Origin of the sequence: Stenotrophomonas acidaminiphila (assembly GCA_002951995.1) — a bacterium.
In the GTDB taxonomy this organism is placed as follows: Bacteria; Pseudomonadota; Gammaproteobacteria; order Xanthomonadales; family Xanthomonadaceae; genus Stenotrophomonas; species Stenotrophomonas acidaminiphila_A.
On record CP019797.1, the window covers coordinates 1632560 to 1688506 of the forward strand.

Here is a 55947-nt window from a genome sequence, read left to right on the forward strand (position 1 = left end):
GCTCGGCGTGCCGTTGTCGATCGCCCTGTCGCTGGGCGTGGCGATGCTGCTCAATGCGCCGGTGGCGCGCTTCAAGGCGCTGTTCCGCACCGCGCTGTTCGCGCCGGTGGTGACCACCCTGGTGGCGGTGGCGGTGATCTGGCGCTACCTGTTCCACACCCGCTACGGGTTGGTGAACTGGGCGCTGGGGCAGGTCGGCGTCAACCCGGTGGACTGGCTCGGCGATCCGCACTGGGCGATGCCGACCATCATCCTGTTCGCGGTGTGGAAGAACTTCGGCTACAACATGGTGATCTTCCTGGCCGGCCTGCAGGCCATCCCGCGCGACCTGTACGAGGCCGCGCGGATCGACGGCGCCTCGCGCTGGAAGCAGTTCCTGCACATCACCCTGCCCATGCTCGGGCCGGTGCTGCTGGTGGTCGGGGTGATCACCGTCTCGGGCTATTTCCAGCTGTTCGCCGAGCCCTACGTGATGACCCGCGGCGATCCGCTGCAGAGCACGGTGAGCGTGCTGTATTACATGTTCGAGGAAGGCTTCAAGTGGTGGAACCTGGGGCGTGCTTCGGCGGTGGCGTTCCTGCTGTTCCTGATCATCCTGGGCGTGACCACGCTGATGTTGCGCTACGGCAGGCGCAGGGAGCTGGTATGAGTCGCGAAATCGGCCAATCGCGTGCCTGGGGCGCGTGGGTCAATGCGGCCCTGCTGCTGCTGGCCTTCGTCAGCCTGGCGCCGCTGGCGTGGATGGTGTCGGTGTCGTTCATGCCCAGCGGGCAGGCCTCGCAGTTCCCGCCGCCGCTGCTGCCGGCGCAGGCCACCATCGACAACTACCGGCAGCTGTTCGCGCGCACCGGCATGGCCGGCAACTTTCTCAACAGCCTGGGCATGTCGGCGGGCATCACCGTGGGCTCGCTGCTGTTCAACACCCTGGCGGGTTATGCCTTCGCCAAGCTGCGCTTTGCCGGCCGCGAGCGGGTGTTCCAGGCGCTGCTGGCGGCGCTGGTGATCCCGGCGCAGGTGGCGATGCTGCCGCTGTTCCTGCTGATGAAGCAGCTGGGGCTGGTCAATACCTGGGGCGGGGTGGTGGTGCCGGCGCTGGCCAGCGTGTTCGGCATCTTCCTGGTGCGGCAGTACGCACGCTCGATCCCCGACGAGCTGCTGGAGGCGGCGCGCATCGACGGCGCCAGCGAGGCCCGCATCTTCTTCCAGATCGTGCTGCCCATGCTCAAGCCGGTGCTGGTGACGCTGGCGATCTTCACGTTCATGGGTGCATGGAACGACTTCATGTGGCCGTTGATCGTGCTCACCGACCAGGAGCACTACACCCTGCCGGTGGCGTTGGCCTCGCTTTCGCGCGAGCACATCATGGACGTGGAAATGATGATGGCCGGCGCGGTGGTCACCGTGGTGCCGGTGCTGGCGCTGTTCCTGCTGCTGCAGCGCTACTACATCCAGGGGCTGCTGCTGGGCAGCGTGAAGGGGTGAGCGGGCGCGCCTGCCACGGCGTGTCCGGCGCGTCGGCGGATGCCGGGCCGTGCCCCGGCCGCGCGGGGCGTTCCGGCACCGGCGGCGTCCCGCCGGGACGGACGGCCCGACGCCGCAGCAGGGTCTGCACCCGCTTCCAGTTCTGGGAAAATCACACCATGGCCGCCGCCCCCGTACCGAGATCCACCGTGATGAGGATGAGAAGGTTCCTTGCCCTCCTGCTGTTCTGCACCGTGACCCTGGCCGGCAACGGCGGCGCGGCCGAGGGCGGCAGCCGGGTGCTGGCGAAGTTCGACGATATCGGTGCCTGGCAGCTGATCACCTCGCCGCAGGTCAGCGGTTCGCTGCGGCCGGTGAACGGCAATGGCGGCCGCGCGCTGTGCCTGGACTACGATTTCCACGAGGTCTCCGGCTACGCCGGCATCCGTCGCCGGCTGGATGTCACCTGGCCGGACAACTACCAGGTGAGCTTCGGCCTGCGTGGCGACTCGCCGGCCAACGACCTGCAGTTCAAGCTGATCGACGCCAGCGGCGACAACGTGTGGTGGGTCAACCGCAGCGGCTACCGCTTCCCCAAGGACTGGACCCGGGTGAGCTACCGCAAGCGCCACATCGACAAGGCCTGGGGGCCGGGCCAGGACCCGGTCCTGCGGCGCAGCGCCGCGGTGGAGTTCACTATTTACAGCAAGGTGGGCGGCAAGGGCACGGTGTGCTTCGACCAGCTCACGCTGCAGCCGCTGCCCAAGGAGGACGGCTCGGCGCTGACCGCCAGCGTCATCGCCGATACCGCGACCGCGCTGCAGCAGCGCATCGCCGACGGCCGGCCGGACACGGTATGGATCAGCGGCGGGGTCAAGCAGCAGACCGTCAGCCTGGACCTGGGCAAGGTGCGCGAGTTCGGCGGCGCGGTGATCCAATGGGTGCCGGGGCTGGAGGCGTCGCGCTACGTGGTGCAGGCCTCGGTCGACGGGCGCGACTGGCGCAGGCTGCGCGAGGTGAGCGCCGGCGGTGGCGACCGCGACTGGCTGGCGTTGCCCGAGACCGAGGCACGCTACCTGCGTTTCGACCTCATCGACGGCCCCAGCTGGCGCTACGGCATCCGCGACATCAGCCTGAAGCCGCTGGCGTTCGCCGCCACGCCCAATGACTTCGTCCGCTCGGTCGCGCGCGACCTGCCGCGCGGGTCGCTGCCGCGCGGCTTTTCCGGCGAACAGCCGTACTGGACCCTGCTGGGCCTGGACGGCGGCAGCGAGCAGGCGTTGATGGGCGAGGACGGCACCCTGGAGGCGGTGCGCGCCGGTTTCAGCATCGAGCCGTTCGTGGTGCTCGACGGCAAGGTGCTGGGCTGGGCCGACGTCAGCGCCAGCCAGCGCCTGCAGGATGGCTACCTGCCGATTCCCTCGGTGGAATGGAAGCACGACCGGTTCGGCCTGCAGGTGACCGGCTTCGTCCAGGGCCGGCCCGGGCAGGCGCAGCTGGTGGCGCGCTACCGCCTGCACAACCCGGACAAGGTGGCGCACGAGTACCGGCTGGCGCTCGCGGTACGGCCGTTCCAGGTCAACCCGCCCAGCCAGTTCCTCAATACCGTCGGTGGCGTGAGCCGGATCGAGCGCCTGGCGATCCAGGGCGCGCAGGTGGCGGTCAACGGCCAGCCGCGGGTGTTCGCGATGACACCGCCCGATGCCGGTTTCGCCAGTGCGTTCGACAGCAAGCTCGACGTCACCCACCTGGCCGACCGCACCCTGCCGGGCACGCGCGAAGTCAGCGACCCGACCGGGCTGGCGTCCGGCGCGATGCTCTACACCTGGAAGCTGGAACCGGGGCAGAGCCGCGAGGTCGCGCTGGTGCTGCCGCAGACCGGCGCCTGGTCGATGCCCGGCCGTTTCGATGCGGACAAGGCGCAGCAGCAGGTTGCGGGAATGTGGAGGCAGACGCTGGACCAGGTGCGGCTGCAGTTGCCCGAGGCCGGCCAGCCGCTGGCCGACACCCTGCGCACCGCGCTGGCGCACATGCTGATCTCGCGGGTCGGGCCGAGCCTGCAGCCGGGCACGCGTTCGTATGCGCGCAGCTGGATCCGCGACGGCGCGATGATTTCCGAAGGGCTGCTGCGGCTGGGTCGCGAGGACGCGGTGCGGCAATACCTGGAATGGTATGCGCCGTACCAGTTCGACAGCGGCATGGTGCCGTGCTGCGTGGACGCCCGCGGCAGCGACCCGGTGCCGGAGAACGACAGCCACGGCGAGCTGATCCATGCCATCGCCGGGTACTGGCGCCACACCGGCGACATGCAGTTCCTGCAGCGCATGTGGCCGCACGTGCTGGCCGCGTGGGGCTACATGGAAGACCTGCGGCTGAGCGAGCGCAGCGAGGACAACCGCGCGCGCCACCCGGGGTTCTACGGGATGATGCCGGCCTCGATCAGCCACGAGGGCTATTCGGCCAAGCCGGTGCATTCGTACTGGGACGATTTCTGGGCGCTGCGCGGGTACAAGGATGCGGCCGACATGGCCATGGCGCTTGGCCTGGCCACCGAGGCCGAGGCGATGGCCGCTTCGCGCGACCAGTTCCGCCAGGACCTGGACGCCTCGCTGCGCGCGAGCATGGCCGCGCACCGCATCGACTACCTGCCGGGCTCGGTGGAGCTGGGCGATTTCGACGCCACCTCGACCACCATCGCGCTGGCCCCGGGCGGCGAGCAGGGCCGGCTGCCGCAACCGGCGCTGGACAACACGTTCGAGCGCTACTGGCAGCAGTTCGTCGAGCGCCGCGACGGCAAGCGCCCGTGGAAGGACTACACCCCGTACGAATGGCGCAACGTCGGCGCGTTCGTGCGCCTGGGCTGGCGCGAGCGGGCCTGGGAGGCCAGCGAGTTCTTCTTCCGCGACCGCGCGCCGCCGGCCTGGAACCAGTGGGCCGAGGTGGTGTCCTCGACGCCGCGCACGCCGTTCTTCGTCGGCGACTTGCCGCATGCCTGGGTCGCATCGGATTTCGTGCGTTCGGCGCTGGACATGTTCGCGTACGAACGCGAGATCGACGACGCCATCGTGCTGGCCGTCGGCGTGCCGGCGCCCTGGCTGGCGGGCAAGGGCGTCGCCATCGAGGGCCTGCGCACCGCGCATGGCCCGCTGCGTTATTCGCTGGTGCGCGACGAGCGGCAGCTGACCCTGAAGGTCGCCGACGGCCTGCGCCTGCCCGGCGGCGGGCTGGTGCTGCCGTGGCCCTACGCGGGCGAGCCGGGCGCGGCCCGGATCAACGGCGAACCGGCGGCGTGGTCGGGGAGCGAACTGCGGATCACCACGTTGCCGGCGAAAGTCGAGATCGAGATCCCCGCCGACCTGCGGCGCAGCGAGCGTGGCCGGCGCTGAGGCCGCCGCGCCGTCGCTCAGCCGGGGTTGCGGGCGCGGCTCGCGTCCTCGTGCAGCGCCTCGTTCAATTGGTCGACGACGATCGCCCAGGCATCGTCGCTGGCAAGCTTCTCGCGCAGGAACTGGCGCTGCCCCGCGTTCCAGAAGGGCGCCTCGCCGATGCCGGTTTCCAGCGGCAGTTGGTGGTTGCGGATGAACCCGGCGATGGCCTGTTCGTCGGCGTCCAGGCCGAGCTGGAGGAAGAGGTTGCGCATGCGCGGGGTGGTTTCGTCCATCGATCACTCGGCTCCGGGGAAAGGTCGTGCGCCATCATGACCGCAACCCTGTGTTGCCCGCGCCAAGGCCGGACGGATGTGCGCGGCGTCTTGCAGGCAGGCCCCATCGCAACGAAGCGCGCGGGTGCCATGCGTCGGCCGGCGCCGCGGCGTGCGCTCAGCCGGCGCGGACCGCGCGCACGATGGCGGCGGCGGCCGCGGCCGATTTCCTCACCGCGTCCCACTGCCCGCTGCGGATCCAGGCGTCCTGCACCATCCACGAGCCGCCGATGCAGACCACGTTCTTCTGGCCGAGGTAGTCGGCCGCGGTGGCCTCGGTGATGCCGCCGGTGGGGCACAGCTTCAGCTCGGGCATCGGCCCGGCCACGCCCTTGATCATCGCCAGCCCGCCCACGGCGGTGGCCGGGAACAGCTTGCAGACGCGGAAGCCGCGCGCCAGCAGGGCCAGCAGTTCGGTGGGCGAGGCCGCGCCCGGGACCACCGGCAGCGGCGCCCTGGCCAGCGCGTCGGCCATGTGCGCCGGCGTGCCCGGGGTCACCAGGAAGTCGGCGCCGACGTCGATGGCCTGGCGCATCTGCTCGACGGTCAGCACGGTGCCGGCGCCGACCACCACGTCGGGCAACTCGCGCTTGAGCATGGACAGCGCGTCCATCGCCACCGGCGTGCGCAGGGTCAGCTCGATGGCGGGCAGGCCGCCTTCGAGCAGTGCGGCGCTGACCGCGCGCGCCTGGTCGAGGGTGTGGACGGTGACGACGGGCAGGATGCCGGCGGCGGTGAGCAGGTGTTCGGCGCGGTCCTGGTGCTGGGCGATGGTCATGGCGGGTTCCGGTGGGGCGGGACGCGGCGCGTCCCGTGGGGGTCAGGCGTCCTTGGCTTCGTGCGGGGCGGCAGCCGCGGCGGCATCGTGGCCCAGTTCGTACTCGGCGTCGTACTCCCACACGCTGCCGTCGGCGCGTGCCGGGCCGCAGGAAATGGAAACGGCGCCCTGGTCGGCCGGGCCGACCACGCTGCGGTTCATCGCGAACAGGTTGCGGCCAAGGTCGTGGCCGGCCGGTGCGGTGTTGGCGGCAAGCGGGCGCGCCGCCCATTCGGCAGGGTCCACCCGTACTTCCAGGATGCCGGCCTCGCCATCCAGGCGGATGATGTCGCCTTCGCGGATGCGCGCGATCGGGCCGCCGCGGGCGGCTTCGGGGTGACGTGGATGGCGGCGGGAATCTTGCCCGAGGCGCCGGACAGGCGCCCGTCGGTGACCAGCGCCACGCGCCGGCCCTGGTTCTGCAGCAGCCCCAGCAGCGGCGCCAGCGAATGCAGCTCCGGCATGCCGTTGGCGCGCGGTCCCTGGTAGCGCACCACGGCCACGAAATCCTGCGGCAGGGCGCCGGCGGCATGCAGCTTGTTCAGTGCCTGCGGCGCGTCCACCACCACCGCCGGCGCCTCGATCGTGCGGTACTGCGGCTTCACCGCCGACAGCTTGATCAGCGAACGGCCGATGTTGCCGCGCAGCAGGCGCAGCCCGCCCTGGGCCTCGAACGGCGCGGCGGCCGCGCGTACCACCTCGGTATCGGCGCTGTGCGCGACGGCCGGCGCGTAGACGACCTTGCCGTCGATCAGCCGCGGTTCCTGCGCATAGGCGCGCATGCCGCCTTCGGCGATGGTCGGCAGGTCGTCATGCATCAGCCCGGCGTCCATCAGTTCGCGGAACACGAAGGCCGGCCCGCCGGCCGCGGCGAAGCGGTTCACGTCGGCCTCGCCATTGGGGTAGACGCGCGCCAGCAGCGGCACGATCTGCGACAGCTGGTCCATGTCGTCCCAGGTCAGCACGATGCCGGCCGCGCGCGCCACCGCGATCCAGTGGATGGTGTGGTTGGTGGAGCCGCCGGTGGCCATCAGCGCGACGATGGCGTTGACGATGGCGCGCTCGTCGATCAGCCGCCCCAGCGGCCGGAAATCGCTGCCGAGCGCGCAGATCTCCAGCGCGCGGGCGGTGGCGGCACGGGTCAGCGCATCGCGCAGCGGCAGTTCCGGGTTGACGAACGAGGCGCCCGGCAACTGCACGCCCATCGCCTCGAGCAGCACCTGGTTGGAATTGGCGGTGCCGTAGAACGTGCAGGTGCCCGGCGCGTGATAGGAGTCGGCCTCGGCCTGCAGCAGTTCCTCGCGGGTCGCTTCGCCGGCGGCATAGCGCTCGCGCACTTCGGCCTTCTTCTTGTTGGGGATGCCCGGCGTCATCGGCCCGGCCGGCACGAACACCGCCGGCAGGTGGCCGAACGCCAGCGCGCCGATCAGCAGGCCCGGGACGATCTTGTCGCACACGCCCAGGTGCACGGTGGTGTCGAACATGTCGTGGCTCAGGCCGACGGCGGTGGCCTGGGCGATGACGTCGCGCGAGAACAGCGACAGTTCCATGCCGCCGCGGCCCTGGGTGACGCCGTCGCACATCGCCGGTACGCCGCCGGCGACCTGCGCGGTGGCGCCGAGTTCGCGCGCGGCGTCGCGGATCAGCTGCGGGTAGTGCTCGAACGGCTGGTGCGCCGACAGCATGTCGTTGTAGGCGGTGATGATGCCCAGGTTGGGGGTCACGTCGCCGCGCAGCCGGCCCTTGTCGGTCGGGCCGCAGGCGGCGAAGGCATGGGCGAGGTTGCCGCAGCTCAGGCGCGAGCGGAACGGGCCCGAGCGCAGCGCGGCCTCGATGCCCGCCAGGTACGCCGCGCGCGACGGCGCGCTGCGCTGGCGGATGCGTTCGGTGATGGCGTGGATTTTCGGATGCAGGCTCATGGCTTTTACACGCAGGGAAAGGGGGAGGGGGAGGCGGGAGGAAGGAGGCTGCGGAAGGCGGAAAGTGGTGGGCGCGGCCCATGCCGGATCATCGCCCCGGCACGCGGCAGGGCGCGTGATCCCGCACGCCCGCCGGTTCTTTCCCGGTTCGCCTTCACCCGCACCAGTGCACGCGCAGCTTCGGGCCGGGCGCGTCGATGGCGGCCAGCACCGGATAGCGATGCACGTCTCCCGAGGCGAGCGCCGCCTCCAGTACCTCGAGCTTCTGCTTGCCGCGCAGCAACAGCAGGCGGTTGCCGACGGACGCCAGCCCGCGCGGGGTCAGGGTGATGCGCAGGTGCCAGTCGCGGGCGACCGGGCAACCGCTGGCGTCCAGCGCCGCATACGGCTTGCTGCCCTGCAGGGCGCGTTCGAGGTCGCGCGAGCCCGGGAACAGCGAGGCGGTGTGGCCATCGTTGCCCATGCCCAGCACGACCAGGCAGGCCGGCTGCGAGTACTCGGCCTGCAGGTTGGCGTCATGGACGCATTCGGCCAGCGATTTGCCCACCCGCACCAGGGGGTCGAAATGCGCGCCCTCGGCGAAGTTGAGGAAGCTGTGGCGCACCAGCCAGGCGTTGCTGTCGCGGTCCTGCGGCGACAGCCAGCGCTCGTCCGCCAGGCCCACTTCCACCCGTGCCCATTCCAGCGGCTGCTCGGCCAGCAGTTCGTAGACCGGGGCCGGCGTGGTGCCGCCGGACAGCAGCATGCGCGCGCGGCCGCGCTGGCCGATCTCATGGCCGAGGATCGTCGCCATCTCGCGGGCGACGTTTTCGGTCCAGGCCTCCTCGTCGGAGTGGCGGACCAGGGTCAGGCGTTCGGCGAGTGCGCTCATGCGGGTGCTCCGGATGGGGCCTGCTCCAGGTCCAGCGCGTACGCGGCCGCGCCGAGCAGGCCCGGGCAGGGGTGGACGATGGCCAGCGACGGTACCTGCGACAGGGTCGCGCTGAAACGCCCCTTGTTCTCGAAATGGCTGCGGAAGCCGGAATGGCGCAGGGACTCGAGCAGCCGCGGCACCAGGCCGCCGGTGAGGAACACGCCGTCCCAGGCGCCCTGGACCAGTACCGCGTCGCCGGCGACCGCGCCGAAGATGTCCATGAACACCTCGATCGCGCGCATGGCGACCGGGTCGCCGGCGGCGGCGCGCTCGCTGACCTGCGCCGGCTGCGGCTGGCCCGGGTCCTGGCCGGCGATCTCGCTCAGCGCGCGGTGCAGGTTGACCAGGCCCGGGCCGCAGATCAACCGCTCGTTGGAGACGCGCCCGAACTGCTGGCCCAGGATCTGCAGGATGCGGATCTGCTCGGGGTGGTCGGCGCGAAACTGGCATGGCCGCCCTCGGTCGCCAGCGGGTAATAGCGGCCATCACGGACCACCAGCCCGCCCACCCCCAGGCCGGTGCCGGGGCCGATCACGCAGTAGTTGCGTGGCTGCGACGGCGCGGCCGGCTGCCAGGGGGCACCGCCGGTCTGGACCACGTCGGCCGGTTGCAGCAGCGCCACCGACATCGCCTGGGCGACGAAGTCGTTGATCAGGTGCAGCCGCGACAGGCCCAGTTGCGTGGCGGTGCGCGAGCGCGAGATCACCCATGGATGGTTGGTGATGCGCGCCTCGTCGCCGTCCACCCGCCCGGCCACGGCGAACACCCCGCTGTGGGCCCGGGCACCGCGCTCGCGCAGGTAGCAGGCAGCGGCATCGGCCAGCGACGCGAAACGCGCCACCGGGTATTCGCCGATGCTGCCCGGGTCCAGCGGGGCGGCGGTGGAGGTGTCGGCCAGCGCGAAGCGCGCGTTGGTGCCGCCGATGTCGGCGACCAGCACGTGTCCGGCCGGGCCGCTCACAGCGCGTCGTCCGCGCGGTTGTCGGCGACGATCGCCGCGGGCAGGAACAGGTGCGCCTGCGCCGGGCCCCAGCTGCCGGCCGGATACGGTTCCATCGGCAGGTCGGCGGCCTTCCAGGCGTCGGCGACGCTGTCGATCCAGGCCCACGCCGCGCGCACTTCGTCATCGCGCACGAACAGCGCGTGGTTGCCGTTGAAGGCATCCAGGAACAGGCGCTCGTAGGCGATGCGGCGATGCAGGCCGGTGGGTACCGACAGTTCCAGCTCCAGCGGCTGCAGTTCCAGCGCGCCCCATTCCGGGCCCGCCAGCGAACTCATCAGCCCCAGCTGGATGTTCTCCTGCGGCTGCAGCTGGAAGGTCAGCCGGTTGGGCTGGGCATGGCGGCGGTCGGGGCGTTCGAACAGCCAGTGGGTGACCGGCTTGAGGTTGACCTCGATGCGGGTGGTGCGCTCGGGCAGTCGCTTGCCGGTGACCAGGTGGAACGGCACCCCGGCCCAGCGCCAGTTGTCGATATGCGCGGTGACGCCGACGAAGGTCTCGGCCTCGCTGCCTTCCGGCGGCTGATAGGCCTGTGCCGGCTGACCATTGATGGTGCCGGCGGTGTAGCGGCCGCGCACGCTGTCCTTGGCCGCATGGCGCGCGTCGAGCGGGCGCAGTGCGCGCAGCACCTTGACCTTCTCGTCGCGGATCCGGTCCGCTTCCAGCGAGGCCGGCGGCTCCATCGCCACCAGGCACAGCAGCTGCAGGATGTGGCTCTGCACCATGTCGCGCATCGCGCCGGAGCGCGAGTAGTACGAGTCGCGGCCGTCGACGCCGTCGCTCTCGGCCACCATGATGTGCACCGATTCGATGTAATTGCGGTTCCACACCGCTTCCAGCAGGGTGTTGCCGAAGCGCAGCGCCATCAGGTTCTGCACCGCGGCCTTGCCCAGGTAATGGTCGATGCGGAACACCCGGTCCTCGTCGATCAGCGCGCCGATCGACCGCAGGATCTGCTCGGCGCTGTCGCTGTCCGAGCCGATCGGCTTCTCCAGCATCAGCCGGTGCGGCGCGGACAGCGCGCCGCCCAGGGCCAGGCCCTCGCAGGTGGAGATGTACAGCCCGGGCGGGATCGACAGGTAGCTGACGCAGTGGCGGTCGTTGAACTCGCGCACCGCGTCGGCGATCGAGCCGGGGTCGCGCAGGTCGACCGAGCGGTAGTCGATGCGCCGCAGCAGGTTGTTGATGTCGTCCTGGCTGGCCTGCGGCAGGGCCTGTTCCAGGCGTGGCCGTAGGATGTCGCGGAACTTGTCGGTGTCGTGCGGCGAGAGCGCCATCGCGCGCACCCGGAAATCCTCGGGGAGCAGGCCATCGCCGAGCAGCCGCAGCAGGGAAGGGAACAGATAGCGCTGGGCCAGGTCGCCTGTGGCACCGAACAGGAGGAGGGTGTCGTGCATGGCTCGAGTTTCGTGTTCTGGTGACATCGTTGTCAATCGCCCTTCGCTATGTTCTGGTTGCTGTTCCAGTGGGGGTCCCGCAGCCGTCGGCCGCCCCTGCGCCGTGTCCGGGTGGGTGCGGCGAGCGCGCTGGGAGGGGGAGCGGTCCGCGGGTGTCGAAACCGGCCGGTGCGGGCGTCCGCCAGCGCCGCCGCGAACCATGGATGGTGCCATGGGAGAACGCTTGCGTGGCAGAATGTTTCCCCTGTATTCGTATTCGAACGCGGTCGTCCCGACCGCATTGGCGACGCGCGTCGCCATCCACTTCGCCGGTCGCCGTGGGCGCGGCCGGACTGAATGAGGCAGGCGATGGCGGACGTGCGGTTCGACGGAGTGCGCAAGGTCTACGACAACGGCCAGGTCGCCGTGCATGGGGCCAGTTTCGACATCGCCGACGGCGAGCTGATGGTGCTGGTGGGGCCGTCGGGCTGCGGCAAGTCGACCTTGTTGCGGATGGTCGCGGGGCTGGAAGAGATCAGCGCCGGCACGCTGTCCATCGGCGGGCGCGTGGTCAACGACGTCGCGCCCAAGGACCGCGACATCGCCATGGTGTTCCAGAACTACGCGTTGTACCCGCACATGACCGTGGCCGAGAACCTCGCCTTCGCGCTGAAGCTGCGCGGGCACGACAAGGCCGAGATCGCGCGCCGGGTGCAGGGTGCGGCCGACATGCTGGGCCTGGGCGGAATGCTGGACAAGCTGCCGCGGGCGATGTCCGGCGGGCAGCGCCAGCGCGTGGCGTTGGGGCGGGCGCTGGTGCGCGAGCCGGCGGTGTTCCTGCTGGACGAGCCGTTGTCCAATCTCGATGCCAAGCTGCGCCACTCGGTGCGCACCGAGATCGCGCAGCTGCACCGCAAGCTCGGCACCACGATGATCTACGTCACCCACGACCAGGTCGAGGCGATGACCCTGGGCCAGCGCATCGTGGTGCTCAACGACGGCATGGTCCAGCAGATCGACACGCCGATGGCGCTGTACCAGCGCCCGGCCAACCTGTTCGTCGCCGGCTTCCTCGGCAGCCCGGCCATGAACACGCTCAAGGGGCGGTTGCAGGCGCTGGCGGGCGGGGACGTGGCGCTGGACATGGGCCAGGACGGTCGCATTCCACTCGGTCACGCACCGGTGCCGGCTGCCTGGTCCGGACGCGAAGTGGTGGTCGGCGTGCGCCCGGAGCACCTGCAGCCGGGCGGCGGCGACGCGGCTTTCCCGGCGCTGATCGACGGCATCGAGCCGGTCGGCAACGAAATGTTCGTCAACCTGCGCCATGCCGGCCGGCCGCTGGTGATGCGGGTACCGCCGCAGGTGCTGCCCGCCGCGGGCGCGCGGATCGACGTGGCCGTCGTTCCGGCGGCGCTGCATTTCTTCGACGTGGACAGCGGCCTGCGCCTGGACGCGGCGCAGGCGGCCTGATCAGCGCGCCAGGCCGTCGAGCAGCTCCAGGCGCTCGACCGCCGCGCCCGCCACTTCTAGGCCGCCCGCCGGCAGGTCCAGCGGCAGCACCGCCAGTGCCAGCGTGCCGGCGCTGCTGGCGACGGTGCCGATGGCCGCGCCCGCCTGGGTCACCGCGTCGCCGGGCGTGCTGGCGAGGTCGCCATGCAGCAGGGCCAGCGAGCGCTTGGCCTTGCCCAGGAAATGGGTGCGCGCCACGATTTCCTGACCCGGGTAGCAGCCCTTCTTCACGCTGTAGGCCGCAAGCCGGTCCAGCCCCAGCTGCTGCGGCGTCCACTGTTCCTGCTGCGAGGCCTCCAGCCGCGGCAGCCCGAAGCGCAGGTCCCACTGGCGCCAGGCCAGCTCGGCGGCATCGGCGTACGCTGCGGTGCCCGCCGGCACCAGGCGCAGGGTGCGCGGGTGGGCCGCGGTCCCCAGGTCCAGTTCGATGGCGCCACCGTCGAGGTGGGCGAATGCGGCGCCATGGGCGCGGGCAGGCGCCTGGAACGCGGCTTCGACGGCGAAGGCATCGGCGTGGGCAAGGGTGACCTTGCGCCTGAATACGAAGCGCCGCAGCTGTTCGGCCATGGCCTCGACACCGCCGTCGTGGCAGAGCAGCAGCAGTTGTCCGGCATCGAGCCGCAGCAGCTGGAACACGGCCAGGACGCGGCCCTTGGCGGTCAGCCACGCATTCCAGTGCCAATGGCCGTCGGCCAGCGACGGTACGTCGTTGGCGAACTGGGCCTGGGCGAAGGCGACCGCGTCCGGGCCGGAAAGGGCCAGCACCTGGGGCCGGCGCAGTGCGCGCGTACCGCTGAAGAGGGGGGCGAGGTTGTCAGACACGTGAACGGGGACTAAAATTTGTGCGTTGCGAGACCGACCATGATAGGCCAAACAACCCCCACTCCCGAGGACGGAACCCCAGCCCCGCCGGAACCGGAGAAGCAGCCGCTTGCCGATGCCGGAACGGTACCGCAGGAAATCGGCGGACGCGGCGGACTTGATCCGGTGCGTTACGGCGATTGGGAGAAAAACGGTCGCTGCATCGATTTCTGAGCAGCGTCAGCCAACGCGGCATCCGCCGCCCAGCCGAGATAACGAGTCAGCGAATGGCGAACAGACCCCGCCCCCTTTCTCCGCACCTGCAGGTGTATCGCTGGCAGATCCAGATGGCCACCTCGATCCTGCATCGAGCCACCGGCATCGTTCTGTCCGTCGGAGCCCTGATCATTGCCGGCGGCCTGCTCGCCCTGATGATGGGCCCCGAGTCCTGGAACTGCTTCACCACCCATGCCAGCGCCTGGTACGGCAAGGTGATCCTGTTCGGCTGGACCTGGTGCTTCGCCTATCACCTGTGCAATGGCATCCGCCACATCGTCCAGGACTTCGCCATCGGCTACAGCAAGCCGACCTTCATCCGCAGCAGCTGGCTGTCGGTGATCGGCTCGCTGGTCATCACCGCGCTGGTCTGGGCCTACGTCTGCTTCGGAGGCGCCGCATGAACAATTTCCGCACCCCGCTGAAGAACGCGCGCGGCCTCGGCAGCGCCAAGTCCGGCACCATGCACTTCATCCACCAGCGCCTGACCGCCACCGCGCTGGTGGCGCTGACCCTGTGGTTCCTGTGCTTCGTGCTGAGCCTGATCGGCGCCGACTACGTCACCGCCGTCACCGCCGTGGCCAAGCCGTGGAACGCGATCGCCCTGGTCGGCTTCCTGGTGGCCATGTTCTGGCACGCCCAGCTCGGCCTGCAGGTCGTGCTCGAAGACTACATCCACAATTCGCTGCTGGCCCTGGCCCTGCAGACCTCGGTCAAGTTCGTCGCCGTGCTCGGCGCGATCGTCAGCATCTTCGCGGTCGCCCGCGTCGCGCTTGGGAACTGATACATGTCCGCTTACAACATCACTGAACACAAGGTCGACATGGTGGTCGTCGGCGCCGGCGGCGCCGGCCTGCGCGCGACCTTCGGCCTGGCCCAGAAGGGCCTGCAGACCGTGTGCATCACCAAGGTCTTCCCGACCCGCTCGCACACCGTGGCGGCGCAGGGTGGCATTTCCGCCGCGCTGGGCAACATGGGCGAGGACGACTGGCGCTACCACTTCTACGACACCATCAAGGGCTCGGACTGGCTGGGCGACCAGGATGCGATCGAGTACATGGTGCGCGAGGCGATCCCGGCGATCATCGAGCTGGAACACTACGGCGTTCCGTTCAGCCGCACCGAGGACGGCAAGATCTACCAGCGCCCGTTCGGCGGCATGACCACCAAGTACGGCGAAGGCCCGTCCGCGCAGCGCACCTGCGCCGCCGCCGACCGTACCGGCCACGCCATGCTGCACACCCTGTACCAGCAGTCGCTGGCGCACAACGCGCGCTTCATGATCGAGTACTTCGCGCTCGACCTGATTTTCGACGAAGAGGGTGTGTGCCGCGGCGTGCTGGCGCTGGACATGGCCGAGGGCACCCTGCACCTGTTCCGCGCCCATGGCGTGGTGCTGGCCACCGGCGGCTACGGCCGCGCCTATTTCAGCGCCACCTCGGCGCACACCTGTACCGGTGACGGCGGCGGCCTGGTGGCCCGTGCCGGGCTGCCGCTGCAGGACATGGAGTTCGTGCAGTTCCACCCGACCGGCATCTACGGCGCCGGCTGCCTGATCACCGAAGGCGTGCGCGGCGAAGGCGGCATCCTGCGCAACAGCAGCGGCGAGCGCTTCATGGAACGCTACGCACCGCATTACAAGGACCTGGCCTCGCGCGACGTGGTCAGCCGTTCGATGACCATCGAGATCCGCGAAGGCCGCGGCGTCGGCGAGCACAAGGACCACATCCTGCTCGACCTGACCCACCTGGGCCCGGGCGTGATCGACGAGAAGCTGCCGGGCATCGCCGAGAGCGCGCGGATCTTCGCCGGCGTCGACGTGCACAAGCAGCCGATCCCGGTGATCCCGACCGTGCACTACAACATGGGTGGCATCCCGACCAACTACCACGGCGAAGTGGTGCGCAAGGTCGGCGACAACCCGGATGCGGTGGTGCCGGGCCTGTACGCCATCGGCGAGGCGGCCTGCGTGTCGGTGCACGGCGCCAACCGCCTGGGCTCCAACTCGCTGCTGGACCTGGTGGTGTTCGGCCGCGCGGTGGCCAACCGCTGCGCCGAGACGATCAAGCCGGGCGCGCCGCACAAGACCCTGGGTTCGGATGCCTGCGACAAGGCGCTGGGCCTGCTGGACAAGCTGCGCCACGCCAATGGCGACACCCCGACCGCCGTGATCCGCGACCGCATGCAGCGCACGATGCAGGCCGACGCCGCGGTGTTCCGCACCAGCAAGACGCTGGCCGAAGGCTGCGCGAAGATGGCCGAGGTGTTCGATTCGTTCCAGGACGTCAAGGTTTCCGACCGCTCGCTGGTCTGGAACTCGGACCTGATCGAGACCTACGAGCTCAACAACCTGCTGCTCAACGCCGTGGCCACCATCAATTCGGCCGAGCAGCGCAAGGAAAGCCGAGGCGCGCACGCGCACGAGGACTATCCGGAGCGCGACGACGCCAACTGGATGAAGCACACGCTGGTCACCGTCGACGAGAAGGGCAAGTGCAGCTTCGACTACCGTCCGGTGCACATGTACACGCTCACCGACGACGTCGCCGTCGTGCCGCCGAAGCCGCGCGTCTACTGATCCGGGGAACCTACGAACATGGCTGAATTTGCACTCCCGAAGAACTCCCGGATCACCCAGGGCAAGCACTTCCCCGCCAAGAGCGGCGGCAAGAACGTGCGCACCTTCAAGATCTACCGCTGGAGTCCGGACGACGACCAGAACCCGCGTACCGACACCTACGAGGTCGACCTCGACGCGTGCGGCCCGATGGTCCTGGACGCGCTGATCAAGATCAAGAACGAGATCGACCCGACCCTGACCTTCCGCCGGTCCTGCCGCGAGGGCATCTGCGGTTCGTGCGCGATGAACATCGACGGCACCAACACGCTGGCCTGCACCCGCGCCATCGCCGACTGCACCAAGGCCGAGGTGCCGATCTACCCGCTGCCGCATATGGACGTGGTCAAGGACCTGGTGCCGGACCTGACCCACTTCTACGCGCAGTACGCGTCGATCAAGCCGTGGATCCGCACCCAGACCCCGGCGCCGTCGGACCGCGAGCGGCTGCAGTCGCCGGAAGACCGCAAGAAGCTCGACGGCCTGTACGAGTGCATCCTGTGCGCCTGCTGCTCGACCAGCTGCCCGAGCTACTGGTGGAACGGCGAGCGCTACCTGGGCCCGGCGATCCTGCTGCAGGCCTACCGCTGGATCATCGATTCGCGCGACGAGGACACCGGTGCGCGGCTGGACGATCTGGAGGATCCGTTCAAGCTGTACCGTTGCCACACCATCATGAACTGCGCCCGGACCTGCCCGAAGGGGCTGAACCCGGCGCTGGCGATCGCCGAGATCAAGAAGTTGATGATGGCGCGCCGCGCCTGATGCGCCGGCCCGCGCGATGCCCCGCGCATCGCGGCCATGGCGGCACCGGTCCCTCGGGCCGGTGCCGTCTTCGTTTACGCCACGGTCCGGCCGTGGCATCGGCAGGTGAGCGATGAGCCCTGAAGACGAGATCGAACTGAAGAAGCTGCGCTGGCGCTGCCGGCGCGGCATGCGCGAGCTGGACCAGCTGTTCGGGCGCTATCTTGACCAGCGCTGGGGGCAGGCGCCGACAGCCGAGCGCGCTGTTTTCCTGCAGTTGCTGGAAACCGAAGACGACAAACTGTGGCGCTGGTCCATGGGCTACGAGGCCTGTCCCGATGCGCAGCAGGCGGCCCTGCTGGACTATATCCGCACCCTTCCGCTGTGAGTGGCGGCCCTCGCGCTGGCAGGCCGGCGCGATGTGCCTGCTGGGCCTGCTGGGCGCCATCGCGCTGTTGAACTGCGGGCTCGCGCGGGCCGTTGCATGGCCGGCGGCGCTGCTGGCCGTAGGCCACGGGCTGGGCATGGCGCGGCGCGGGCTGCGCCAGCCGGTGCGGCGGCTGCGGGTGCCGCCCGCGCCGGCTGCGGCCGAGGTCGACGGCGGCGCGGTCCAGGCGCTTGAGCTGCTCGAGCGCGGCCCGCTGCTGGTGCTGCGCTGGCGCAGTGGCGGGCGACGCGGGCAACTGCTGTTCTGGCCGGACACGCTGCCCCGCGCCGGTCGACGTGAACTGCGACTGGCCGTGCGCGCCCATGCCGTTTCCCGTTAGCCGGCGGGAATGGCAACATGGCGCCACTCCATCGGCACACGCGCATGTTCAGACCCTTACCCGTCGCAATCGGATTGCGCTATCTGCGGGCCAAGCGCCGCAACGGCTTCATCTCCTTCATCTCCATGGCCTCGATCCTCGGCATCGCGCTCGGGGTCACCGTGCTGATCACCACGCTGGCGGTGATGAGCGGCTTCCAGAAGGAAATCCGCGACCGCCTGCTGCAGATGTCCGCGCACGCCACGGTCAGTGCCGATGGCGCGCCGATGCGCAACTGGCAGCACGCGGTGGACGTGGCCAGCCGCGACCCGCGCGTGGCCGGTGCCGCGCCCTACATCGAGATCCAGGGCATGCTGGCCGGCCCGCGGGTGCAGGGCGCGATCGTGCAGGGCGTGGACCCGGCGCTCGAACCGAAGGTGTCGGTGCTGGGCGAAAAGATGCAGAAGGGCGCGCTGGACAGCCTGCAGCCGGGCGGGTTCAACATCCTGCTCGGCAAGGAGCTGGCGTTGTGGCTGGGCGTGGACGTGGGCGACAGCGTGGTGGCGACGCTGGCCGAGATCCAGGGCACCCCGGTCGGGGCGATGGCGCGGACCAAGCGCTTCAAGGTCAGCGGCATCTTCGAGGCCGGCTCCAACGAGATCGACCGCGGCGTGGCGTTCGTCAACATGCAGGACCTGGAACGGGTGCTGCGGGTGGACGGGGTCACCGGCGTGCGCCTGAAGCTGCACGACATGGACCAGGCCTATACCGTGGCGCGCGACCTGGCGCTGAACCTGGAGGGCATGTACCGGGTCAGCGACTGGACCCAGGAGAACGCCAACCTCTACCACTCGCTGCGCATGGAAAAGACGGTGATGGGCATCCTGCTGTCGCTGATCGTGGCGATGGGCGCGTTCAACCTGGTGTCCTCGCAGGTGATGCTGGTGACCGACAAGCAGGCCGACATCGCGATCCTGCGCACGCTGGGGCTGACCCCGCGCGGGTGATGCAGGTGTTCATGGTGCAGGGCAGCCTGATCGGGCTGATGGGCACGGTGGCCGGCGTGATCGGCGGCATCACCCTGACGCTCAACCTGGAGCGCATCCTCGGCCTGATCGAATCGACCTTCGACATCAAGCTGCTGCCCGAGGACGTGTACTACATCACCGGCCTGCCGACCGACATGCAGACCGGCGACATCGTGGTGATCACCGCGGTGGCGCTGCTGATGAGTTTCCTGGCAACGCTGTACCCGGCCTGGCGCGCGGCGCGCACCCAGCCGGCGGAGGCGCTGCGCTATGAATGAGAACGCGACCATGGAATCGGTGATACGTGCCGAGGGGCTGGCCAAGACCTACGCCGAAGGGCGCATGCGCACGCCGGTGTTCGACGGGCTCGAACTGGACGTGGCGCCGGGCGAGACGGTGGCCATCGTCGGTGCCTCCGGTGCCGGCAAGAGCACCCTGCTGCACCTGCTCGGCGGACTCGACGTGCCCACCGCCGGCGAGGTGTACGTGGCCGGCCAGCGCATGTCGGCCCTGTCCGACGCGCAGCGCGGGCGCCTGCGCAACACTTCGCTGGGCTTCGTCTACCAGTTCCACCACCTGCTGCCGGAGTTCACCGCGCTGGAGAACGTGATGATGCCGGTGGTGCTCGGCGGCACCGATATTGCCGATGCCCAGCAGCGCGCGCGTGCACTGCTGGAATCGGTCGGGCTGGGGCACCGGCTGGAGCACAAGCCCGGCGAGCTGTCCGGCGGCGAACGCCAGCGCGCGGCGGTGGCGCGGGCCCTGGTGAACCGGCCCGCCTGCGTGCTCGGCGACGAGCCCACCGGCAACCTCGACGACAAGACCGCGGCCACGGTGTTCGACCTGATGCTGGAATTGAACCGCGCCCAGCGCACCAGCCTGGTCCTGGTCACCCATGACCGCGGCCTGGCGCGGCGCCTGGACCGGGTACTCGAACTGCGCCAGGCGCGGCTCCATCCGCTGGCGCACAGCGACGTCTGAGGCCCATCCCGCCCCCCCCGGGCGGCAGGGCAGGCCGCCTGATCCGGCCGCCGGCTGAACAGGCCGCGTCGGCTCGCTTGCGCGTCACCGGCCGCGGTGCAAGATGGCCGGAGTATTCCCGAACAGGAGGTGTGTCATGAAACGTCTGGCAATGGTCTTGTTCGCCGTCGCCGCGCTGGCCGGCTGCGCCACCACCGGCAAGCTGTCCAGCAGCGAGCGGCTGCAGCTGTACCGCGCCCATGCCGGCGCGCCGGTGAAGGATTTCCAGTACTTCGGGTCGCTCAACGGCTGGACCGAGCTCGGCGACAGCGCGCTGGCGGTATGGACCAAGCCCAACGAGGCCTGGCTGTTGAACCTCAGCGGCCCGTGCATGGACCTGTCCTATGCCCCGGCGATCAGCGTCACCAACATGATGGGCCGGGTATCGGCCAAGTTCGACCGCGTGATCGTGCGTGGTGGCGGTCCGAACATGATGCGGGTGCCATGCCGGATCGACACCATCCAGCCGCTGGACGTGAAGGCGCTGCGCGCGTCCGAGAAGGAACTGCGCGAGGCTAAGTTGCAGGAGCGCGAAGCGGAGCAGCCGGCGGATACTAAGTAGCGTTCGCCAGGCCGGCACGTGCCGCGACCATGATCCACTGATGCCTTGCCTGCCGCCGGGGCGCCTCCAGGCAGGGCCGGTGCTGCATGAAGCGAGCGGATTCTTCTGCGGCATTGCCGGCCACCGGGTCGGCATTTGTAGCTGCGATTTTGTTCATTTTTGTAAAGAAAGACGCCGCCGGTCATTTGTGGCTAGGATGAGACTCCATCCGACAGGAGTAGTGCCATGAACAGGATGCTTGGTGCTTTGATGGCGGTCGCGGGTATTGCAGCTTTGGCCGGTCATGCGACGGCTGGCGAGATGAAGAGTTCGGAGCGTTTGGAGAGCTACCGTGCTCATGCAGGTGAACCGGTGGAGAGCTTCCGGTACTTCGGCTCTTTCAACGGTTGGGCCGAGCTCGGCGACAGCGCGCTCGCGGTGTGGACCAAGCCCACGGAAGCTTGGCTGCTGACCCTCGACAGCCCGTGCCGGGATCTGAGCAAGGCGCTGGCGATCAGCATTTCCAACAATACCGGCCATGTAGGCATGCGGTTTGGCCATGTCGCTGCCGGCAGCGATCAGGTGTCCGTAGAAGGTAGCGGGACGTCGATGGCCATCCCGTGCCGCATCCAGAGCATCCAGCCGCTGGACCTGAGGGCGCTGAATGCGTCCAGGCGCAAATTGCGTGAAGTCAGGACGGAGGGGCGCCAGGCAGTGCTCGCGGCGGTTGCCAACGACCCGTCAGCCGCGCTGTAGGAACAGGCGATGCGCCTGTGCGCTGCAGGTGCGATGGAGCTGGTTAGAGCGGGGCCATGCTCCGCTCATGCCTTGCAGGAAGCGCCGACGCCGGGCATGACCCGGCGTCGCGGCATTTGGGCAAGCGAATCAGTCCGGCTCCGGGGCGACGTAGCCGGCGGGCTTTTCCGCGCCGCCGCCGAACAGGAACTTGACCAGCTCTTCCTCCAGGAACGCGCGGTGCTTCGGGTCGCGTGGCGACAGCCGGTTCTCGTTGATCAGCATGGTCTGGTGCGCCAGCCACGCCGCCCAGGCCTGCTTGCCGACGTTGGCGAAGATGCGCTGGCCCAGTTCGCCGGGGTAGGGCACGAAGTCCAGGCCTTCGGTTTCGCGTTGTTCGTACTGGCAGAAGACGGAGCGTGGCATGCGGGGTTCCTGTCGGTGGAGCGGGCCGCCTCAGTGGCGGTCGAGCAGCTTGCGGATGGGCGCCGGCAGCCCCAGCGAGGGCAGCTCGGCGCGGGCGACCCAGCGCAGGTCGGCATTGTCGCCCACGCGCGGGCGCGGGGCGACCCTGCGCAGGTGCAGCGGCTGCAGGTGCAGCCGGTAGTGGCTGAAGGTATGGACGATCAGCGGCAGCTCGTCGGCGGCGTCGTAGTCGCCGTCGATGTGGCTGGCGAACCAGGCGCGCAGCGCGGCATCGGTGTCGGCCTGCGGCAGCGTCCACAACGAGGCCCAGATGCCGGTGGGCGGCCGCTTGCACAACAGGATGCGGCCCTGGCTGTCCTCCAGCAGCAGCGCGCTGGCCTCGCGCTCGGGCAACACCTTGCCGGGCTTTGGCGTCGGCAGTGAATCCACCTGTCCCTGCGCATGTGCCGCGCAGCCATCCCGCACCGGGCACAGGCTGCAGGCGGGGTTGGCGCGGCTGCACAGGGTGGCGCCGAAGTCCATCTGCGCCTGGGTCCAGTCGGCCATGCGTCCCGGCGGCACCTGCGCCACGTGCTGCGCGGCCAGTACCCACAACTGCTTTTCGACGGCGGGCAGGCCGGGGTGGCCGGCGATGCCGTGGTAACGGGTGAGCGCGCGTTTGACGTTGCCGTCGAGGATGGGAAACGGGTCGTTCCAGGCCTGGCTGAGGATGGCGCCGGCGGTGCTGCGGCCGATGCCGGGCAGCGCCAGCAGCGCTTGCGGATCGCGCGGCAGGTCGCCGCCATGCAGCTCCACGCAGCGCCGGGCCGCGGCGTGCAGGTTGCGGGCGCGGGCGTAGTAGCCCAGCCCGGCCCAGTGCGCCATCACCGCATCGTCGTCCGCCGCCGCGAGCTCGGGCAGGGACGGGAACGACTGCACGAAGCGCTGGAAATACGGAATGACCGTGGCCACCTGGGTCTGCTGCAGCATGATTTCCGACAGCCACACCCGGTAGGGCGTGCGCGGATGCTGCCAGGGCAGGTCATGGCGGCCGTGGCGGTCGAACCAGTCGAGCAGGCGCGGGGAAAAGGCATCGGTGGACGGGTGCATGCGCGCACCCGCACCCGTGCCGGGAGTTGCATCGGTGGCGCCGGCCGCGATGCCGGACGCCGCTCCTGCGCGGGCCATCAGTTGCCCAGCGCCTCCGGCAGCAGTGCATCGACGAAGGCTTCCGGGTCGAATACGCGCAGGTCTTCCGGGCGCTCGCCGATGCCGGCGAAGCGGATCGGAATGCCGAACTCGCGCGCCAGCGCGAACACCACGCCACCCTTGGCGGTGCCGTCGAGCTTGGTCACCACCAGCCCGGTGACGCCGGCGGCGGCGTGGAACTGGCGCAACTGGTTCAGCGCGTTCTGGCCGGTGGTGCCGTCGATCACCATCAGCACCTCATGCGGCGCGCTGGGGTCGATCTTGCCCAGTACGCGGCGGATCTTGCTCAGCTCGTTCATCAGCCCGGCCTGGGTGTGCAGGCGGCCGGCGGTGTCGGCGATCAGCACGCTGGTGCCGCGCGCCTTGCCGGCCTGCAGTGCGTCGAACGCCACCGATGCCGCGTCGGCGTTCTGGCCCTGGGCGATCACCGCCACGCCGTTGCGCTCGCCCCACACCTGCAACTGCGCTACCGCGGCGGCGCGGAAGGTATCGCCGGCGGCCAGCATCAGGCTGTGGCCCTCGTCTTTGAAGCGCTTGGCCAGCTTGCCGATGGTGGTGGTCTTGCCAACGCCGTTGACGCCCACGGTGAGGATCACGAACGGCCTGGCGTCGCGGTCGATGACCAGTGGCCGGGCCACGGGCTGCAGCAGCGCGATCAGGTCGGCGCGCAGCGCGGCGAGCAGCGCGTTGGCGTCGGCGAACTCGCGCGATTTCATGCGCCGGCGCAGGTCTTCGACCAGCGCGGTGGTGGCCGGCACGCCGACGTCGGCGGTCAGCAGCGCGGTCTCGATCTCGTCGAGCAGGTCGTCGTCCAGCCGCGGGTTGCGCGAGAACAGGCCGCCAAAGCTGCGGGCGAAGGCGCTGTTGCGCAGGCGGTCACGCCAGCCGGGCTTGCCCGCCGGGGCGGCCGGGGCGGCGTTGGCCGGGATCAGGCCCGCGTCGGTGGCATCCACGGCCGTCGTCGCTGCAGCGGTCCCGGCCGCCGCGGAGGGTGCGGTGCTGTCTGCGACAGGCGCGGGCGCGGTGATGGCGGGCGCGGGCGCAACGGGGTCCAGGGCCGGCGCCGGGTCAGCGGCGGGCGCCGCGTCGGCGGGGTCGGCCGCCGGCGCGGGCTGTTCGGCCGGCGCGGGCAGGGCGGAGGCCAGCTCCTCGGCGCTGAATTGCGGGGGCTTGCCGACCGCGGGGGCGTCCTGCGGCTTCTTGCGACGGAAAAAACTGAGCATGGATGAGAAAAACCGGGGTAGGGCCACATGCTACCACCGGCGCTGGCGGCGGCCGGTCCGCAGCGGCGGAAAACGGGCTAAAGTCGGCGCCTGGCAGGCCGATGACAAGGCATGAACGCGATTCCCTCGATTGCCGCCTCCGGCATGCGCGTGGCCGTGATGGGCGTGCGCGTGGCGGCGCAGAACATCGCCGTGCAACCGGTGCAGCCGGTGGGGCCGCGGCAGGTGCTGGCGGTGCAGACCCTTGCCGGTGGCGGCGCCAGCGCGCGGGTGTCCGCGGGCGAGGGGGCGCCGGACCTGGCCGCCGACCTGCTGGCGGCCAGGACCTATGAAGTCGCCTTTGCCGCCAACGCGGTGGTGATCCGGCGCAACAGCGAAATGCTGGGGACGCTGTTCGACGCGTTCGCCTGACCACCCGGCTTGCGCCGCGTGCGGGTGGCGCGGCCGGCGTCACGCCCGCGGGCAGGGCGCGGATGGACGCCCTGCCGCGACCGGCCCCCTCCGTCGCGGAGGGGGCGACCGGCCTCAGGCCGACAGTTCCAGCAGCAGCTTGTTGAGCCGGCGCACGTAAGCGGCCGGGTCCTTCAGGCCGTCGCCGGCGGCCAGCGCGGCCTGGTCGAACAGCACCCGCGCCAGGTCGCTGAAGCGGTCCATGTCCGGCTCGGCGTCCAGCTTCTCGATCAGCGGGTGCGCCGGGTTGAACTCGAACACCGGCCTGCTCTCGGGCACCTTCTGCCCGCTGGCTTCCAGGATCTGCCGCATCTGCAGGCCCAGGTCCTGCTCGCCGATGGCCAGGATCGCCGGCGAATCGGTCAGGCGGTGGGAGACGCGCACCTCGGCCACGTCCTCGCCCAGCGCGGTCTTGATGCGCGTGGCCAGCCCTTCCTTGGCCTTGGCGGCTTCCTCCTGCGCCTTCTTCTCTTCCTCCGAGTCCAGCGTGCCCAGGTCCAGGTCGCCACGGGCCACGTCCACGAACGACTTGCCGTCGAATTCGTGCAGGTAGTTCATCAGCCACTCGTCGATGCGGTCGGTCATCAACAGCACCTCGATGCCCTTCTTGCGGAACACCTCCAGGTGCGGGCTGTCCTTGACCTGCAGGTAGCTCTCGCCGGTGAGGTAGTAGATCTTGTCCTGGCCCTGGACCATGCGGCCAACGTAGTCGGCCAGCGCCACGTCCTGCGCGCCGTCGCTGCCATGGGTGGAGGCGAAGCGCAGCAGCCCGGCGATCTTCTCGCGGTTGTTGAAGTCCTCGGCGGGGCCTTCCTTCAGCACCTGGCCGAATTCCTTCCAGAAGCGCTGGTAATCGGCGGGGGCGTCCTTGGCCAGCTTCTCCAGCATGTCCAGTGCGCGCCTGGTCAGCGCCGACTTCATCGAGTCGATCACCGGCCCGGACTGCAGGATCTCGCGCGAAACGTTCAGCGGCAGGTCGCTGGAGTCGACCACGCCCTTGATGAAGCGCAGGTACAGCGGCAGGAACTGCTCGGCCTGGTCCATGATGAAGACGCGCTGCACGTACAGCTTCAGGCCCTTGGCGGCGTCGCGGTGGTACAGGTCGAACGGCGCGCGGCCGGGGGTGTACAGCAGCGAGGTGTATTCCAGCTTGCCCTCGACCCGGTTGTGGCTCCACGCCAGCGGGTCGGTGAAGTCATGGGCGATGTGCTTGTAGAACTCCTGGTACTCGGCGTCGCTGACCTCGGACTTGGGCCGGGTCCACAGCGCGTTGGCCTTGTTGACCGCTTCCCACTCCGCCGCCGCCGGCGCCTCGTCGCCAGTGGCCTGCTTGTGCATTTCGATCGGCAGGCCGATGTGGTCGGAGTACTTCTTGACCAGGCTGCGCAGCTTCCAGCCATCGGCGAAGCCTTCCTCGCCGTCCTTGAGGTGCAGCACGATGCGGGTACCGCGTTCGGGCTTGTCGATGGTGGCGACCTCGAACTCGCCTTCGCCGCGCGAGGACCAGTGCACGCCCTCGCTGGCCGGCAGCCCGGCGCGGCGGCTGTAGACGTCGACCTGGTCGGCGACGATGAAAGCCGAATAGAAGCCCACGCCGAACTGGCCGATCAGGTTGGCGTCCTTCTTCTGGTCGCCGGACAGGTTCTTCAGGAAGTCGGCGGTGCCCGACTTGGCGATGGTGCCCAGGTGCGCCACGGCTTCGTCGCGGCTCAGGCCGATGCCGTTGTCGTCGATGGTCAGGGTGCGCGCGGCCGGGTCGGCCTCGATGCGGATGCGCAGCGCGCCGTCGCCTTCCAGCAGCTCCGGCCGGGTCAACGCCTCGAAACGCAGCTTGTCGGCGGCATCGGCGGCGTTGGAGACCAGCTCGCGCAGGAAGATTTCCTTGTTCGAGTACAGCGAGTGGATCATCAGGTGCAGCAGCTGCTTCACCTCGGTCTGGAAACCGCGGGTTTCCTTGTGGGCTTCGGCGGTCATCGTCGGGTTCGCTCCATGGTTGCCAGGCCGCGCGCGGGCGGCCGATGGCCTCACGGATGTGGGCCCGTCGGCGGATTTCAAGATCGTCGGCCACTGCGGACGCACGCGCGGCCGGGCCCGGCGGTCGATTCGGCTTATCATGCGGCCCCGTTTCCGCCGCCATTCGCATGCCCCGTTCCCCGCGATCTCCCGCTCCGGCCTCCCGCCGTCCCGCGCATGGCGGGGACGGGCAGGTGCGCATCATCGGCGGCCGCTGGCGCAATACGCGGCTGCAGGTGCCGTCGCTGGACGGCCTGCGCCCGACCAGCGACCGCGTGCGCGAGACCCTGTTCAACTGGCTGATGCCCAAACTGCCCGGTGCGCGCGTACTGGACCTGTTCGCCGGCAGCGGCGCGCTGGGGCTCGAGGCGGTGTCGCGCGGCGCCGCTTCGGCGCAGCTGGTGGAACGCGACCCGGCGCTGGCCGCGGCGCTGCGCGGCGTGGTCGAGCGGCTGGGCGCCGCTGCGCAGGTGCAGGTTGCCGCCGGCGATGCGCTGCGCTGGCTGGAAACCGCCGCGCCGCTGCAGGCCGACATCGTGTTCATGGATCCGCCGTTCGCCGCCGGCCTGTGGGCGCAGGTGTTCGAGCGGCTGCCGCGGCACCTGGCCGCGGATGCGTGGCTGTACGTGGAGGCGCCCGCGGCCGCGGCGCCGCTTCCGCCCGCGGACTGGCGCCTGCACCGCGAGGGCGCCACCCGCGATGTCGGCTATGCCCTGTACGTTCGCGCCGCTGCTACACTCCGCGGTGACCTGAACGCGACTCCGTCCGCATGACCCCGTCCAACCCGCGCATTGCCGTCTATCCGGGCACGTTCGACCCGATCACCAATGGTCACATCGACCTGGTGCACCGGGCCGCGCCGCTGTTCGAGAAGATCGTGGTCGGCGTGGCGCAGAGCCCGTCCAAGGGGCCGACGCTGCCGCTCGCGCTGCGCGTGGAGCTGGCGCGCGAGGCGCTGGCCCGCCATGACAACGTCGAGGTGGTCGGTTTCGATACCCTGCTGGCGCATTTCGTGCGCTCGGTGCATGCCGGGGTGCTGCTGCGCGGCCTGCGCGCGGTGTCCGATTTCGAATATGAATTCCAGATGGCGAGCATGAACCGCCACCTGATCCCGGAGGTCGAGACCCTGTTCCTGACCCCGTCCGAACAGCACAGCTTCATTTCTTCCTCGCTGGTGCGCGAAATCGCCCGGCTGGGAGGCGACGTGTCCGGTTTCGTGCCGGCCACGGTGCTCGAAGCGCTGCGCAGGGCCCGCGAATCCCGCGCTGGCGCCTGACCCATCCCAACAGCCGTAACGAATCCAATAGAGGGAGACGATCCATGAAGAACACGATGCGCGTGATGCTGGCCGCTTCGCTGGTGCTGGGCTTCACCGCCTGCAAGAAGGAAGAGGCCGCACCGGCCGCCGAGGCGCAGCAGGCGCTGGTGGCCCCGGCCAAGGACGACGATGCCGGCTGGCGCAAGTACCTGCAGGCCGTGGCCGTGCAGAACATGGGCAACATCACCAACAACCCGTACCTGTACTACCTGGTGCCGGAGTCCGACCCGGAGTTCGCCGCCAAGTACGAGCGCCAGGTCGAAAGCGCCACCGCCGCCATCGGCCGCGGCGTGTCCCCGGGCAACATGCTGGCCTTCGGTTCGTCGGCCTCGTCGAAGATGGCCGACCTGATCGAGACCGCGTTCAAGGGCGTGCAGGCCGATTCCATGAAGGGCGTGCGCGTGGTGTACATCGGCGATGCCGCCGACAACGCCCGCGTGCAGACCATCGTGCAGCCGACCGGCGCCGATTACATCTTCGTTGAAGCCAAGTGACCCGTGCCCGGCCGGGCATGCCTTGCGCATGTCCGGCCGCTGCCGGCCCGGAAGCGGGCCGCATCGAGCCGGTGGCGCCGCGCGCCGCCGGCCTGCCGCCGGCAGGCGCGGGCATGGAGCCGTTCCATGTCTCTGAAAATCAATGAGCTCTGCGTCAACTGCGACGTCTGCGAGCCAGCCTGCCCGAACAAGGCCATTTCGATGGGCGAGACGATCTACGTGATCGATCCGGCCCGTTGCACCGAATGCGTCGGCCATTTCGATGAGCCGCAATGCGTGGTGGTGTGCCCGGTCGAATGCATCGACCCGGATCCGGACATTCCCGAAACCCACGACCAGCTGCTGGCCAAGCTGCATGCGCTGCAGCGCGACCACCCCGAACTGTACGAACCGGAGACCCCCTCGGCATGAAACGTTTCGCGCGTTCCTTCCTGTTGTTTGCGCTGGTGCTGGCACCGGCGGCGTGGGCGGCACCGACGCCGCCGCAGGCGCTGGCCGCGCACCCCGACGGCGCGGCGATCGCCAGCGGCCACGAACTGGCGACCAAGGCCGGCATGGAGATCCTGGCCAAGGGCGGCAATGCGTTCGACGCCGCGGTGGCGGTGTCATCCACGCTGGCGGTGGTCGAGCCGATCAGTTCCGGCCTGGGCGGCGGTGGCTTGTTCATGCTGCACGACGCGCGCACCGGCAAGGACGTGATGCTCGACGCGCGCGAGACCTCACCGGCGTCGGCCACGCCGGAGCGCTTCCTGGACGCCAACGGCGAGCTGGACCGCGACCGCTCGGTCAACGGCCCGTGGTCGGCCGGCATCCCCGGGTTGCCGGCGCTGCTGGTGCAGGTCGCGCGCGAACACGGCCGGCTGCCGCTGTCCGAATCGCTGGCACCGGCGATCCGCGTGGCCAGCGAAGGCTTCCCGGTGTACGCGCGCATGGCGCGTGGCTATGCCGCGCGGCGCGAGGTGATGGAGCGCTATCCCGGCACCCGTGAGGTGTACCTGCGCAACGGTCGTCCCATCGCCGAGGGCGACATCTTCAAGCAGCCGGAACTGGCGCATACCCTGCGGCTGCTGGCCGCCAGGGGCTTCGACGGCTTCTACCGCGGCGAGACCGCGAACAAGCTGCTGGCCGGGGTGAAGAAGGCCGGCGGCCAATGGACCGCCGCCGAGCTGGCCGGCTACACGGTCAAGGCGCGCGAACCGATCGTGTTCGACTACCGCGGCTGGAAGATCACCACCGCACCGCCGCCGTCCTCCGGCGGCATCGCGCTGGCGTCGATGCTGCAGATCCTGGAAGGCTGGGACCTGGCCGCCCTGGACGAGGCGCACCGCACCCACCTGGTGGTCGAGGCCATGCGCCGTGCCTACCGCGACCGCACCTTCTTCCTCGGCGACCCGGATTTCGTGCAGATCCCGCAGAAGGTGCTCACCAGCCGCGACTACGCCCAGGGCCTGCGCGCCACCATCCACCCGGACAAGGCCACCCCGAGCGACCTGCTGTCGGGCAACCCGACCCCGCTGGAGGATGACGAGACCACCCATTTCTCGATCATCGACAGCGAAGGCAACCGCGTCGGCGGCACCCAGACGGTCAACCTGCTGTACGGCTCGGGCTTCATCCCGGCCGGCACCGGCGTGCTGCTGAACAACGAGATGGACGATTTCGCGCTCAAGCCGGGTACGCCCAACGCGTTCGGCGTGATGGGCTACGAGGCCAACGCACCGAAGCCGGGCAAGCGCATGCTCAGCTCGATGACGCCGACCTTCATGGAGAACGACGAGAAGGTGGTCGTGATCGGCACCCCGGGCGGCAGCCGCATCATCACCATGGTGCTGCTGGGCATCCTCGGCTACGACGCCGGGCTGGACGCGCAGCAGGTCGCCGCGCTGCCGCGTTACCACCACCAGTGGCTGCCGGACGAGATCTCGGCCGAGAGCGGCGCGTTCACCCCGGACGTGGCGCGGCAGCTGCAGGCCATGGGCCACAAGGTCGACCTGCCCGGCGACAGCGCCGACGGCGGGCGTGGTTCCAGCCACGTGTGGGGCAACCTGCAGACGGTGGAATGGAACCGCCGCAGCAACACCCTCAGCGGTGGCAGCGACCCGCGCAACCCGGTCGGCAGCGCCGAGGTGCGCAGGATGGGCAAGGGCGACTGAGCCGCCCGCGCATCCGGATGCCACACCGAACCCCGCCGCATGGCGGGGTTCCGCGTTTTCGGGGCCACCGCGGGCTCAGCACTCGAGGTTGCGCAGCACGCTGGCCAGTCCGCGTACCGCCGCTTCCAGTTCGTCCGGCGCATGCGCGGCGAAACCCATCAGGAAGCCGGCCTGGTCCGCTTCCCCTGCGTAAAGCCCGCCCAGCCCCAGCAGGTCGATACCCGCACGCCGGGCCGCGTCCACGGCGCGGGCCTCGGCGATGTCGCGGGTGAGCAGGCACGGCATCTGCATGCCGCCGGCCGGCACCCGTGGCTGCAGGTAACCGCCCAGATGGCGCCGTACCAGCCGCGCCAGCAGGTCGCGCCGCTCGCCATAGAGCTGACGCATGGCGCGCACGTGGGCGCCGAAATGGCCGCCTTCGATGAAGCGCGCCAGGGTCAGCTGCGGAACCGGTGCGCTGTGCCCGTCAAGCAGCGTGCGCGCCACGGTCATCGGTTCCACCAGCGCCGGCGGCAGCAGCATGTAGCCGATGCGCAGGCCCGGGAACAGCGACTTGGTGAAGGTGCCGATGTAGATCGTGCGCTCGTGCGGGTCCAGTCCCTGCACGCAGGCGGTGGGTTTGCCGGCATAGTGGAACTCGCTGTCGTAGTCGTCCTCGATGATCCAGGCGCCGTGCCGCTGCGCCCACTCGATCACGGCCAGGCGCCGGTCCAGCGCCAGCGTGGCGCCGGTCGGGAACTGGTGCGAGGGGGTCAGGAACACCGCCCGCGCCGGCGCCGCGTCGTGCAGCCGTTCCACGCGCATGCCGTCGGCGTCCACCGGCACCGGCACGCAGTCCAGGCCGGCGGCCTCGAATGCGCGCCGCGCGCCATGGTAGGCCGGGTCCTCGATGAAGATGCGGTCGCCGGCGTCGAGCAGCACGCTGGCGCACAGCGCCAGCGCCTGTTGCGAGCTGGTCAGCACCAGCACGCGCCCGGGCGTGGCGCGGGCGCCGCGTTCGAGGTTGACGTAGTCGGCGATGGCCTGGCGCAACGCTTCCATGCCCTGTGGCGGACTGTGCAGCAGGGCGGCGCTGCCGTGTTGCCTGAGCACCTGCCGTTGCAGCCGCTCCCAGGTCTGCAGCGGGAAATGGCGGGTCTCGGGCAGGCCCGGCGCGAACGCGCGCGGGGCAAGGAAATCGCGCACCCCGCCGTCGCGGAACAACGCCGCGCCACGCCGGCTCAGCGCGGCGGCCAGCGGTGCCGGGCCGGCCCGGCGCGCCGCGCTGCGCCGCCGCCGCACGCGCTCTGACACGAAGCTGCCGCTGCCCACGCGGCGTTCGATGAAACCCTCGGCATGCAACTGGCCATAGGCGGCCTCCACCGTGTCGCGGGAAACCCCGAGCGAGTGGGCCAGCGCGCGCGACGCCGGCAATGGCCGGCCCACGTCGATCGCGCCCTCGAGGATCAGCTGGCGCAGGGCACGCTGGATGCGTGCGTGCAGGGGCAGGCCGGCGTGCGCCGGGTCGACCAGCCAAGCTTTTACCGATTCGAGCTGAGCATGGCGGAACAATTGGCCGGTATCCTATGTGGAAAGTGGATGGGTAAATCAGTCCATTGCGCGGCTATAAAACAGCCCCGGGGTCGCCCCCGTCAACTGCCTGGAGCCCGCATCCGCCCATGCCATCGGTCCCTGTTCCCGCGCTGCGCCTGCGCGACCTGCCGCATCCGGTGATGGCCGGGCTGGTATCGGTCATCGTCAATTACGGCGGCACCTTCATTCTGGTGTTCCAGGCGGCCAAGGTGGCCGGCCTCGGGCCGCAGCTGACCGCCTCATGGGTCTGGTCGGTGTCCATCGGCGTGGGCCTGACCGGGCTGCTGCTGAGCTGGCGCTACCGTGCGCCGGTCATCACCGCGTGGTCGACGCCGGCCGCCGCGTTCCTGGTCACCGCGCTGGCGACCACGCCGTGGGCCGAAGCGGTCGGGGCGTTCGTGCTGTCGGCGGCGGGTTTCGTCGTGCTCGGCCTGTCCGGGCGGTTCGAACGGGTGATCCGGCGGGTGCCGCCGGGCGTGGCGGCTGGCCTGCTGGCGGGCATCATGCTGCAGTTCGGGATCAAGGCGTTCGCGGGGCTGGACGTCGACCCGCTGTTGGCCGGGGCGCTGATCCTGGCCTACGTGGTGCTCCGGCGGGTGAGCGCGCGCTATGCGGTGGTCGGTATCCTGCTGGCGGGGCTGGGCCTGCTGCTGGTGCAGGGGCGCATCGACCTGCATGGTCTGGAGCTGCGTCTGGCCGCGCCGGTGTTCACGATGCCGGTGTTCACCGTCAATGCGCTGCTGGGCGTGGCGCTGCCGCTGTTCCTGATCACCCTGACCGGGCAGTACATGCCGGGCATGCTGGTGCTGCGCAACGACGGCTTCCGCACGCCCGCCGATCCCATCGTCACCGCGACCGGGCTCGGCTCGCTGCTGATGGCGCCGTTCGGTTCCCATGCCTTCAACATCGCCGCGATCACGGCGGCGATCTGCACCGGACCCGAGGCGCACGAGGATCCGTCCCGGCGCTGGATCGCCGGCATCGCGGCCGGTGTGTTCTACATCCTTGTCGGTGTGTTCGGGTAACCTTGGCGGCGGTGTTCCTGGCGCTGCCGGCGACCTTCATCACCACGCTGGCGGGGCTGGCCCTGCTGGGCACCCTGGGCGGCAGCCTGGCCACGGCGGTAGCCGATGCGCGCACCCGCGAGGCGGCGCTGATCACCTTCCTGGCGGCGGCCGCCAACATCACCGTGTTCGGTATCGGCGGCGCATTCTGGGGGCTGGTGATCGGCTTGCTGGCGCACCTGCTGCTCAACGGCCGGCTGCCGGACGGGCGCCCGGCATCGGTCGCCGACGCCGGAGCAACCCGTCCATGATCCCGGCCACTCCGACTTCGCACGACCGCCATGGCCGCTACCCGCAGGCGCTCACGGTCGATGATGTCCGCCGCAACCTGGCCGCGGTGCAGGCGCGCATCGCCGCCGCCTGCCAGCGTGCCGGCCGCGACCCGGCCAGCGTGCGGCTGCTGCCGGTGAGCAAGACCAAGCCAGAGGCGAGCCTGCGCCTGGCCTACGCCGCGGGCTCCCGCCTGCTGGGCGAGAACAAGGTGCAGGAGGCGCACCACAAGTGGGAGGCGATGCAGGACCTGGCCGGCCTGCGCTGGTCGGTGATCGGCCACCTGCAGACCAACAAGGCCAAGCTGGTGGCGCGCTTCGCCAGCGAGTTCCAGGCGCTGGACAGCCTGCGCCTGGCCGAGACCCTGGACCGTCGCCTGCAGCTGGAAGGCCGCCCGCTGGACGTGTTCGTGCAGGTCAACACCTCCGGCGAGGACAGCAAGTACGGGCTGGCGCCGGCCGACGTGGCTGGTTTCATCGCCGCATTGCCGCGGTTCACGCATCTGCGCGTACGCGGGCTGATGACCCTGGCGCTGTTCTCCGAGGACGCGGCGCGGGTGCGCGCCTGCTTCGTGCGCCTGCGCGAACTGCGCGACCGCCTGCGCCCGCAGGCACCGGACGGCATCGGCCTGGACGAGCTGTCGATGGGCATGTCCGGCGACTTCGAGATCGCCATCGAGGAAGGCGCCACCGTGGTGCGCGTCGGCCAGGCCATCTTCGGCGCGCGCGATACGCCCGACAACCATTACTGGCCGGCCGCCGGCCCGTGAGCCACACGTTTGCCAATCCCCGCCGGGCCCACCGGCCCGGCCCCGATCCACGCCCAGGAGTTGCCCCCATGCATGACCCATCGTCGCGCCTTGCCGATTTCGATCCCGAACTGGCCGCGGCCATCCACGCCGAGGAATGCCGGCAGGAGGACCATGTCGAACTGATCGCCTCGGAGAACTACGCCAGCCCGCGGGTGCGCGCGGTGCAGGATTCGGTGTTCACCAACAAGTATGCCGAGGGCTATCCCGGGCGCCGCTACTACAGCGGCTGCGACAACGTGGACGTGGCCGAGCGCCTGGCGATCGAACGCGCGCGGCAGCTGTTCGGCTGCGACTACGCCAACGTACAGCCACACGCCGGGGCGCAGGCCAACGCCGCGGTGTTCCTGGCCCTGGCCAGCCCGGGCGATACGGTGATGGGCATGAACCTGGCGCAGGGCGGGCACCTGACCCATGGCAATCCGTCCAACTTCTCCGGCCGGCATTACCGCATCGTGGCGTACGGGGTGGATCCGCAGACCGGGCTGGTCGACTACGACGCGATGGAGCGCATCGCGCTGGAGACGCGGCCGCGGCTGCTGATCGGTGGCTTCTCGGCCTACTCGCGGCACAAGGACTGGGGGCGCATGCGGGCCATCGCCGACCGCGTCGGCGCGCTGTTCTGGGTGGACATGGCGCACGTGGCCGGGCTGGTCGCGGCGGGCGAGTATCCGGACCCGCTGCCGCATGCGCACGTGGTCACCAGCACCACGCACAAGACCCTGCGCGGCCCGCGTGGCGGCCTGATCCTGGCCCATGGGCAGGGTGCCGATTTCTATCGCAAGCTCGACTCGGCGGTGTTTCCCGGCGTGCAGGGCGGCCCGCTGATGCACGTGATCGCGGCCAAGGCAGTGGCCTTCAAGGAGGCCCTGCGGCCGGAGTTCAGGGCCTACCAGCGGCAGGTACTGGCCAACGCGCGGGCGATGGCGGCGGCGATCCAGCAGCGCGGTTACCGGATCGTGTCCGGTGGTACCGACAACCACCTGATGCTGATCGACCTGCGCGACCGCCGCTATACCGGCAAGGACGCCGACGCGGCACTGGACGCGGCCGGCATCACCACCAACAAGAACACGGTGCCGGGCGATCCGCGCCCGCCGTCGGTCACGTCGGGCCTGCGCATCGGCACCCCGGCGCTGACCACGCGCGGCTTCGGCGTGGCCGAATGCACGCAGCTGGCCGGCTGGCTGTGCGACGTGCTCGACGCGCTGGGCGAGGGCACGCAGGCCCAGGTCGGCGCACGCGTCCGCGAGCAGGTGGTGGCCTTGTGCCGGGCGCACCCGGTGTATCGCTGAGCCGCCCCCGGGGCCCCGGGAAGCGGCCCCCGGGGGCGGCGCGAGGGCGCGCGTCGCCTTGCGAATATTTAACGCGGCGGCGGTAGAATTTTTCATATGAAACTATGGTCGATCCGTGGCAACAGCCAGAAACTGGACGGTGGCGCGATGTTCGGCAACGCGCCCAAGGCCGTGTGGGAAAAATGGTCGCCGGCCGATGACCTGAACCGCATCGAGCTGGCCTGCCGCGCGTTGCTGGCCAGCCCGCTGGGTGGCAAGACGGTGCTGTTCGAAACCGGCATCGGCGCGTTCTTCGAGCCGAAGCTGCGTGAACGCTATGGCGTGCAGGAACCACGGCATGTCCTGATCGATTCGCTGCGCGAGGCCGGTTTCGAGCACGAGGACATCGACGTGGTGGTGCTCAGCCACCTGCATTTCGACCATGCCGGTGGCCTGTTGGCGCCGTGGTCGGAAGGCCGCGGGCCGGAGCTGCTGTTCCCCAACGCGACCTTCGTGGTCGGTGCTTCGCACTGGGAGCGCGCCCGCCACCCGCATCCGCGCGACCGCGCCAGCTTCATCCCGGAACTGCCCGGCCTGCTCGAAGCCAGCGGCCGCCTGGAAATCGTGTCGGGCGAACACTCGCGGGCGCTGGGCGAATCGGTGCGTTTCAGCTTCAGCGACGGGCATACGCCGGGGCTGATGCTGGCCGAAATCGTCGGCCCCGAGCGCATCGACGGCCAGCCGCATGGCGGCCTGGTGTTCTGTGCCGACCTGATCCCGGGCCGCTCCTGGGTGCACGTGCCGATCACCATGGGCTACGACCGCAACGCGGAACTGCTGATCGACGAGAAGCGCGCCTTCCTCGAGGACAAGCTCGCCCGCAACGTGCACCTGTTCTTCACCCACGACCCGCAGTGCGCGATGGCGCAGGTGACGCGCGACGAGAAGGGCCGGTTCGGCGTCGCCCACGAAGTCGCCGAACTGCGCGCGCGTTCGCTGGCCGCATGAAGAAGTGACTTCCGGCACCCCGCACGGGTGACTGCCGGCTCCTGCCGGCCGCGGGCGCATCGCGGACACTGGTCCCGTCTTCCAACGCGGGATCTGGCATGAAGAACAACGAGACGACGGTTTTCCAGAGCGGAACTTCCCGAAAGGGCTCGCCGTGCGCCATGCACAGGCGCTCTTTCCTGCGGAGGGTGTTCGCCCTGGCGCTGGCGTCGCTGGCCCTTGCCCAGCACGCCTTCGCCGCGCCCAGCGCCAAGGTGCCGCTGCAGGTATCGCCCGGACGGGCCACCACGCTGGCCATCTGGGAACCGGCGCAGGCGCGCGGCGTGGTGTTGTTCTCCAGCGGGCATGGCGCCTGGCCGGAGCGCTACGAGCGCCTGCTGCAGACCTGGGCCGATGCCGGCTTCGTGGTGCTGGCGCCGCTGCACGTGGATTCGGTCCGGTATCCGGAACGGGAGAAGTTCTCGCTGCAGCAGGGCTTCGGCGAGCGCCTGGCCGACATGCGCGCGACCAGCGCCTATGCGCGTGCGCGTTGGCCGGGCCTGCCGGTGGCGGCGGCCGGGCACAGTCTTGGCACGCTGATCTCGGCGGTGCAGGGCGGGGCCCTGGCCGGGCTCGGGCCGCTGCGCGATCCCGGAGTGGTGGCGGTGCTGGGCTACTCCTCGCCGGGCCGGATCCCGGGGCTGATCGGGCCCGATGCCTATGCGACGCTGGCGGTTCCGCTGCTGCTGGTAACCGGTGACGAGGACCTCGTGCCGGGTTTCGTCACCGACCCGGCCGACCACCTGTACCCGGTGCAGACCGCGCCGGCCGGCGACAGGCAGGCGGTGGTGCTGGCCGGCGGCGGGCACAACCTCATCGGCGGCGAGCCGGAAGCGCTGTTCGAACGCGCCCGGCAGCTGGGCACCGCCTTCCTGCAGGCCGAGCTGCTGGACGACCCGCGGGCGCGGCAACTGCTCGAGGCGCCGGCCGCGGCGGGCGAACAGCGGGTACGTCGCTGACGCGCGCCGCTGCCGGGGCGTCGACGACGGGCGACGATCCGCCGACCCCCATCCGTCGTCAGTGGCTGCGCAGGCAGTCGCTCATGAAGGTCTTGCGGGCATCCCCGCTCAGGTGTTTGGCCGAGGCATCGGCATTGCACCGGGTCATGCGCTGCTGCGGGGTCACCGCCGCCGTGGCGGCGGCGGGATGGCCGCTGAGGCAAGTGCGCTGGGCATCCTTGTAGGCATCGCCCTTGAGGCCCTTGTTCTTGGCCGCGCATTCGGCCATGCGCTGTTGTTGCGGGGTAGGCGTGCCGGCGCCGGCCACGAACGGCACGGCGGTGGCCAACAGCAGGCAGGCAAGCAGGGCGGGACGGTACATGGCGCGGCTCCGGGGTGGGTGACGGGCGCAAGCATCCGCCCGCCGGGGAGCAAGCCACCGTGAAGCCGCGATGTAGTTTTTTTAATGCACGCGGGTGCCGAAAATGCGGTCGCCGGCATCGCCCAGGCCGGGCAGGATGTAGCCCTTGTCGTTGAGCCGCTCGTCGATGGCCGCGGTGTAGATCTCCACGTCCGGGTGGGCCGCTTCGACCGCGCGCAGGCCTTCGGGCGCGGCCACCAGGAAAATGCCCTTGATGCGGCGGGCGCCGGCGCGCTTGAGCATGTCGATGGTGGCGATGAGAGTGCCGCCGGTGGCCAGCATCGGGTCCAGGATCAGCGCGTCGCGTTCCTCCAGGCGCCCGGTGAGGCGCTCGAAGTAGGGCACCGGCTGCAGGGTTTCCTCGTCGCGCTGCAGGCCGACCACGCTGACGCGCGCGGCCGGGATCAGCGACAGCACGCCGTTGAGCATGCCCAGCCCGGCGCGCAGGATCGGCACCAGGGTGATCTTGGCGCCGGCGATGCGCTGCACCGTGACCGGGCCGGCCCAGCCGTCCATCGTGCAGGGCTCGGTTTCCAGGTCGGCGGTGGCCTCGTAGGCGAGCAGGCTGCCCAGCTCGTCGGTCAACTCGCGGAACTCCTTGGTGCTGAGCGAGGCCTGGCGCATCAGGCCGATCTTGTGCTGCACCAGCGGGTGGCGTACTTCGACGATCTTCATGGTCGGGCGTGCAAAGAGGGAGGCCATCATTCTGCCGGATCGCCGGGCCGAACCCCAAGCCGGGCCGGCGAAACCGCACGCGTGTCACGGCCATGCAACCTTACGGACATACCGTGCAGACCCATTCTTAACAGGAATGGGGCTTACCAGTGCATATCAAGACTCCGTTGGCCGTTGCCATCACCCTGACCCTGGCGATGGGCGCGACGGCACCCCGGCAGGCGGCCGCACAGCCGGCGCTCACCGCTGCCGGCACCGCGACGGCCGACGCGATCGACCTGGACCGCGTCGAAGTGCGCGCCCAGCTCGAATCGCAGGTCCGCGCGGTCGATCTCAAGCGCAGCAGCGATGCCATCGAGGATGCGGTGTCCTCCGATGCCCTGGGCCAGTACCCGGACAAGAACGTGGCCGAATCGCTGCAGCGCCTGCCCGGCGTCAGCGTGACCCGCGACCAGGGCGAGGGCCGGTTCGTGGTCATCCGTGGCCTGGATGCCAACCTCAACAGCGTCAGCGTGGATGGCATCGCCGTGGGTACCCCGGAAGATTCCAGCCGCGCGGCGCCGCTGGACGTGATTCCCTCCGACTCCACCGAGCGCCTGCGCGTGGTCAAGTCGCCGACCCCGGACATGCCCGGTGATGCCATCGGTGGCGCCGTGCTGGTGGAATCGGCGTCGGCCTTCGACCGTGACGGTCGCAGCCTGCGCGGCAAGATCGAGGGCAGCCACCAGCAGCTGTCCGGCCAGACCAGTCCCAAGGCCGCCTTCAACTACAGCGAGGTGTTCAACGATACCTTCGGCGTGGCACTGGGCGTGAACTACCAGAAGCGGAAGTTCGAGTCGGACAACACCGAAGTGGAGTACGACGGCGAGGACGATGCCGCCCCCGGTGACGTGACTGCGATCAACCTGCAGCACCGCAAGTACGAGATCGAGCGCAAGCGCATCGGTGCCAACCTCAACCTCGACTGGCGCCCGGACGAGGACAACAGGTACTACCTGCGCACGCTGTACAGCCAGTTCGACGATGCCGAGACCCGGCAGCGCGTGATCTTCAACTTCGACGACGCGGACATGGTCAGCACCGGTGCCGACCAGTACCGCCTGGACGACATGCCGGGCGATGCCATCGACAAGCGCATGCGCTACCGCACCAAGAAGGAGAACACCTTCGCAGCCAGCCTGGGTGGCGAGAACCGGTTGACCAACGCGGTGGTCGATTACAAGGTCGGCTATACCCGTACCGAAGAGCGGGTGAACGATGAAATGGAGGCGCGTTTCAAGCTGGATGGCGAGGATTTCAACGGCACGCTGGACCAGCGCGGCCGCCTGCCGTCCTACAGCTTCGACAACCCGCAGTGGCTGGACAACGGCAACTACGCCTTCGATCGTTTCGTGATCTCGCCCAAGCAGGTCAACGACAAGGAACACAGCGCGCAGGTGAATGTGCGCTTCGACGGCGACGGCAGCAGCATCAAGTTCGGCCTGCTGGGCCGCTGGCGCGACCGCGATGTGAATGTCGATGAGCGCGAGCTGCGCGTCGGCCCAAAGGTGGCGCTGTCGGACTGGACCACCGGCTCGCCCGACCACCGCCACGGCAACATGGGCGATGGCATGGATTCGGATGCGATGCGCGACTACTGGGCGGCCAACGGCGGCCAGTACGGCGCCCGCCCGCAGGATGTGGGCGACAACGCGATGACCTCGCTGGAAGAGGACTACGTGGCCAGCGAGGACATCTTCGCCAGCTACGCCATGGGTACCTGGGACATGGGCGCGCTGCGCATCATCGGCGGCGTGCGCGTGGAGAACACCCGCTTCAGGGCGGTCGGCAACCAGGTCGACGTGGCGGCCAACGGCCGCAGCTTCACCGTCACCCCGCGCGTGGCCAGCAGCAGCTACACCAACGTGCTGCCGGGCCTGCACCTGCGCTACGACGCGGCCGATGACTGGGTGCTGCGCGCCTCGGCCAACAAGACCGTCTCGCGCCCGTCCTTCGGCGACATTTCCCCGCGCGTGGGTTACAGCCGCGGCGACGAGGAAGTGCGCCTGGGCAACCCGGAACTGGATCCGTACGAGTCGAACAACATCGACCTGTCGGTGGAGAAATACATCGGCAGCACCGGCATCGTTTCGCTCGGCCTGTTCCACAAGTCGATCGATGGCTACATCGTGGAAACCGTGCGCAGCAACGATCCGGCCCATGGCGGCTTCGACGTGACCCAGCCGATCAACGGCGACAAAGCCACCTTGCGGGGCGCTGAGTTCAACTGGCAGCAGCAACTGGCGTTCCTGCCGGCAGGCCTGGATGGCCTGCTGGTCGGTGCCAGTGGCACCTGGCTGGACACCAAATTCGATGCCGGCATCAAGGATCGGGAGGGCGAGGACTTCACCCTGCCGCGCGCCTCCAAGCATGTCTACAGCGCGCACATCGGCTATGAAAAATACGGTGTAAGCACGCGCCTGGCGGCGGTGTACCGCAGCCAATACCTGGACAGCATCGGCAAGGGCGGTGCCTTCGATATCTACGTGGCGCCGCATACCCAGCTCGACTTCTCGCTGGACTACCGGTTCAGCCCGCGGGTGAGCATGTATTTCGAAGCGCAGAACCTGCTGGACAAGCCGCTTGAGCTGTACCAAGGCACCCGTTCGCGCACCCTGCAGATGGAAGAGTACGGCCGCACCTATGCGCTGGGCCTGAAGGTGGCACTGTGATGGCGCGATTCAGGATGCCGCTGGCCGCGGCGCTGGCCGCGCTCGTGGCGGCGGGCTGCACCTCCGCTCCCGGCGCCGCCACGGCCCCGGCCTCGACTGCCGTGGAAGGCGACATCCCGCGCGCGGTCGCGACCATCGTCGAGGCCTTCGTCACGCCGTTGACGCCGGCCGACAACATCGATTCGCCCGCGGCCTGGCGCGCGCCGGATGGCCGGCTGTGGCTGATCGCTACCGCCAAGGCCACCGACAAGCTGGTGGTCTACGACGGCAGCACCGGGCAGCACCTGCGTGACGTCGGCAGCAGCGGCACCGCACCGGGGCAGTTCGACCGCCCAAACGGCATCGCGGTGACCGACGACCTGCTGTGGATCGTGGAGCGCGACAATCACCGCGTGCAGGTGCTGGGCCTGCCGGACTTCACGCCGCTGGCGACGTTCGCTGCGGACGACCTGCGCAAGCCGTACGGGCTGTGGGTGGACCGCCGCGCCGATGGCTACAGCGTCTACGTCACCGACTCCTGGGACAACGGCGAGGATGCGCAGGGGCGTGACATCCTGCCGCCGCTGGCTGAGCTGGACAAGCGCGTGCGCCAGTATCAGGTGACCCGCAATGGTGAGAAGGTCGACGCGAAGCTGGTGGCCAGTATCGGCGATACCACCGAGGCGGGAGCGCTGCGCGTGGTCGAGTCGATCTGGGGCGATCCCGGGAACGACCGCCTGCTGATTGCCGAAGAGGACGAGAGCTACGCCAGCGAGTTCAAGGTCTACACCCTGGCCGGACGCTTCACCGGCACCACCTTCGGCCGCGACGTGTTCAAGGCCCAGGCCGAAGGCGTGACCCTACGCACCTGCGGCAAGGACGGCTGGTGGATCACCACCGAGCAGGGCAGGCAACGCAGCGTGTTCCACCTGTTCGACCGGCACACGCTGAAGCCGGTCGGCGCGTTCCAGGGCAACACCGTGGCCAACACCGATGGCATCTGGATGATGCAGCAGCCCAGCGCGCGCTTCCCGCACGGTGCGTTGTATGCGGTGCATGACGACCAGGGCGTGGTGGCCTTCGACTGGGAGAGCATCGCCAGGCAGCTCGCGCTGCCGCTGGAATGTGGCGCATGAGCGGGCAGTGTGTGATGCGTACGTTGGCGCTGGGCCTTCTGCTGGCGCTGCCGTCGCTGTCGTTCGCGGCGGCCGAACCGAATACCCAGGTGCCGGAGGGTAGCCGCCACTATGCAGCGACATCGGTGCCGGACCGTATCGTCGCCTCGCCCTCGGCGGATCCCAGTCACGGTTTTGCCGTGGCCTGGCGTACCGATGGCAGCGTGCAGGCACCACTGCTGGAGATCGCGCTGGCCGCAGATTCGCCGGCCATCGAGGGCATCCGCCAGGTGCGTGCGACGACGCGCGCACTGCAGACCGAGAGCGGGCTGTCGCACCACCATCGTGCCGACATCGGTGGCCTGCAGCCGGACACCCTGTACGTCTACCGCGTGCAGGGCAATGGCAGCTGGAGCGCCTGGAACCAGCTGCGCACGCTGGCCGGCGCCGACCAGCCGCTGACCCTGCTGTACTTCGGTGATACCCAGAACAAGAACGTCAGCCATGTCAGCCGCGTGGTGCGTGCCGCGCAGAAGGCTGCGCCGCAGGCGCGCATGAGCCTGTTCGCCGGTGATCTGGTCAGCGGCGGCGACAACATGGACGACAGCGAATGGGGCGAGTGGTTTGCCGCCACCGGCTGGTTGGCGCAGGAAACGCTGGTGGCCCCGGCGATCGGCAACCATGAGTACTTCGAGGAATTCGAGGACACCCCGCAGGAGCGGCGCGTGCTGGGCCGGCACTGGCCAGTGACCTTCGCGCTGCCGGGCAATGGCGCCACCGCCGCACGGCAGACCAGCTACTGGTTCGATGCACAGGGCGTGCGCGTGGCGGTGCTCGACGGCACCTCGGCGCTGGACATGGGCACGGCCACGGCGCAGGCGCAGTGGCTGGACCAGGTGCTGGCCGACAACCCGCAGCCGTGGACCATCGTGCTGCTGCACCAGCCGTTCTACTCGCCGCGCGAGGGGCGCGAGAACACCGCGCTTCGCGAGGTGCTGTTGCCGGTGGTGCATCGCCACAAGGTGGACCTGGTGCTGCAGGGCCATGACCACACCTATGGCCGCCGTGGCGAAGGGCAGGCGGCAACGCCGCAGTACGTGGTGTCCGTGACCGGGCCGAAGCAGTACCGGCTCTCCGACGAAGCGCGCAGGACCATGGCCCCGGTGGCCGAGGACACCCAGCTGTTCCAGGTGCTGGACATCGACCCCCGGCGCCTCCGCTACGAAGCGCGCACCGTGACCGGGCGCCTGTACGACGCTTTCGAGCTGCGCCGCGATGCCGAGGGGCGCAAGGAACTCCGGGAGCTTGTCGAAGGGCGCATCGCCCCCGCGACTGCCCGCGCGCGCAGACCGCCAAGGGCCGCGCCGACCGCTGCTGGGAATGAGGACGCACCGATGACCAGACACCGCCGCATCGTTCCGCTGGCCGCCATCGGCGCGTCCCTGCTGCTGGCCAGCGCAGCGGCCGCCACCGATGCCGTGCTGCATCCGTTCCTGGCCGCACAGCCGGCGCAGGCCCCGCAGGAGGCCAACCTGGCGGTGGAGATCCCGGCCGGCAGCTTCACCAAGTACGAGATCAAGGAGGACGGCCTGGTGCACGTGGACCGCTTCCAGTCGATGCCGGTGGCCTATCCGGCCAACTACGGCTCGATGCCGCGCACGCTGGCCGGCGACAACGATCCGCTGGATGCGCTGGTGCTGACCCGCGAGCCGCTGCACCCCGGGGTGATCGTGCGCTTCCGCCCGATCGGCTACCTGAAGATGATCGACGACGGCGAGCACGACGAGAAGGTGATCGGGGTGCCGACCGACAAGGTCGACCCGACCTATGCGCGCATCCGCGACCTGGCCGACCTGCCGGAAATCGAGCGGCAGCGGATCGAGGCCTTCTTCCGCGTCTACAAGGACCTGCCGCAGGGCCGCAACCCGGTGCAGCTCAACGGCTGGGGCAACGCGGCCGAAGCCCGGGCGCTGATCAGCGAGGCGATGCAGCGTTACGGCAGATAGACGCCGCATGCGCGGCTGGCCGGCCCGTCCGCCGTCGCCGCCCATGCTGGCTGGCGTGGCCGCTGTGCCGGACAAGGCGGGCCGCAGGCCGCGGATCGTTGCCGGCAGTGATGGGCCAGGGGGGACGCACGCACCACGGGCATGGCCGCCGCACCCGTGGCCGCGCGGGCAGTACGCAACCGCGCTGGACGGCAGGCTCCACCCTGGATGCTGTTACGCTTGGCGCGATGGCGGCAAGACGCGACTGGCGCATGGAATCCAGGGAAGACATCGAATACGAGGAGGAGGTCGGCCAGCGGCTGCAAAGCCTGATCGGGGACCGGGTCGTGGACCTGTCGCGGCTGATGACCGACATGCAGGGGGAGCTGCGCCAGATCGCGCGCCACCGGCGCCGGCGTGGCTCGGTGGGCGAGACCCTGTCCACCACCGCCCTGGTCAACGAGGCCTACCTTCGGTTCGCCTCCTCGCCGGAACTGTTCGACCGCATCGACCGCAGCCATTTCCTCGCCATCGCCTCGCGGGCGATGCGCAACATCGTCATCAACCATGCGCGCGACCGGCTGGCGCAGAAGCGCGGCGGCGGCGCGGCGCATGAAACGCTGGGCGAGGACCTGCTGGAAGCGGACTTCGCCGAGGCCTCGCGGCTGCTGGAACTCGGCGACGCGCTGGAACGGCTGGAGAAGGTGCGGCCGAGGCTGGCCCAGGTCGTCCACCTGCGCTATTTCGCCGGCCTGAGCGAAGAAGAAACCGGCGAGGTGCTCGACATAGACCGCAGCACGGTGCGGCGCGACTGGCTGAAGGCGCGCGGCTGGCTGTACGAACGGCTGCACCCGGACGCATGAGCGAATCCACGCCCGACGACTGGCGGCGCCGTGAGGCCCTGCTCGATCGCCTGCTGGACCTGCCGGAAGGCGCACGCGCCGCCTTCATTGCCGAAGTGGCGTGCGGCGATGCCGCGGATGCGGCGGCGCTGCGTCGCTGGCTGGCCGGCATCGAACGGTCGGCCGATTATCTGGTGCCGAAATCCGCGTCCGACCCGATCGGCCACGAAGGCGAGGTCGCGGGCAACTGGCGGGCTCTGCGCCTGATCGGGCGCGGTGGCATGGGCGAGGTCTGGCTGGGTGAGCGCGCCGACGGGCTGTTCGACAGGAAGGTCGCCATCAAGTTCATCCGCGGCGACCGCCCGGCGCTGGCGCGCAACATCGAGTCCGAGCGGCGCGTGCTCGCCGGGCTGCAGCACCCGGGCATCGTGCGCCTGCTCGATGCCGGCACGCTCGCCGACGGCCATCCCTACCTGGTCACCGAGCATATCGACGGCTGCACGCTCGATGCCTGGCTCGCCCATGCCCGGCCCGGTCTCGACGCACGCCTGGCGCTTTTCCGGCAGGTCGCCACGGCCGTGGCCTATGCGCATGAGCGCCTGGTCGTCCACCGTGACATCAAGCCGGGCAATATCCTCGTCGACGCCGGGGCGAACGCGCACCTGCTCGATTTCGGCATCGCCCGGGTGCTGGCGGGCGACGCCGATCCGGACGCCGCGGCGACCCAGATAGCGCTGACGCCGGAATTCGCCGCGCCGGAGCTGATCGTCGACAACAGCGCCAGCGTGCGTTCGGACGTCTACGCGCTTGGCGCGGTGCTGTACTTCCTGCTGTGCGGGCGCCCGCCACTGGCGCTGCAGGGGCTGGCGCTGGGCGCGATGGTCGCCCGGGTGCGCGACGAACCGCCCGGGCCCGCCACGGCGCGCGCGCCCGGGGAAGTGGTGCGCGGCGCATCGCAGCCGCTGCTGTCCGACCTGGACGCCATCGTGGACAAGGCGCTGTCCAAGTCCCCGTCCGCGCGCTACGGCACGGTGGACGCACTGCTGGCCGACATCGCCGCGGCGTGCGAACGGCGCCCGGTCGCCGCGCGCGCGCCATCCGCGTTCGATCGCATGCGCCGCTACCTGCAGCGCCATCGCATCGGTGTCAGCGTGGCGGCGGCGCTGCTGCTCAGCCTGCTGGGCGGGATGGCCGGAACGCTGTGGCAGGCGCATGAGGCGCGACAGCAGCAGCAACGGGCCGAAGCGGAGGCGGCGCGCGCCACCGCGCAGGCGCTTACCGCCAATGCGGTGCGCGACTTCCTGATCAGCGTGTTCGAGTCGGCCAACCCCGAAGTCACGCTGGGCCGCACGCCGACCGCGCTGGACCTGGTCGACGCCGGCGTGCGCCAGGCCGGAAGCGGGCTTGCCGGGCAGCCGGCGATGCAGGCGCGGCTGTTCGAAGCACTGGGACGGACCTACATCGGCCTGGGCGAGTACGACAAGGCGAGAGCACTGCTGGAGAAGGCGCATGCCGGAGCGGCGGGACAACTGGGCACCCGCTCGGAGCCCGCCGTCGCGCTGGCGAGCGCGCTGGCCGTGGCGGCGGGCCATGGCGACGGTCCGTATGACGGCGTGATCGCCCTGCTGGAGGACATCGTCGCCGTCGACCCGGGCGCATCGCCGGGGGCGATGCGGCAGTCCGCCATCGCCACCTACCAGTTGGCGGCGCTGCAGAAGCGGGTGGGGCGCCTGGACGCGTCCGAGGCCCATTTCCGCCGCGCGGTGGAGGTCCTGCGCGGGCTGGGCGCACCCGCCCAGGCCGATCTCGCCGAGGCGCTGCACCAGTACGCGGGCCTGGACGAAGCACGCGGCAGGCGCAACGAGGCGATCGCGCGCCTGCGCGAGGCGATCGCGCTGCGCGAGCGCGCCGGGACCGGGTCGGTGGCCGAGATCGATCTGCTGCGCGAGGAACTGGCCAACCTGCTGGGCAGCGCCGGCCACAACGACGAGGCGGTGGCGCTGCTGCGCGGGGTGGTGGCCTCCAGCCATGGCATCTACGGCCAGACGCACCCGCGTACGTTGCTGAGCTCCAGCTGGCTGGCGCGCGCCCTGGTGCGCGAATCGGCCTACGCCGAGGCGGATGCGATCCTCGTGCGGGTCCTGGCGCTTTCGCGCGCGCAGTTCGGCGAGGATGCCGAGACCACGGCGGGCGCGCGGATCGCCCTGGCCGCGTCGAAATTCGCGCAGGGCGACATCGATGCGGCCATCGCCCACGGCGAACAGGTGCGCCGCTATGCCGCCGCGCACGATGGCGAGGACGGCTACCGCACCATCGTGACGACGCAGAACCTGGCGCGCCTGCGCCTGGCCAATGGGGAGTACGCCGCCGCCGGGCGGATCGCGGCCGACGTGCTGGCCGCCCTCGGGCGGATCGGCTCCGGGCAGACCGCCGACGCGCTGGAGCTGATGGGCAACGCGCACCTGTACCAAGGCGACGCGGCGCGCGCGCGTGCGCGGCACCGCCAGGCGCTGCATGTACTGCAGGACAACGGCGACGGCGCCGGCATCGATGCGCAGCTGCTTCGGATCGGGCTGGCCGAGGACGAACGCGACCTCGGCGATCTGGCTGCCGCGCGCGGCCACGCGCATGCGGCACTGGAAGGACTGGGGCGGCTGGACCCGGCAGCCACGGCCGACAGCGTGATCTTCGCGCGCTATCTGTTGGCGCAGTTCGACACCGCCGATGGCCGCTGCGATGTAGCCGGCGCCACGGCCATCCGCGCGCAGATCGCCGCGGCCGGCCGGCAGCCGCGGCTGCCGCCGCACGCGCGTTGGCGCGATGCGCACAGCAAGCTGGTGCTCGGCCTGTGCCTGCGCCAGCAGGGCAAGGCCACGGCCGACAGCGAGGCGCTGCTGGCCGGCAGCGCCCGGTGGCTGCGCCACTCGGCCATCGCCTCGCCGCACGCCCGGCGGCAGGCTGTGGCTGTCCTGCGCGCGCCAGCGCAGGGCGGCGCGTAGCAACACCACACGGCGCACCCGCGCGAGGCGGGCATCAGGCCTGCGCTGGACGCCCCGGGATCGTGCCGGACGCGTAGGCGGCCCACAGCCCGGCCAGGAACGGGGTGTCTATCCCGAGCAGCGCGGCCTTGCCCAGCAGTTCGAAATCGTCGCTGACGCAACCGGCTACCTCGTGCTGGCAGGTGGCGCGGGAGGTCGCCAGGAAGGCCACTCTGCGCAGCACCCTTACCGCGCGCCTTCCCTCCGGTGCCATGCTGCGCGCCGACCAGGCGTGTTCGATCGTATGCCAGCTGGTGACCCACGCATCGTCGAAGGACGCCGACTCGCGGCTGTCCAGGATCGCGTCCAGATCGAGTCCCGCCAAACGGTCCGCGGCAAGCAGTTCCTGATCAAGGATCGAGCGCGTGCATGCCGCGATCCACCGCATCGCGGCGGGTTGCCGCGACCCGGGCCCTGGGTGCGGCGGCCAGTGACGCCCGTCCTCAGCCACGCGCGGGTGCAGGACCGATCAGGACGTACTGCCGGCGTGATTCGAACCCCGCGCCGGGCCAATCGCGTACGTGGGCGCGCAATGCCTCCACGCCCGCCGGCCAGTCCTCGCCGTTGACCCGGCGGTCGGCCATGGGGCCGCCGTCCACGTCGCGGGCGGCATGGAGCCGCACGCCGAACGTGCCGGTGCCATGTAGCTGCGGCGCGAATGTGTTCATGGCCGCGGTGAACAGGCAGCCGTCGCATGCCGGATGCGCCTGCGGACCATTCCCGCAGGTTCCGCTGGCCATGACGCGGGTGACGGCGCCGAGCCGCACGCGGCGTACGGCCACGCCGGGGTTCTGCGCCGTGCCGGGAAAGGTGATGTCCATCCAGGGGCAATGGCCCGGGCCGGGACCGGCCAGGTCGACGAACACGTTCCAGTCGGTGCGCGCCCATTGCGCGAAGCCGTCGCGCAGCGCATCGCCGGCCGAATCCTCGCTGCGGGCATGCTGATACTCGAAGCAGGGCCGGGACAGCAAGGCCGGATGGGCGATGTCCACCGTGGTGGTGAGCAGGGCATCCTCGCCATGCACGTGCTCCACGAACCCGGGCCGCAGCCACAGTGCGTTGTCCGCCACGAGCCAGTCGCCCTGGCGCCGGGCGACGCAACCGGTGGCGGCGAGCGCATCGTGCAGCAGCTCGACCAGATCGATGTCCTCCGACCACCGCTCGATCCCGGCCCGGCTTGCTGAGGGCGTTCGAAGTCGAAGCGTACCCGGGAGGCCAGGCCCGGATTGGCCGGATGGCCGCGGGGCATGGCGCCAGCCGTGTCGGCGGCGCAGGGCGGGACAGGCCGCGTCATGGCGTCGTTGGAGCGGTTGGAGGGACGTTGCCGGGATCGCCGCGTATCCAACGGAAGCAGCCGTCCATGTCGAACGAGGGCCGCATCGGGATCATCGCCTCCAGGTCGACGCCGAAGTATCGGTCCAGGCGATCGATATCGTCGATGACCCGGTCGCGGAAGTGCTGCCGGATCTGCTCGCGGGTATGGTTCGACCAGTCGTGGTTGCGGCCCGCTGACGGAAAGGCGAAGGCGTGGGCGATCTCCCGCTGCGGTGCGGTCAGCCGTGCGTGGCCCATCAGCATGGCCGTGTGCGCGATGGCCCGCCTGCCCGCGACCAGCGCCGTGCCATTGACGCAGCAGAGCTCGCCGACATCGAGCGTTCCCGCGCAGCCGACGGCGACGGGCAACCGGGCGAACCGTTCGCAGTAGAGGTTCCTTGCGCTCACGTCGCCCTCGACGCATCCATGGAAATAGAGCTCGTCGGCCACGATGTTCCCCAGTATCACCGGGTAGGCCCACATCGACCGGTCCCAGCCGACGCGCGGGAAGAAGTCGAGATCGAGCAGCAGCTTCCTTGCCTTCCTGTCGCCCCGGTAGACGAAGAATTTCCTGTCGCGCAGCGTCCTGCTGCGGCCTGCGGCGAGCCTGAGCGGTGATCCCTCGCTCAGTTCATCCTCGAACTCGGCGAACCGGAGCAGGCGCGGTGCCGGCGCGCTCATGGTTCACCCCGGCACAGGGCAAGGGAAAGCCGACCGGCGTCCTGGCGGCAGATCCAGAAGCGGGATTGACGGTGCTGCAGCAGCCGATAGGCGGACCTGCCACGCGGCATGGCCACCTCCTCCAGCGTCCCGTCGGAAATCGAGAACAGCCGCTGGCGGCCCCTCCACTCGTCGCCGGCGAACATCGGGCTCAGCAGCAGGTACCCGGCGCACGCCATGAAGGCCGCGCGGACGCCGCGTTTTCTGCCGTCGCCCGTGTCGCCGCCGCGCATCAGGACGCGCTCGACCCGGCCGGCGCGGTCGATCCGCGCCAGCGCCCAGTAGTCCATGCCCCACTTCTCGGCGGCCACGCTCTGGCTGCCGGGGACGAAGGCGTACAGGCCGCCATCGGCCGCCGACGCCAGGTGCCCCACCCGTGGAGACAGGCCCTGCGCCGAGGCCGGGCAATCGGCGCTGGGCTGGAGGGAGGCCAGGCCGCGCCACTGCGCGCTTCGTTCGTCCACGCGCCATCGCAGTTCGGCGAAATGCCGCGCCTGTCCCAGGTAGGCCGGCGCCCGTTCCACGCAGACGAACGCAGGGGACCCGGCAGTGGCGGCAACCGAGGCCGCGTGCTTGCGCGCATGCGGCGGGTAGACCTGATGCGGGTCGGCGATGCGCACGTGCAGGGCTTCGGCTTCCGGGTCGGCATGCAGGTGCAGGTCGTCGCGGCCGTCCAGCAGCGCCCAGGCCATGCCGCGGGTGAGCAGCACCGGCCTGTCTTCGCGGTCGTCGGGACGCACATGCGGCAATGGGCGCAGGTGTATCCGTGGCGAATCGGGATGCAGCTGCAGCAGGTTGTAGCCGCAGGTACGGCTTTCGACCAGGGCGATCAGCGTGCCATCGTCCAGCACCGCGGTATGCAGCACGGCGAAAGGAGCGGCGATGGCGGGCCACTCCCTGGCGAGGTGGAGCTTCATGCGCGGCGGGGACGGGCAGGGCGGCGGCATCGGCCGCAGGCGGGAGGAGCCGGAACCGGCGCCATGGGCATCACCGCCGGCGTCACAGGGTGCGCAGCCGCTTGAAGCCCAGCCAGGCGATGCGGCCGAACAGCAGCGCGCCCGCCAGGCCGATGGGGTAGGTGAAAAGTCCGCTGCGGAACAAGGCGAAACTACTGCGGGGGTTCGGGCCGCTGAACAGGATGTACAGCGAGCCGGCGCACAGCAGTACGAGGAACAGGCTCGAAAGGAGGACGACAGGCTTCGACTGGCTGCCCTGCGAGGTATCGGTCATGGTGACTCCAGTGGGTTCGGGATGGGGTGGGGCGCGCAGCGCGGTATGCTGCCGCGGGCGCGGGCAGGGGTGTCCAGTGGCGGATGCAGCTCGGCTGTCGGCAGCTTGCGTTCGCCGCCGGCGGTCGCGGTGGGGGCCTGCGCCGACGCAGGAGCCGCCGGGCGTTCCGGACCGCTGGCGACAGGTGTCGTGCCGGACCGGGGCGCGTCATGGCGTTGCCGGCCGGACGGCCGCGGAGAGCGAACGCCAGGCACGGCGCAGCACGTACGCGTAGACCAGGTGTATGGCGCCACGGCAGCACAGGATCAGGACCACGCCGACGGCGAACGCCGCTGCTTCGTCCGGATCCATGGCCGCCATGCGCAGCTGCATCGCATGGAGCACCAGCGCCATGCTGGCGCCGACGAACGCCAGCGCCACGCAGGCCAGCCAGCAGCCGGCGCGACGGCGCCGCAGCAGCAGGACGTCGCCGAGGATGCCGAAGGTCGCGGTACCGTACTGGATCAGGGTTTCGGCGATTGCGTGGGTGCGGTCGTAGTCGCCGATCTCGCCCCGCAGCAGGTTGGCGGTGCCGATGAGGGCGGCCAGGCCGACGACGACGCACAGCGCCAGGTCGATGCCCAGCCACCACCTGACGAAGCCGGGGTACGGCGCGACAGCAGGCAGGGAGCTGGCTGCGTGGTCCGGAGGCATGGGGAAGGATGCTGTCATGGTGAGCGCCCGGACGGTCAGAACGGACGCGACGGCAGCCAGCCCCTGTCGCCGTCGACCATGAAGGCGTAGTAGTCGCGCGGCGCCATGTAGCAGAAGACCGCGCTGCCGAGGAAGTTGACCATGCTGGCGATGGCCTCGCCGCCGATCATGTACAGCACGATGCTGAGCACGAGGATCGACGGGATGAGGATGGCCAGCAGCACCAGCCCTTTCTTCCACATGCCCTTGGCCAGGTAGTAGAAGAAGCCGAACACGAAGGCCAGCACCATGCTGGCCGCCGGCGGCTGGATGTCCTTCATCGCGGCCCGGCGTTTTTCCACGCTCCGCGGCAGCGCCTTGAAGGCGGGAAGCTGCAGCCCTCCCCACCTCTGGATGCCTGCGAAATAGCGCTTCCAGCGCTCGGATACTTGCAGTGTGTCGATGTCGACGGCGCTGGTGCTGGCGACGGCGACGGCGATGGGGGCGGCGGGGGCGGCATAGGGATCGTGGTTCACGCTGGACTCCGGTTCGGGGGAAAGGGGCGGATGCATCGCCCATACGGGAGCAATCACGGAACCGGCGCCGTTTGCGTCATTTATTTCGCGCTGGCCGCCGGGGGGCTTCGCCGGGTTGGCTGGGGCCTGCGCGGGTCGGGAACGGGCGCACGGCCGCGCGGCGAACGGCGTCGGCTTTCCGTGTTCGGGCGGGTGTGGCTGCCGCCCGCGCTGCCTATACTTGGCCCGGCCCGCCCACACCGCAGTGGCGCGGCGCAACCACCAGGGAGGAACGACATGCGCGCAGGCAGGATCAGGATCGTGACAGGGACAGCGCTGCTGCTGGCGGCCATGGCGGGGAGCGCGCTGGCGCAGCAGCCACCGCTGGAGGAGGAGCAGGTCAATCCTTCCGAGGTCGTGTTCGAGAACGGCCGCCCGTACGTGTACGCCGACGGCGCGATGCAGGCGCTGCGCACGCGCCGGCAGGACGGGGAGACCATTTACTACCGCATGGTCCGCTACGACCCGCAGGAAGGCTATGTGACCGGTGGCGACGGCGCGGCCGTGGCGAGCGCCGCCGCGCAGCCGTTCGCGGCGCCGCAGACGCCGATGCGCTACCACGGCGCCGGCCATCTGTACCGCCCGGATTTCTACAACAGCCCGTACAACCGCGATGCGCGCCAGCGCTACTCCGGCCCCGGTTACTTCGGCAGCTGCAGCCGCTACGACGGCTGCAAGGAAGTGCAGGTGGTGCCGCTGTGGCCCTACGGCCGTGGCAACTGACGCCAATTGGCGCAGGCAACAACGGCGGCCATCGGCCGCCGTTTCCGTTTCCGTCCCGCGACGCGTGCGCGGCTCAGGCGCTGAGCGCCTCCAGCACACGCAGCTCCGGTAGCTCCAGTCCGCGCTGGCAGTACGCCGGCTCGCGGTCGACCAGGTGCTTGGCGTTGGGGCACTGCAGCAACATGTAGTTGGCGTCCAGGTTGAGCTTCTCCACCAGGAAATCGACGAAGGCGCGCACCTTGGGCGAAACCATGCCGCCGCCGGCGAACACCGCGCTGAAGTCGTAGTCCGGGCCGGTCCAGCCGGCCAGCACGCGGCGCAGCATGCCCGATTCGATGAAGGGCTTGGCCATCACGTCGCTGCTGAGCATCAGCCCTTCGCCGGCCACCAGCATCGAGTTCAGCGCCGAGGCGTCGTTGGCGACCATCAGCGGATTGACCGCGAACTCCTGCATCTGCCCGCCGTCCTCGGCCAGCGACCAGACGAAGCGGTTGTTCTGGCTCTGGTGCTGTTTGCGCACCGCCAGCGTGCGGTGGTACTGCAGCTCGTCCGGGTGGCGCGGCTCGCCATGGCGCTGGATGTAGGCGGGGCTGGCGAACACCTGGGTGCGCAGGCTGCCGAGCTTGCGCGCGATCAGGTTGGAATCGGGCAGGGTGCCGATGCGCAGCGCCAGGTCGGTTTCGCCCGAGATCAGGTCCAGCATCTCGTTGCCCAGGTGCATGTCCACGCGGATTTCCGGGTACTGCGCCTGGAACTGGCCCAGCAGCGGCGCGATCCAGGTGATGCCCACCGAATACGGCACGGTGAAGCGCAGCCAGCCGCGAGGCCCGGACTGCAGCTGGCTGACCGCGCTCTCGGCCTGTTCGAGCTCGCGGGCGATGCGTTGGCAGTGCTCGTAGTAGACCGAGCCGGCCTCGGTCAGCCCCAGCCGGCGCGTGGTCCGGTGCAGCAGGCGCGCGCCGAGCCGTTCCTCGAGTTCCTGCACCTTGCGGCTGACCGTGGTCTTGGGCTGCCCGAGCAGGCGTGCGGCGGCGGTGAAACTGCCCTGTTCGACCACCTTGACGAAGATCAGCGTGTCGTTGAGATCGTTGGCCATGGGAGAGGTTCCTTCGGCAGCGGGATTGTGCCGGCGACGGGACGATTATTCCCTTCAATCCGTACTAATCAAGTATGGATTAGGGGCGTAACTTGGCGGCCTCCGCCCAGATCGGACCTGCAGCCATGCGTCTGCGCCACCTTCCTGCCTTCCAGCCGACGCGCCGCCTGCCGGCGTTTTCCACGGTCGACCGCCGCGCCTGGCGGGACAACGGCTTGAATCCACAGCACTTCGCCGCGCTGCGCGGGATGCGCGCGCCGGCGTCCCTGGCGCCGTCGCGGACGCTGGGTCGGCGCCTGGCCGAATGCTTCGCGGCGGCGTTTGTCCCGCCAGTGGGAGAAAAATTTCCGTGAGCGGGACAGTGGAAATGCCGGTGACGAGCGCCGGCATGCGCGGCAACCGGCTGCGTGCGCGCAGGCCACGCGCCACCCTGGGTTTCCCGCGCCGCCATCGGCGGCTGCTGACAGCGGCTGTCAGCAGCGCCTGCGCACACTGTCCCGCGCACCCGGCAACGGCCCCCGTTCCCTGCCACCCAGCGGCCCCTCTTCCCCCTCCAGGATGCATGACATGAAAGGTATCTCCAGCCCCTCCCGGACCCCGCGACGCATTGCCCTGGCGGGCATGACGGCGCTGGCCATCGCCGTTCTCGCCGCGTGCAGCGGCAGCCACGCCCAGCAAGCCGGTGCGCCGCCGGCGCCGGAAGTCAGCGCGGCGCCGGTGCTGGTCAGGCAGGTCAGCCAGTGGGACGAATTCAGCGGCCGCGTGGAAGCGGTGCAGAGCGTGGAACTGCGCCCGCGCGTGTCCGGCTACATCGACAGGGTCAACTACACCGAAGGCCAGGAAGTGAAGAAGGGCGATGTGCTGTTCACCATCGACGCACGCAGCTACCAGGCCGAGTACGACCGCGCCCGCGCCGAGCTCGCCCGCGCCCGCACCCAGGCCGCATTGGCGCGCAGCGAGTCCGAGCGCGCGCGCCGCCTGGCCGAGCAGCAGGCCATCGCCGCGGAGACCGCCGAGCAGCGCCGTGCCGCCGCCGAGCAGGCCGGCGCCGCGGTGCAGGCGGCGCAGGCCGCGGTGGACGCGGCGCGCCTCAACCTGGAGTTCACCAAGGTGCGCGCGCCGATCGATGGCCGCGCCGGCCGCGCCATGGTCACCGCAGGCAACCTGGTCACCGCCGGCGACAGCGCCAGCGTGCTGACCACCCTGGTGTCGCTGGACACCGTGCACGTGTACTTCGACGCCGACGAGGGTACGTTCCTGCGCTATGCGCGGATGGCGCGCAGTGGCGAGCGTCCGAGCGAGCGCGACCAGGCGCTGCCGGTGAAGGTGGCGCTGAGCGGCGAGGCGGGCTTCCCGCATGCGGGCAAGGTGGATTTCCTCGACAACCAGGTCACCCGCAGTACCGGCACC

The 55947-nt window shown here is 70.1% G+C and carries 50 protein-coding genes and 6 pseudogenes (2 of these 56 only partly in view); 34 read left to right on the top strand and 22 right to left on the bottom strand.

Annotation, left to right across the window (positions count from 1 at the left end; all coding sequences use genetic code 11):
* The 3 genes from B1L07_07280 to B1L07_07290 all read left to right on the top strand — a co-directional run.
* Positions 1–649, top strand: the 3' portion of a protein-coding gene (locus B1L07_07280) for a sugar ABC transporter permease (GenBank protein AUZ54926.1). Its footprint begins 233 nt before the window's first position; the window shows 649 of its 882 coding nt (coding positions 234–882); the start codon falls outside the window, past its left edge; the stop codon is at positions 647–649.
* Positions 646–1482: a sugar ABC transporter permease gene (locus tag B1L07_07285; GenBank protein AUZ54927.1), complete on the top strand. Its 837-nt coding sequence runs from the start codon at positions 646–648 to the stop codon at positions 1480–1482. The genes B1L07_07280 and B1L07_07285 overlap by 4 nt, the downstream gene beginning before the upstream one ends.
* Before the next feature lie 197 nt (positions 1483–1679).
* The gene (locus B1L07_07290; GenBank protein AUZ54928.1) at positions 1680–4847 is read left to right on the top strand and encodes a coagulation factor 5/8 type domain-containing protein; all 3168 of its coding nucleotides are present in this window, start codon (positions 1680–1682) and stop codon (positions 4845–4847) included.
* A 17-nt stretch (positions 4848–4864) separates the two neighbouring features.
* On the opposite strand, the gene B1L07_07295 is transcribed toward B1L07_07290, so the two are convergent.
* The 6 genes and pseudogenes from B1L07_07295 to B1L07_07320 all read right to left on the bottom strand — a co-directional run bounded on the left by B1L07_07295 (position 4865) and on the right by B1L07_07320 (position 11207).
* Positions 4865–5122 (bottom strand): hypothetical protein, encoded by a 258-nt coding sequence (locus tag B1L07_07295; protein ID AUZ54929.1) that lies wholly within the window; start codon positions 5120–5122, stop codon positions 4865–4867.
* A 157-nt stretch (positions 5123–5279) separates the two neighbouring features.
* Positions 5280–5939, bottom strand: a complete 660-nt coding sequence (locus B1L07_07300; GenBank protein ID AUZ54930.1) for a 2-dehydro-3-deoxyphosphogluconate aldolase — start codon at positions 5937–5939, stop codon at positions 5280–5282.
* A gap of 42 nt (positions 5940–5981) precedes the next feature.
* A pseudogene (locus B1L07_07305) lies at positions 5982–7897 on the bottom strand (phosphogluconate dehydratase).
* Between the two features lie 154 nt (positions 7898–8051).
* Positions 8052–8768 carry a 6-phosphogluconolactonase gene (locus tag B1L07_07310; GenBank protein ID AUZ54931.1) on the bottom strand — a complete coding sequence of 239 codons (717 nt, stop codon included), beginning with the start codon at positions 8766–8768 and terminating at the stop codon, positions 8052–8054.
* Positions 8765–9771, bottom strand: a pseudogene (locus B1L07_07315) (glucokinase). Before B1L07_07315 ends, B1L07_07310 begins: the two are co-directional and overlap by 4 nt.
* Positions 9768–11207, bottom strand: coding sequence for a glucose-6-phosphate dehydrogenase (locus B1L07_07320; protein AUZ54932.1), 1440 nt, complete (start codon positions 11205–11207; stop codon positions 9768–9770). Before B1L07_07320 ends, B1L07_07315 begins: the two are co-directional and overlap by 4 nt.
* A 348-nt stretch (positions 11208–11555) precedes the next feature.
* Here B1L07_07320 and ugpC point away from each other — a divergent pair, with 348 nt between their 5' ends.
* A complete protein-coding gene (ugpC, locus tag B1L07_07325) occupies positions 11556–12656 on the top strand; it encodes a sn-glycerol-3-phosphate ABC transporter ATP-binding protein UgpC (GenBank protein AUZ56504.1) in 1101 nt (366 codons plus the stop codon).
* Here the strand turns inward: ugpC and B1L07_07330 are convergent, their stop codons facing one another.
* A complete protein-coding gene (locus B1L07_07330; GenBank protein AUZ54933.1) occupies positions 12657–13517 on the bottom strand; it encodes a folate-binding protein YgfZ in 861 nt (286 codons plus the stop codon).
* Between the two features lie 39 nt (positions 13518–13556).
* Here B1L07_07330 and B1L07_07335 point away from each other — a divergent pair, with 39 nt between their 5' ends.
* From B1L07_07335 to B1L07_07385, 11 genes and pseudogenes are all read left to right on the top strand, one after another.
* Positions 13557–13730 (top strand): hypothetical protein, encoded by a 174-nt coding sequence (locus B1L07_07335; GenBank protein ID AUZ54934.1) that lies wholly within the window; start codon positions 13557–13559, stop codon positions 13728–13730.
* A 53-nt stretch (positions 13731–13783) separates the two neighbouring features.
* Positions 13784–14176 (top strand): succinate dehydrogenase, cytochrome b556 subunit, encoded by a 393-nt coding sequence (locus B1L07_07340; GenBank protein AUZ54935.1) that lies wholly within the window; start codon positions 13784–13786, stop codon positions 14174–14176.
* Positions 14173–14556: a succinate dehydrogenase, hydrophobic membrane anchor protein gene (locus tag B1L07_07345; GenBank protein ID AUZ54936.1), complete on the top strand. Its 384-nt coding sequence runs from the start codon at positions 14173–14175 to the stop codon at positions 14554–14556. Before B1L07_07340 ends, B1L07_07345 begins: the two co-directional genes overlap by 4 nt.
* A gap of 3 nt (positions 14557–14559) precedes the next feature.
* Positions 14560–16350: a succinate dehydrogenase flavoprotein subunit gene (locus B1L07_07350; GenBank protein AUZ54937.1), complete on the top strand. Its 1791-nt coding sequence runs from the start codon at positions 14560–14562 to the stop codon at positions 16348–16350.
* Between the two features lie 18 nt (positions 16351–16368).
* Complete coding sequence (locus tag B1L07_07355; protein AUZ54938.1) at positions 16369–17154, top strand: succinate dehydrogenase iron-sulfur subunit; 786 nt, start codon at positions 16369–16371, stop codon at positions 17152–17154.
* A gap of 112 nt (positions 17155–17266) precedes the next feature.
* The gene (locus tag B1L07_07360; GenBank protein AUZ54939.1) at positions 17267–17521 is read left to right on the top strand and encodes a hypothetical protein; all 255 of its coding nucleotides are present in this window, start codon (positions 17267–17269) and stop codon (positions 17519–17521) included.
* A complete protein-coding gene (locus B1L07_07365; protein ID AUZ54940.1) occupies positions 17472–17900 on the top strand; it encodes a hypothetical protein in 429 nt (142 codons plus the stop codon). The genes B1L07_07360 and B1L07_07365 overlap by 50 nt, the downstream gene beginning before the upstream one ends.
* A gap of 44 nt (positions 17901–17944) precedes the next feature.
* Positions 17945–19185 (top strand): annotated as a pseudogene (locus B1L07_07370) (ABC transporter permease).
* Positions 19178–19888 (top strand): lipoprotein releasing system, ATP-binding protein, encoded by a 711-nt coding sequence (locus tag B1L07_07375; protein ID AUZ54941.1) that lies wholly within the window; start codon positions 19178–19180, stop codon positions 19886–19888. Before B1L07_07370 ends, B1L07_07375 begins: the two are co-directional and overlap by 8 nt.
* A gap of 136 nt (positions 19889–20024) precedes the next feature.
* A complete protein-coding gene (locus B1L07_07380) occupies positions 20025–20489 on the top strand; it encodes a hypothetical protein (GenBank protein AUZ54942.1) in 465 nt (154 codons plus the stop codon).
* Between the two features lie 234 nt (positions 20490–20723).
* Positions 20724–21224, top strand: a complete 501-nt coding sequence (locus B1L07_07385) for a hypothetical protein (GenBank protein ID AUZ56505.1) — start codon at positions 20724–20726, stop codon at positions 21222–21224.
* Positions 21225–21353: 129 nt separating this feature from the next.
* On the opposite strand, the gene B1L07_07390 is transcribed toward B1L07_07385, so the two are convergent.
* From B1L07_07390 to B1L07_07400, 3 genes are all read right to left on the bottom strand, one after another.
* Positions 21354–21629 carry an oxidative damage protection protein gene (locus B1L07_07390; GenBank protein AUZ54943.1) on the bottom strand — a complete coding sequence of 92 codons (276 nt, stop codon included), beginning with the start codon at positions 21627–21629 and terminating at the stop codon, positions 21354–21356.
* Positions 21630–21659: 30 nt separating this feature from the next.
* A complete protein-coding gene (locus B1L07_07395) occupies positions 21660–22718 on the bottom strand; it encodes an A/G-specific adenine glycosylase (GenBank protein ID AUZ54944.1) in 1059 nt (352 codons plus the stop codon).
* Between the two features lie 77 nt (positions 22719–22795).
* Positions 22796–24040: a signal recognition particle-docking protein FtsY gene (locus tag B1L07_07400; GenBank protein ID AUZ54945.1), complete on the bottom strand. Its 1245-nt coding sequence runs from the start codon at positions 24038–24040 to the stop codon at positions 22796–22798.
* A gap of 111 nt (positions 24041–24151) precedes the next feature.
* On the opposite strand from B1L07_07400, the gene B1L07_07405 reads away from it, so the two are divergent.
* Positions 24152–24451, top strand: a complete 300-nt coding sequence (locus tag B1L07_07405; GenBank protein AUZ54946.1) for a hypothetical protein — start codon at positions 24152–24154, stop codon at positions 24449–24451.
* Between the two features lie 114 nt (positions 24452–24565).
* Here the strand turns inward: B1L07_07405 and B1L07_07410 are convergent, their stop codons facing one another.
* Positions 24566–26464, bottom strand: coding sequence for a molecular chaperone HtpG (locus B1L07_07410; GenBank protein ID AUZ54947.1), 1899 nt, complete (start codon positions 26462–26464; stop codon positions 24566–24568).
* A gap of 167 nt (positions 26465–26631) precedes the next feature.
* Here B1L07_07410 and B1L07_07415 point away from each other — a divergent pair, with 167 nt between their 5' ends.
* The 5 genes from B1L07_07415 to B1L07_07435 all read left to right on the top strand — a co-directional run bounded on the left by B1L07_07415 (position 26632) and on the right by B1L07_07435 (position 30468).
* A complete protein-coding gene (locus B1L07_07415; GenBank protein ID AUZ54948.1) occupies positions 26632–27276 on the top strand; it encodes a 16S rRNA (guanine(966)-N(2))-methyltransferase RsmD in 645 nt (214 codons plus the stop codon).
* Positions 27273–27779, top strand: a complete 507-nt coding sequence (locus tag B1L07_07420) for a pantetheine-phosphate adenylyltransferase (protein ID AUZ54949.1) — start codon at positions 27273–27275, stop codon at positions 27777–27779. Before B1L07_07415 ends, B1L07_07420 begins: the two co-directional genes overlap by 4 nt.
* Before the next feature lie 44 nt (positions 27780–27823).
* Positions 27824–28315 (top strand): hypothetical protein, encoded by a 492-nt coding sequence (locus B1L07_07425; protein ID AUZ54950.1) that lies wholly within the window; start codon positions 27824–27826, stop codon positions 28313–28315.
* Between the two features lie 126 nt (positions 28316–28441).
* Entirely contained in the window at positions 28442–28726 is a 285-nt protein-coding gene (locus tag B1L07_07430) for a ferredoxin (protein AUZ54951.1), read from the top strand.
* Entirely contained in the window at positions 28723–30468 is a 1746-nt protein-coding gene (locus tag B1L07_07435) for a gamma-glutamyltransferase (GenBank protein ID AUZ54952.1), read from the top strand. The genes B1L07_07430 and B1L07_07435 overlap by 4 nt, the downstream gene beginning before the upstream one ends.
* A 75-nt stretch (positions 30469–30543) precedes the next feature.
* Here the strand turns inward: B1L07_07435 and B1L07_07440 are convergent, their stop codons facing one another.
* The gene (locus B1L07_07440) at positions 30544–32019 is read right to left on the bottom strand and encodes a GntR family transcriptional regulator (GenBank protein AUZ54953.1); all 1476 of its coding nucleotides are present in this window, start codon (positions 32017–32019) and stop codon (positions 30544–30546) included.
* A gap of 107 nt (positions 32020–32126) precedes the next feature.
* On the opposite strand from B1L07_07440, the pseudogene B1L07_07445 reads away from it, so the two are divergent.
* The 5 genes and pseudogenes from B1L07_07445 to B1L07_07465 all read left to right on the top strand — a co-directional run bounded on the left by B1L07_07445 (position 32127) and on the right by B1L07_07465 (position 37462).
* Positions 32127–33355: pseudogene (locus B1L07_07445) on the top strand (benzoate transporter).
* Entirely contained in the window at positions 33352–34143 is a 792-nt protein-coding gene (locus B1L07_07450; protein AUZ54954.1) for a YggS family pyridoxal phosphate enzyme, read from the top strand. Before B1L07_07445 ends, B1L07_07450 begins: the two are co-directional and overlap by 4 nt.
* A 68-nt stretch (positions 34144–34211) precedes the next feature.
* A complete protein-coding gene (gene glyA / locus B1L07_07455) occupies positions 34212–35477 on the top strand; it encodes a serine hydroxymethyltransferase (GenBank protein AUZ54955.1) in 1266 nt (421 codons plus the stop codon).
* 96 nt (positions 35478–35573) lie between these two features.
* Positions 35574–36464 (top strand): MBL fold hydrolase, encoded by an 891-nt coding sequence (locus B1L07_07460; protein AUZ54956.1) that lies wholly within the window; start codon positions 35574–35576, stop codon positions 36462–36464.
* 161 nt (positions 36465–36625) lie between these two features.
* Positions 36626–37462, top strand: a complete 837-nt coding sequence (locus tag B1L07_07465; protein ID AUZ54957.1) for a hypothetical protein — start codon at positions 36626–36628, stop codon at positions 37460–37462.
* A gap of 58 nt (positions 37463–37520) precedes the next feature.
* Here B1L07_07465 and B1L07_07470 read toward each other — a convergent pair whose 3' ends face one another.
* Both B1L07_07470 and B1L07_07475 read right to left on the bottom strand, forming a co-directional pair.
* Positions 37521–37823: a starvation-inducible protein gene (locus tag B1L07_07470; GenBank protein ID AUZ54958.1), complete on the bottom strand. Its 303-nt coding sequence runs from the start codon at positions 37821–37823 to the stop codon at positions 37521–37523.
* Between the two features lie 81 nt (positions 37824–37904).
* Positions 37905–38537 carry a uracil phosphoribosyltransferase gene (locus tag B1L07_07475; protein AUZ54959.1) on the bottom strand — a complete coding sequence of 211 codons (633 nt, stop codon included), beginning with the start codon at positions 38535–38537 and terminating at the stop codon, positions 37905–37907.
* Between the two features lie 197 nt (positions 38538–38734).
* Between B1L07_07475 and B1L07_07480 the strand changes: the two genes are divergently transcribed.
* The 6 genes and pseudogenes from B1L07_07480 to B1L07_07505 all read left to right on the top strand — a co-directional run bounded on the left by B1L07_07480 (position 38735) and on the right by B1L07_07505 (position 48168).
* Entirely contained in the window at positions 38735–41248 is a 2514-nt protein-coding gene (locus B1L07_07480; protein AUZ56506.1) for a TonB-dependent receptor, read from the top strand.
* Positions 41248–42363 (top strand): phytase, encoded by a 1116-nt coding sequence (locus B1L07_07485; GenBank protein AUZ54960.1) that lies wholly within the window; start codon positions 41248–41250, stop codon positions 42361–42363. Before B1L07_07480 ends, B1L07_07485 begins: the two co-directional genes overlap by 1 nt.
* Positions 42360–43726 (top strand): annotated as a pseudogene (locus tag B1L07_07490) (phosphoesterase). Before B1L07_07485 ends, B1L07_07490 begins: the two are co-directional and overlap by 4 nt.
* A 10-nt stretch (positions 43727–43736) precedes the next feature.
* Positions 43737–44348, top strand: coding sequence for a pyrophosphatase (locus B1L07_07495; protein AUZ54961.1), 612 nt, complete (start codon positions 43737–43739; stop codon positions 44346–44348).
* Between the two features lie 344 nt (positions 44349–44692).
* Positions 44693–45190, top strand: a complete 498-nt coding sequence (locus B1L07_07500; protein ID AUZ56507.1) for a hypothetical protein — start codon at positions 44693–44695, stop codon at positions 45188–45190.
* Positions 45187–48168 (top strand): hypothetical protein, encoded by a 2982-nt coding sequence (locus tag B1L07_07505; GenBank protein AUZ54962.1) that lies wholly within the window; start codon positions 45187–45189, stop codon positions 48166–48168. Before B1L07_07500 ends, B1L07_07505 begins: the two co-directional genes overlap by 4 nt.
* A gap of 34 nt (positions 48169–48202) precedes the next feature.
* On the opposite strand, the gene B1L07_07510 is transcribed toward B1L07_07505, so the two are convergent.
* The 7 genes from B1L07_07510 to B1L07_07540 all read right to left on the bottom strand — a co-directional run bounded on the left by B1L07_07510 (position 48203) and on the right by B1L07_07540 (position 52679).
* Positions 48203–48595 carry a hypothetical protein gene (locus B1L07_07510; protein ID AUZ54963.1) on the bottom strand — a complete coding sequence of 131 codons (393 nt, stop codon included), beginning with the start codon at positions 48593–48595 and terminating at the stop codon, positions 48203–48205.
* A 55-nt stretch (positions 48596–48650) separates the two neighbouring features.
* Complete coding sequence (locus B1L07_07515; GenBank protein AUZ54964.1) at positions 48651–49277, bottom strand: hypothetical protein; 627 nt, start codon at positions 49275–49277, stop codon at positions 48651–48653.
* A 220-nt stretch (positions 49278–49497) separates the two neighbouring features.
* The gene (locus B1L07_07520; GenBank protein ID AUZ54965.1) at positions 49498–50202 is read right to left on the bottom strand and encodes a hypothetical protein; all 705 of its coding nucleotides are present in this window, start codon (positions 50200–50202) and stop codon (positions 49498–49500) included.
* Entirely contained in the window at positions 50199–51158 is a 960-nt protein-coding gene (locus B1L07_07525) for a hypothetical protein (GenBank protein ID AUZ54966.1), read from the bottom strand. The genes B1L07_07520 and B1L07_07525 overlap by 4 nt, the downstream gene beginning before the upstream one ends.
* A gap of 82 nt (positions 51159–51240) precedes the next feature.
* Positions 51241–51471 carry a hypothetical protein gene (locus B1L07_07530; protein ID AUZ54967.1) on the bottom strand — a complete coding sequence of 77 codons (231 nt, stop codon included), beginning with the start codon at positions 51469–51471 and terminating at the stop codon, positions 51241–51243.
* Positions 51472–51678: 207 nt separating this feature from the next.
* Complete coding sequence (locus B1L07_07535) at positions 51679–52164, bottom strand: hypothetical protein (protein AUZ54968.1); 486 nt, start codon at positions 52162–52164, stop codon at positions 51679–51681.
* A gap of 35 nt (positions 52165–52199) precedes the next feature.
* Positions 52200–52679 (bottom strand): hypothetical protein, encoded by a 480-nt coding sequence (locus B1L07_07540; protein ID AUZ54969.1) that lies wholly within the window; start codon positions 52677–52679, stop codon positions 52200–52202.
* Between the two features lie 276 nt (positions 52680–52955).
* Between B1L07_07540 and B1L07_07545 the strand changes: the two genes are divergently transcribed.
* Positions 52956–53441 carry a hypothetical protein gene (locus tag B1L07_07545; protein AUZ54970.1) on the top strand — a complete coding sequence of 162 codons (486 nt, stop codon included), beginning with the start codon at positions 52956–52958 and terminating at the stop codon, positions 53439–53441.
* Between the two features lie 73 nt (positions 53442–53514).
* Here the strand turns inward: B1L07_07545 and B1L07_07550 are convergent, their stop codons facing one another.
* On the bottom strand, positions 53515–54537 hold the full coding sequence (locus B1L07_07550) for a LysR family transcriptional regulator (protein AUZ54971.1): 1023 nt from the start codon (positions 54535–54537) through the stop codon (positions 53515–53517).
* 567 nt (positions 54538–55104) lie between these two features.
* Between B1L07_07550 and B1L07_07555 the strand changes: the two are divergent.
* A pseudogene (locus B1L07_07555) lies at positions 55105–55947 on the top strand (efflux transporter periplasmic adaptor subunit) (it continues 371 nt past the right edge of the window).

Excerpts from the sequence above, each read along its gene's own strand:
- B1L07_07285 (AUZ54927.1), top strand. The coding sequence starts at position 646 with ATGAGTCGCGAAATCGGCCAATCGCGTGCCTGGGGCGCGTGGGTCAAT.
- B1L07_07290 (AUZ54928.1), top strand. The coding sequence starts at position 1,680 with ATGAGAAGGTTCCTTGCCCTCCTGCTGTTCTGCACCGTGACCCTGGCC.
- B1L07_07295 (AUZ54929.1), bottom strand. The coding sequence starts at position 5,122 with ATGGACGAAACCACCCCGCGCATGCGCAACCTCTTCCTCCAGCTCGGC.
- B1L07_07300 (AUZ54930.1), bottom strand. The coding sequence starts at position 5,939 with ATGACCATCGCCCAGCACCAGGACCGCGCCGAACACCTGCTCACCGCC.
- B1L07_07310 (AUZ54931.1), bottom strand. The coding sequence starts at position 8,768 with ATGAGCGCACTCGCCGAACGCCTGACCCTGGTCCGCCACTCCGACGAG.
- B1L07_07320 (AUZ54932.1), bottom strand. The coding sequence starts at position 11,207 with ATGCACGACACCCTCCTCCTGTTCGGTGCCACAGGCGACCTGGCCCAG.
- ugpC (AUZ56504.1), top strand. The coding sequence starts at position 11,556 with ATGGCGGACGTGCGGTTCGACGGAGTGCGCAAGGTCTACGACAACGGC.
- B1L07_07335 (AUZ54934.1), top strand. The coding sequence starts at position 13,557 with ATGATAGGCCAAACAACCCCCACTCCCGAGGACGGAACCCCAGCCCCG.
- B1L07_07340 (AUZ54935.1), top strand. The coding sequence starts at position 13,784 with ATGGCGAACAGACCCCGCCCCCTTTCTCCGCACCTGCAGGTGTATCGC.
- B1L07_07345 (AUZ54936.1), top strand. The coding sequence starts at position 14,173 with ATGAACAATTTCCGCACCCCGCTGAAGAACGCGCGCGGCCTCGGCAGC.
- B1L07_07350 (AUZ54937.1), top strand. The coding sequence starts at position 14,560 with ATGTCCGCTTACAACATCACTGAACACAAGGTCGACATGGTGGTCGTC.
- B1L07_07355 (AUZ54938.1), top strand. The coding sequence starts at position 16,369 with ATGGCTGAATTTGCACTCCCGAAGAACTCCCGGATCACCCAGGGCAAG.
- B1L07_07360 (AUZ54939.1), top strand. The coding sequence starts at position 17,267 with ATGAGCCCTGAAGACGAGATCGAACTGAAGAAGCTGCGCTGGCGCTGC.
- B1L07_07365 (AUZ54940.1), top strand. The coding sequence starts at position 17,472 with ATGCGCAGCAGGCGGCCCTGCTGGACTATATCCGCACCCTTCCGCTGT.
- B1L07_07375 (AUZ54941.1), top strand. The coding sequence starts at position 19,178 with ATGAATGAGAACGCGACCATGGAATCGGTGATACGTGCCGAGGGGCTG.
- B1L07_07380 (AUZ54942.1), top strand. The coding sequence starts at position 20,025 with ATGAAACGTCTGGCAATGGTCTTGTTCGCCGTCGCCGCGCTGGCCGGC.
- B1L07_07385 (AUZ56505.1), top strand. The coding sequence starts at position 20,724 with ATGCTTGGTGCTTTGATGGCGGTCGCGGGTATTGCAGCTTTGGCCGGT.
- B1L07_07390 (AUZ54943.1), bottom strand. The coding sequence starts at position 21,629 with ATGCCACGCTCCGTCTTCTGCCAGTACGAACAACGCGAAACCGAAGGC.
- B1L07_07395 (AUZ54944.1), bottom strand. The coding sequence starts at position 22,718 with ATGCACCCGTCCACCGATGCCTTTTCCCCGCGCCTGCTCGACTGGTTC.
- B1L07_07400 (AUZ54945.1), bottom strand. The coding sequence starts at position 24,040 with ATGCTCAGTTTTTTCCGTCGCAAGAAGCCGCAGGACGCCCCCGCGGTC.
- B1L07_07405 (AUZ54946.1), top strand. The coding sequence starts at position 24,152 with ATGAACGCGATTCCCTCGATTGCCGCCTCCGGCATGCGCGTGGCCGTG.
- B1L07_07410 (AUZ54947.1), bottom strand. The coding sequence starts at position 26,464 with ATGACCGCCGAAGCCCACAAGGAAACCCGCGGTTTCCAGACCGAGGTG.
- B1L07_07415 (AUZ54948.1), top strand. The coding sequence starts at position 26,632 with ATGCCCCGTTCCCCGCGATCTCCCGCTCCGGCCTCCCGCCGTCCCGCG.
- B1L07_07420 (AUZ54949.1), top strand. The coding sequence starts at position 27,273 with ATGACCCCGTCCAACCCGCGCATTGCCGTCTATCCGGGCACGTTCGAC.
- B1L07_07425 (AUZ54950.1), top strand. The coding sequence starts at position 27,824 with ATGAAGAACACGATGCGCGTGATGCTGGCCGCTTCGCTGGTGCTGGGC.
- B1L07_07430 (AUZ54951.1), top strand. The coding sequence starts at position 28,442 with ATGTCTCTGAAAATCAATGAGCTCTGCGTCAACTGCGACGTCTGCGAG.
- B1L07_07435 (AUZ54952.1), top strand. The coding sequence starts at position 28,723 with ATGAAACGTTTCGCGCGTTCCTTCCTGTTGTTTGCGCTGGTGCTGGCA.
- B1L07_07450 (AUZ54954.1), top strand. The coding sequence starts at position 33,352 with ATGATCCCGGCCACTCCGACTTCGCACGACCGCCATGGCCGCTACCCG.
- glyA (AUZ54955.1), top strand. The coding sequence starts at position 34,212 with ATGCATGACCCATCGTCGCGCCTTGCCGATTTCGATCCCGAACTGGCC.
- B1L07_07460 (AUZ54956.1), top strand. The coding sequence starts at position 35,574 with ATGAAACTATGGTCGATCCGTGGCAACAGCCAGAAACTGGACGGTGGC.
- B1L07_07465 (AUZ54957.1), top strand. The coding sequence starts at position 36,626 with ATGCACAGGCGCTCTTTCCTGCGGAGGGTGTTCGCCCTGGCGCTGGCG.
- B1L07_07470 (AUZ54958.1), bottom strand. The coding sequence starts at position 37,823 with ATGTACCGTCCCGCCCTGCTTGCCTGCCTGCTGTTGGCCACCGCCGTG.
- B1L07_07475 (AUZ54959.1), bottom strand. The coding sequence starts at position 38,537 with ATGAAGATCGTCGAAGTACGCCACCCGCTGGTGCAGCACAAGATCGGC.
- B1L07_07480 (AUZ56506.1), top strand. The coding sequence starts at position 38,735 with ATGGGCGCGACGGCACCCCGGCAGGCGGCCGCACAGCCGGCGCTCACC.
- B1L07_07485 (AUZ54960.1), top strand. The coding sequence starts at position 41,248 with ATGGCGCGATTCAGGATGCCGCTGGCCGCGGCGCTGGCCGCGCTCGTG.
- B1L07_07495 (AUZ54961.1), top strand. The coding sequence starts at position 43,737 with ATGACCAGACACCGCCGCATCGTTCCGCTGGCCGCCATCGGCGCGTCC.
- B1L07_07500 (AUZ56507.1), top strand. The coding sequence starts at position 44,693 with ATGACCGACATGCAGGGGGAGCTGCGCCAGATCGCGCGCCACCGGCGC.
- B1L07_07505 (AUZ54962.1), top strand. The coding sequence starts at position 45,187 with ATGAGCGAATCCACGCCCGACGACTGGCGGCGCCGTGAGGCCCTGCTC.
- B1L07_07510 (AUZ54963.1), bottom strand. The coding sequence starts at position 48,595 with ATGCGGTGGATCGCGGCATGCACGCGCTCGATCCTTGATCAGGAACTG.
- B1L07_07520 (AUZ54965.1), bottom strand. The coding sequence starts at position 50,202 with ATGAGCGCGCCGGCACCGCGCCTGCTCCGGTTCGCCGAGTTCGAGGAT.
- B1L07_07525 (AUZ54966.1), bottom strand. The coding sequence starts at position 51,158 with ATGAAGCTCCACCTCGCCAGGGAGTGGCCCGCCATCGCCGCTCCTTTC.
- B1L07_07530 (AUZ54967.1), bottom strand. The coding sequence starts at position 51,471 with ATGACCGATACCTCGCAGGGCAGCCAGTCGAAGCCTGTCGTCCTCCTT.
- B1L07_07535 (AUZ54968.1), bottom strand. The coding sequence starts at position 52,164 with ATGCCTCCGGACCACGCAGCCAGCTCCCTGCCTGCTGTCGCGCCGTAC.
- B1L07_07545 (AUZ54970.1), top strand. The coding sequence starts at position 52,956 with ATGCGCGCAGGCAGGATCAGGATCGTGACAGGGACAGCGCTGCTGCTG.
- B1L07_07550 (AUZ54971.1), bottom strand. The coding sequence starts at position 54,537 with ATGGCCAACGATCTCAACGACACGCTGATCTTCGTCAAGGTGGTCGAA.